This window comes from Frankia sp. QA3 (assembly GCF_000262465.1).
Lineage (GTDB): Bacteria > Actinomycetota > Actinomycetes > Frankiales > Frankiaceae > Frankia.
This window is the reverse complement of record NZ_CM001489.1, coordinates 1,147,266-1,202,763: the sequence shown is the minus strand read 5'-3', so window position 1 is coordinate 1,202,763 and position 55,498 is coordinate 1,147,266. Positions and strand designations below refer to the sequence as shown.

Sequence of the window (55,498 nt, the reverse complement as noted above, 5' to 3'; positions counted from 1 at the left end):
CCACGATCTACTGCGCCATCCAGGCCAACCGGCCCGACATCGCCCAGTCGCTTCTGCAGACCCGCCTCGACCGCCGCTGCTCCCCCCGCGACGTCCACCGCCGCGCGCAACTCCTCACCGGCCACCAGACCGGACGCCCGTCCCCGACCGACTGAACCTGAGCAAACCGAACGACCGGTGCTTCACCTCGGGCCGGCGGCAGCCACGCCGCCGGCCCGGGAGTCCGAACACTCGTACCGCGACCACCGCTCCTGTCGCCGGCGGCACTATCTCGGGGAGATCCGCTCGAGCTTGGTCCAGCCGCGCCAGCCGCGTTCCTCCAGCCGCGCCAGGAGCCGACGGGCGACCGGCACCGAGCCGAGGAAGAGCGCATCGAGGAGCTTCGCGAGCTCGTCGGTCATCTCCTGGTCGTGGTGCTCCCATCCCTCGGCGGCGGCGGCCTCGAAGGAGGCGACGAGCCGGTCGCCCACGGCCGCCACCCGCGGGTCGTCCGCCTCCCATTCGATCATCGCGGCGAGTTCGCGGTGGAGGTCGACCGTCGCCGGGTCGTCGAGCTGCTGCTGCTTCATCTTCATGTAGAACGGCATGTGTTCCGGGTGCTGGGCGGCCACCAGGATCCAGGCGTCGCGCTCCCCCTCGATCATCGGGTCCGGCAAGCCGAGCTCGCGTAACCGGTCGAGGTACGCCACCGCCTCCGGCGGCAGGGCCAGGCTGTCCCCCGCTGCCAGCTGCGCGATCCGCTCGCGGTGCCGCTGCCGCTGCCTGATCTCCGCGCGCAGGCGCCGGTCGATGTCGGCGACGGCGGCGCGGAAGTCCTCCTCGCCCGCGGCCAACAGCTCGCGGACGCGCGCGAGCGGCACGCCGGCGTCGGCGAGCGTCCGGATCCTGACGAGCTCGACGACGGCGTGGGCGTCGTAGCGCCGGTAGCCGGAGTGGTCGCGCTCCGGCTCCGGCAGAAGACCCTTGGCGTGGTAATGCCGCACCGCGCGCACGGTGACGCCGGCGTACGACGCCAGCTGGCTGATCGTGAGCACCGCGCCAGTCTCCTATCTTCCAGGACTCTGCTAGGTCGCGGGCACGCGGAGGAACAGCCGGCGCGACCAGAGGTAGCCGAGCAGCGCGATCAGGGCGCACCAGCCGATCGCGAGCCACAGGTCGGAGCCTGTCGGGGCGCCGGTGACGAGCGCGCGCAGGGAATCGATCATCGGGGTGACCGGCTGGTGCTGCGCGAACTGGCGCAGCCCGGCCGGCATCGCGTCGGTCGGCACGAAGCCGCTGCTGAGAATCGGCAGGATCACCAGGAACAACGGGGTGTTACTGGCCGTCTCGACGCTGTCCGCCGCCAGGCCCAGGCCGACGGTCAGCCAGGTCAGCGAGAACGCGATGAGGACCAGCAGCCCGATCGCACCGAGCCAGCGCAGCGGTCCGGCGTCGGAGCGGAACCCGAGCAGGAACGCGAACCCCGTCACGATCGTCACGGCGAACCCGGTCCTGATGACCGCGCCCAGCACGTGGCCGGTGAGCACCGACACCCGGGCGATGTCCATGGTGCGGAACCGGGCGATGATCCCGGTGGTCATGTCGGTCGCGGTCGAGATCGCGGTGCCCAGCGCGACGCTGGCGACGGTCATGAACAGGATGCCGGGCGTGAGGAAGACGAGATAGTCCCCGCGGTCCGAGCCGCCCGCCTCGCCCGGCAGGCCCGGCAGGCCGGCGCCCAGGGTCCCGCCGAACACGTACACGAACAGCACCAGGAACAGGATCGGCTGGGCGACCAGCATGATCGACAACGAGGGATAGCGGCGGATGTGCAGCAGGTTGCGCCGCAGCATCGTCGCCGAGTCACGGACGGTGTAGGCGGCGGTGCTCATGCGGGGATCCCCTCGGCTGCGGGCGCCTCGGCCGTGCGGCCGGTGAGCGCGAGGAACACGTCGTCGAGGTCGGCGGAGGAGACCGTCAGGGCGGCGACGCCGTCGTCGTCGAGGCCGTCGAGCACGCGGCGCAGCCCGGCGATGCTGCCGTCGCTCGGCACCTGCAGGGTGAGTGCCTCGGCATCGACGGTGGCCTCCGGGTGCGCCGCCGCTGTCGCGGCGAGCCCCGCGGCGTCGATGAACTGCACCGACACGTGCCCGCCGGGCACCCGCCGCTTCAGCTGCGCAGCCGTGCCCTCGGCGACCAGGCGGCCGCCGTCGAGGACTCCGACCCGGTCCGCCAGCTGGTCGGCCTCCTCGAGGTACTGCGTCGTCAGCAGCACCGTCACGCCGTCCGAGACCAGCTCGCGCACGATCGCCCACAGGTCGCGACGGCTGCGCGGGTCGAGACCGGCCGTCGGCTCGTCGAGGAAGATCAGCCGGGGCCGGGCGATGAGCGTCATCGCCAGATCCAGCCGTCGCTTCTCCCCGCCCGAGTAGGTCTGCGCCCGCCGGTCGGCCGCGCGGGCGAGGTCGAAACGCGCCAGCATCAGGGTCACGGCGGCGGTCGCCCTCGCCCGGTCCAGGTGCGCCAGGTCGGCCATCAGCCGCAGGTTCTCAGCCCCGGTGAGCAGCTCGTCGATCGCCGAGAACTGCCCGGTGACACCGATCGCGGCGCGCACCTCGGCGGGCTCGCGTCGCACGTCGAAACCGGCGACGCGAATCTCGCCGTCACCGGGGGCCAGCAGGGTGGAGAGGATGTTGACGATGGTCGTCTTGCCGGCGCCGTTGGGTCCGAGCAGCGCATAGACGGTGCCCTCCGGGACGGTCAGGTCCACACCGTCCAGCACGGTGTGGTCGCCGTAGGATCTGGTGAGTCCGGATACCTCGATCGCGGGGCTGGTAGTGGTCATACCGCCATGCTGGAACCCCGACGCAGGGTCAAGGTCAAGCCGGCACGGGCCGGGTTTCGTCGATCTTCGTGAATCTTCCGGTCGTTGGACGGCCGAGGACCGTCCAACGCCGGGTGGGGCGGTTACAAAGAGCGAATGACCCTTACCCGGTCGGCGATGGCCCGGTGGGCGGCGTCGCTCTGGTAGGCGATGGCGTCGTACTCGTGCGGGGCGCCTGGGGTGAGGTGCAGTTCGACGGGCACACCGCCGCGGCCGAGCAGCAGCGCATAGGTCAGATCCTCGTCGCGGAAGATGTCGAGCTGGCCGACCTCGAGGTAGGCCGGTGGCAGCCCGGTCGCGTCCTCGAGCCGCGCGGGAGCCGCGAGTGCCGGCACATCGGCGCCACCGGCGCGCGCACCGAGGAACGCCTGCCAGCCGGTGATGTTGTCCTCGTAGGTCCACGCGGCGTAGGGCGCGATGTGTGCGTCCGGGTCCGTGGTGCGGTCGTCGAGCATCGGGAAGATCAGTAGCTGTCGCGCGATGGCCGGGCCGCCGCGGTCGCGGGCGAGGATCGACACCGCGGCCGCCAGGCCGCCGCCCGCGCTGTCGCCCATGACGGCGATACGGGCCGGATCGACATCGAGCTCGGCGGCGTGCTCGTGCAGCCACTGCAGCCCGGCATAGGCGTCCTCGACCGGAGTGGGGAACGGATGCTCGGGGGCGAGGCGGTAGTCCACGGCGAGGAAGGGCACGCCGCTGCGGGACACCAGGCGGCTGACGGCGCCATCGTTGATCGACACGCTCCCGAGGATCATGCCGCCGCCGTGCAGGTAAAGCACCGCGGGGCCGGGCGTGACGTAGTCGGTGACGTAGTCGGTGTCGGTGTCGGTGTCGGAGTCGGAGTCGGAGTCGCTGATTCTGTACCAGCGCAGGAGCAGCCTGGCTCCGTCCGCAGTGGCCAGCTCGTAGTCGGTGATACGAACGTCGTCGGCAAGGGGCTGAAGCCGGTCGACGTTGGCGAGCATCGCGTTCATGACGACGCGGCGGCTGTCAACATCGCCCACCGGCGGCGGCGCCACGTCGGCCAGCCCGGCCACGAACGGGCCGAGCGCCTCGGCGATCTGCGGATCGAGTTCCAGCGTCATCGGTCCGATTCCCGTCCCGAGGCCTGAAGGTCCCCGGTTGCGCCGAGTTCTGCTACGTAGGCGGCCAGTGTGCGCGGCTCGCGCTGCAGGATCGTGCGGAGCACGAGTGGGTTGCCGCCATGGAAGCCGTGCCGGTCGTACTCGGCGAACATCGCGCCCAGCCCGGCGGGCTGCCCGGGCGGCAACGTGAACCCGGCGGGCAGGTCCTCGGCGGTCACCTCGCGACCGGAAGCCTCGGTTATCAGCTCGGCGAGCCGCACGCGGTCCACCGTTCCGGGTGCGGCGAGCTCGAACGTGCCGAAGGAGAGCCGATCGTCGACGAACGCGAGCGCGGCAGCCTCGGCGACGTCGCGGTAGTCGACGTAGGTCATCTTCGAGTGCTTCGACCAGGGCATGGCGAACGCGCCGGTGCGCAGGGCCTGCTCGTAGGCGCCGTCGAGGCCCTGCATGTACATCGCGGGCTGCAGAATCGTGAAGTCCAGCGTCGAGGCGTAGAGAGCCGCCTCGATCGGCCGGGTGCTGGCGTGGTTCTCCAACGGCAGGGAGGGATGGTAGACGCCGTTGTAGACGATCTTACGGACGCCGGCGGCCTGGGCCGCCTCCACGAAGTTGAGTCCCATCTTCGTCGCGTCCGGCGCGAAGGCCGGAGTGATCAGAAAGGCGCCGTCGACGCCGTCGAACGCGGCGCGCAGACTGGCCGGGTCACCGAGGTCCGCGGTGACGGTCTCGCCCGCGCCGTTCCCCAGCGGGATGTCGCGCTTGCCCGGGTCGTGCACCACGGCGCGCACGTCGATGCCGTGGCTCACGAGAGCGGGCACGACCAGCCCGGCGAAGGTGCCGGTCGCCCCGGTCGCGAGGACCTTCATCGCTGTTCTCCTTCGGTGGAGGGATCGATCGGGGTCAGAGCGACCACCGGGATCGTGCGGGTGGTCCTCTGCGAACGAAGCGCCGACCTGGCCGTGGTTGGCGCGGAATTCGGCGATGGTGCGCTTGTTGAACTCGGCGGTCTCGGAGATGACTTCCTCGCGATTTGTGTGGGCGGTCCGCGTCAGCGCGGCGGTCCGACGACGATGTTGCCGAACTTCTCGGCAGCTTCGGCCATCCGTTCGGGGGAGATCTGGAAGCCGTCGGGGCGCGGGGTGGACTTGTCACGGCCGGAGTAGCGGAACATGCCCTCAATGCCGGCCGGTGTGTTGATCATCAACAGGTCGGCCTTCTTGGACGTGATCCGGTAGGCGTGCGGCTTGCCCTTGGGGAGGAAGACCACGCCGCCATCGGACAGCTCGTACTCGCGGTCGTCGTACCAGACCAGCGCGGTACCGCTGATCAGCATGAACACCTCGTCCTCGCGGGTGTGCGTGTGATAGGGCGGCGCTTCGCCTTCGCTGACGTCGAATCTGCCCATCATCAGTTGGCCGTCGGTCGCCGCGCCGTCGAGCACCATCGTGAGAGTTCCGCCGTCGAGCCATTCGAGCTGCTGTTGCTGCTGGGCGTGGGCGAGATAGAGCATGCTCACGTCGTTCTCCTTGGCATCGTCGGTGTGACGTCCATGGCGTCTTCCAACCCGGAACCGGCCCGGTGCACTACACGGGACGGAGCCCTCGGCCGGGTGCGATTTCCGGCCTCCACGCGCCGAGCCTCGTGGTGACCACACCTCGAGCCTAGGCGTACACGCATCCGGCACGCATGCGCTTGCTTGCTGAAAACGTGTTCCTTATTGCGGTGCTCGCCTCGGGCTCGGTCACGGAAGTAACGGCCAGTCGCAGTCGATCACGGCCGGTCGAGGCCCCTACGTTGCGCGGCTGCGGCGGAACGCCCGAGGTGCCATACCGGTCTCACGGCGGAACGCGGTCGAGAACTGGCTGGCGCTACTGAACCCGCACTGCCGTGCGATGTCGGTGACGGACAGCTCGCTGTCCTCGAGACGACGCCGCGCCACGTCGATCCTCATGCGGGTGAGAAACCGGCGTGGCGGCAATCCCGTCGAGGCGTGAAAGACGCGCAGGAAGTGGTACGGGCTCAGCCCGGCGCTGCCGGCCAGGTCGGCGAGCGACAGGGGCAGGTGCAGGTTGTCCCGCATGAACTCGATCGCCGTCCGGACGCGGACGTCCTCCCTCCCGACGCTGACAGGGTCCGGCGATCCAGTCCCGTAGTGGCTGAGCACGTGAGCGAGCAGGAAGGCCGCCGAGGTCTGCGCGTACAGCTCGTCGACTCCGGCGGCCATGGCCTGAGCGAGCTGGGTCAGGACGCTGCGCACGACCTGGTCCTCGGTCAACACCGGCCCCGTCAAGGCGACCGGCGAGGACCGTCGATGGCTCAGCAGGGCGGCGGTACGCGCGAGATCGTCCTCCGGGATAACCATGGCAACGAGCTCGCGGATGCCGCTCCCCGCATGCGTCCACTCATAACTCAGTGGTTCTCCAGCCGGGATGATCCATGCCATCCCCGGCGCGAGCAGGGCGGAGCGCCGCACCATTCCGTCACGTCGTTGCACGGCCACGCTGCCGCGGGTCACGAGCATGATCCGGGGATGGGGCAGGGCGCCCATGTCCGCACGTCCCGAGGAATCACAGCGCTGAGCGACCCGGACGAGCACCGACTCCCAACCGGCATCCCGCACGCTGCAACGTCGGGTCTCACACCGCACGTCCTGGTCGAAGCGCTGCACCAGGTCGGCCGCGGCGAAACGCATCGGCCCCGAAGCCAACAGATCTGCCGTCACGCCGAGCTCCTGTGATCTCGTCCCTGAGCACCACGGCGAAGGCCATGTCGCCGTGTTCACCCCAGTCTGTACAGCGGCGGCCGTCAGACGCTGCCGCACCTACGCCCACCACGAGATCCCCGGCGGGCGTCGATAAGGCGCCGCCGGGGTACGAGCCCAACCCGGGAGGCCGGCGGACAGTGATCGGCGTCCTGCGGACGCGGTCGAGCTCGATTGGTGACGCCCGCAAGCCGAGGCCGTCGCCCGATTCCAGGAGTTCCCGCGCATAGTTCCAGCCGCACTAGTGAGCCAGGCCATGGGCGAGGCACCCGTCTCCTCCCGAATCCTGCGCTCGGTGTTCGAGACCGGCAATACCTGGACGCCGGGGCGACCGACGTGCGCATCTCCCCCGCCGCCTTCCGTACCGACGACGACCGGCTGCACACCTGGCGGCTCCCGAGGCTTCGGTCCGTCTGGTGACCGTGATCGTAGGGATCGTCGTCGGGCTGACGTTCCTGTTCGGCCTCGGCAACGTCGCCGCCCTCGGCATCCACCTCGGAGTCCCGACCTACGTCGCGGTCCTTGTGGCACCCGCCGTCGTCGGCCTCCTGCTCGGCGCACGCCACCTCACCCTGCACCGCGGACCGGCGGAGGTAGTCCGATCGGCTCAGCGTCTGCTCATCTTCGCCAGCACCGTCTCAGGGCCAGTAGGACAGCGGCGCGACGTCCGCGTTGGTCGACGGGAAGCTGTTGTGCCAGACCCCGCTGGGGCCGAAGGAGTTGTAGAAGCTGGTGCCGTATACCCAGTACTGCGATTGAGAGACCCGCGCGACGAGGTAGGGATACGTCGACACCCAGCCGATGATGTCGTTGCGACCATCGCCGTCGAAGTCGCCAACACCGGGTAGCTCGCTATCGGGGGAGAACCAGTCGTGCCGCCCCAGACCGCGAGCCGTTCGGCAACATCGGTGCTTCCACGTGGTGGGCCCGGGTGGCGGCGACGTCGCGGGGGCACCGCAGCAGGATGGTCACCCCGCGGACGGGGTGGTCGGCGTGGAGTGTTTGGCCGGGGATGCACGACCGGCCCCCGACCGGCCTGCCGCGCATCCCCGGCCGGCATTCGCTCGCCGGCCCGTGGCCGGCCCGAAATCTCCCGCAGGCCGCACCGGCATATTGGTTTACCCGCTGGTTACGCGCACCCTAGGCTGCCGAAATGACGGATACCCGTTCGATACCCATCCCGCGTTCCCGCCCAGCGGCCGCCGGCGGCGACGCCGCATTCCCCCTCCGCCGCATTGTGGTGACCCGACCGGTCGGGCACGGCGAAGCGGCCCGCGCCCTTCGCCCCGAAGACCGTCCGACCCCGGAGTTTCCCCTCTTATGCGCCGCTGTTCCCGCCTAGCCCCCGCGCTGGCCCTGCTCGCCGTCGCGACATTGACCGGCTGCGCGTCCCAGGGAACCGAAGCGACCGCATGTGACAGCCCCGGGGTCACCCCGAACGAGGTCAGGATCGGTCTCCTTTATCCTGATTCAGGGGTTCTCGCGCCCACTTTCAGCTCCTCCCGGGCCGGCATCGACGCCCGGCTCGGCCTGGCCAACGAGCACGGCGGTGTCCACGGCCGGAAGATCGTCTACGACTGGCAGGACGACCGCGGGACCGCCGAGGCGAACAGCCAGGGCGCTCGCACCCTGGTGGAACGGCAGAACGTCTTCGGCGTCATCGAGTCCTCCTTCTCCGCCAGCGGCAGCGCCCAGTACCTCGCCGACCGTGGCGTTCCCGTGACCGGGATCGCGACCGAGGACATCTGGTCGCGCTACCGGAACATGTTCTCGTTCTCCTATACCGACGGGAACGCGGTCGACACGTTCGGCACCTTCGTGCACGGCCGCGGGGGAAGACGCGTCCTGCTGGTTCAGGCCGCGTTGTCCTCCAGCGTCTCGGAACTCACCTCGAAATACGACCAGAGCATCCGGGCCGCCGGGCTCGACCCGGCCGGCATCCTGAGCTACTCGTCGCAGGCCGACAATCCCGAGGAAACCGCGCGGCGGATCGTCGAGTCGGGCGCCGACACGGTCATCTTCCTCATCCAGCCGCCCGACTATCTCCAGGTGCTGCGCGCCCTGCGCGGCGCCGGTCGGCTGCCGGGACTCGTCCTGGCGGTCACCGGTTATGACCGGCAGTTGCTGGAGACCTCGGGCGCGCAGATGGCCGGGCTCGTCATCCCCGTCTTCTACCGCCCGTTCGAACTCGGCGGCGCCGCCGTCGAGACCTACGAGAGGGCGGTGACCCGCTTCGCACCGCAGATCCCGCAGGCGCAACACGACTTCGCGCTGATGTCCTACGTCGACACCGACATGTTCATCCGCGGGCTGGAGGCGGCCGGCCCCTGCCCCACCCGGCAGGCGTTCATCGACGGGCTGCGGTCGGTGACGCATTACGACGCGGGCGGCCTGATCGCGCCGGTCAACTTCGCCACCGGGCTGGGCAGGACGACGAACTGCTACTCGTTCGTCCAGGTCAACCCGACGGGCACGGCCTTCGACGTGGTCGACCGGGACCGCTGCGGACGGGAGATCACCCAGTAGCCCCCCGTCGCCCCACCGCGAGCCCTCCCCGGCCACCCGACCGGGGAGGGCTCGCCGGCGCCGCCCCCCGCCAACGCCGCCCCCCGCCGCTCCCGGCACCGCGCGGCGCCGGCGTCGTCACCAGGTGACGGGCAGGTGCGCGGGGCCCATGACGAAGTTCGACCGGGTCCACGCCATCTCGCCGTCGGGGTGGATGTCGGGGAAGGCCCGCAGCAACGCGGTGATCATCGCGATCGCCTCCGCCCGGGCCACATGGGCGCCGAGGCAGAAGTGCTGGCCCAGGCCGCTGAAGGCGAGGTGCCGGTTGGGCGAGCGGGTGATGTCGAAGCGCTGCGGGTCGGTGAACTCCCCCGGGTCCCGGTTGCCGGCGCCGTAGTAGACGCACACCTTGTCCCCGGCGCTGATGCTCCGTCCGCCGATCTCGACGTCGCGCAGGGCGGTGCGGCGGTTGTAGACCACCGGCGTGACCCAGCGCAGCATCTCCTCGACGGCGGCGGGCATCCGGCCGTCCAGGTCCGCCATCAGAAGCTCGCGCTGGTCGGGATGGGTGAACAGGGCGTGCAGGCCGCCGCCGATCAGGTGCCGGGTGGTGTCGCCGGCGCCGACGATGAGCAGGGTCATGTTGGCCGAGAAGTTCTCCAGGCTCATCGGGGCCCCGTCGAGCTCGCAGGCCGCGAGCATCGAGCAGACGTCGTCGCCGGGGTTCGCCCGGCGGTCCTCCCACACCTGGATCGAGTACTGGATCAACGCCTCGGTCGCGCCCTGGCGTTCCTGCTCGGTGTAGGCGCCGCCGCCGAGGCCGATCTCGATGTAGTCGTAGAGGCGCACCGCGTCCTCGCGGGGGATGCGCAGCACGTCGGCCGTCACGTAGGCCGCGATCTTCCCGGCCACGTCCACGGCGAGATCGCACCCGCCGGCCGGGCGGATCTCCTCGACGATCGCCTCGGCGGCGTCGACGAAGCGGGTCATCCGGCGGCGCACCGCCGAGGGCATGAACCCGGGGACGACCGCGCGGCGGATCACCGTGTGCAGCGGGGGGTCGAGGTTCACCATCGACTTGTCCTCGGTCTCCATGAAGTCCTCGATCATGGAGACCGGCCAGTGGGAGAAGTTCTCGTCGTCGCGGTTGACGGCGCGGATGTCGTCCCAGCGGGTGACGGCCCAGAAGCCCGGCCCGTTCGGCTCGTCGTTCCAGTGCACGGGGTCGTGCTCGCGCAGCCACGCGTAGAGCCCGTGCGGATGGCCGTGCTCGAAGCTCGCCAGGGAGTACAGGTCGATCGAGCCGGTGTCCACGATCGTCATGTGGTCGTCGCTCCTGTGGTCGAGACGGCCGGCGCCGCGGCGGGCAGAGTGATCTCCTCGAGGATGGTGGCCGAGAGCGTCGTGATCGCGAGGCGGCCGTCGGCCTCGCGCATCGTCACGTGGTAGTCGCCGACGCCGTGGGCGGTGCCGTCGGCCCGGCCCAGCCAGTACTGGAAGTAGCTGCGGACGTCGACGGAGCCGTCGGGCTCGACGTCGACGACCAGGTTGGACACGAGGTGGCGGGCCCACTGCCGCTGGTCGAACAGCGAGGCGAGGATGCCGACCACGGTGTCGCGGCCGGCGAAGACCTGCTCGCTTCCCGGACCGCCCTCGACGGTCCCCCCGGCCACGATGAGGGCGGCGTCCGCGGCGAGGACCTCCCGCAGGGCGCCCGCGTCGCCCTGGTCGATCGCCCGGCAGTAGCGGTGCAGGACCGTGCCGGCGCGCCAGCCGATCTCGGCCAGCCCGCGGTCGTCCGGTAAGTCTGGCATGCAATTACTCCTTTTCGTCCGATCGGCGGCTTCGCCCGACCGGTGGTTTCGCCAGGTCAGCGGTTTCGCCAGGTCAGCGGTTTCGCCAGGTCAGCGGTCGATGACCATCCAGAGGTTCGCCACCGAGCTGCCGGCGTCGCAGACGACCGCCTGCCCGTTGACGAGCGAGGCCTCGTCGGAGACCAGGAAGCGGTGGACCCGCGCCACCTCCGCCGGGTCCGCGGCCCGGTTCATCAGCGCCTGCGCCGCCGGCCCGCCGCCCGGCCCGGCCGGCGCCGGCGTCGCGTCCGCGTCGGCCTGGGCCTGGGCCATGAGCACCGGCAGCACGTCGGTGTTCGCCAGCAGGTTGGTGGCGACCCCGCCCGGACACGCGCAGTTGACCCGGATCCGATCGGTGACCAGCTCGAAGGCGAGGGCCCGCACGACGGCGACGATGCCGCCCTTGGACGCGCTGTACGCGGCCTGCCCGGCCACCCCCGTGAGCCCGGCGATCGACGCGGTCGCCGACATCGCCCCGCCGCCCGCGCGGCGCAGGGCCGGGATGGCGGCGACGAACGTGCGGATGGTGCCCGCCAGGTTGATGTCGAGGATCGCGGTCCACCGCTCCTCGTCGAGGTCCGCCAGCCGGCGCGCCACGGCCGCACCGCCGACGGTGCCCGCGTTCGCGATGACCGTGTCGAGGTGGCCGTAGGTGGACTCGGCGGCGGCGACGGCCGCCCGCACCTCGTCGAGGCGGCGCACGTCCACCCGGTGGAAGACGGCCTCACCGCCGGCGGCGACGATCTCCTTCGCCACCGCCTCCCCCTGCTGGTCGATGTCGGCGACGACGACCCTGGCGCCGTCGCCGGCGAGCACCCGCGCGGTCGCGGCGCCGATGCCCGACGCCGCCCCGGTGACGAGTGCCACCCTGCCCCGCAGACTCATGACGATCTCCGATCCTGGATCTTCCGACGGGCGCGAGCAACAGATGTGATGCAATAGTTGCTCAGAGTGCCTTTGCCGCAGCCGCAAGGCCTTCGACGAGCTCCCCCGCCTCCGCCGCCGAGCGCAGGCGGTGGTTGTGGCCGGCGACGACCATGGTCGCCCCGGCCTCGAGGTAGGGTCCCGCGGCGGCGACGGTGCGCGCCGCGTCGACCCCGCCGCCGGCGTCGGGCACGGGTGGCAGCGGCACCCGCACGACGAGCGTCGCCGGGTCGCGGCCGGCGTCGGCGTACGCCGAGCGCAGCGCGGCCACCCCGGCACGCACCTGCTCGGGGGTGACGCCCACCGGCGTCCACCCGTCGCCGAGGCGGGCGATGCGCCGCACGTTCGCCGCCGTCGCGGCCACGCCATAGAAGAGCGGGATGCGGCGCTGCACGGGCACGGGCCGGGCGGTCAGGCCCTCAAGCCGGCCGGCGCCAAGGCCGTCGGCGCCAGCGCGGGCGGCGTCGAGCGGCAGGGAGAACGGCTGGTCCCCCCAGGCGAGCCGGCAGGTCTCGATCACCTCGTCGAAGCGACGCCGGCGCTCGGCCCAGGCCAGCCCGACGCCGGCGTACTCCTCGGACTGCCAGCCGGTCCCGACGCCGAGCTCGACCCGCCCGTGGGAGAGCACGTCGAGCGTCGCGACCTCCTTGGCGAGCACGAGACCGGCCCGCAGCGGGGCGAGCAGCACCGCGGTCGACAGCCGGATCCGCTCGGTGACCGCGGCGACCGCGGCCAGCGTCAGCAGAGGATCGGGCCAGGCCGTGTCGGGCGGATGGCCCCAGGGCCCGTACGGGTAGCGCGAGGTGTCGGGCGCCATCACGAGATGCTCGCCGAAGCACAGCGAGTGCAGCCCGGCCGCGTCGGCGTGGCGGGCCAGCGCGAGGAAGGCGTCGACATCGCCGCCGGGGGCCAGATCGGGCCGGGCGAACAGGCAGAGGTCCACGGGGGCGTTCTCCCTCCAGCACCGGCTCGGCCGGTCCCCCGGCACCGTCGCCGCGAGGATTCGCAGACCGTAAGATCACCCCCAATTTTTGTCAACCCAGGAGTCGACTGAACAGCGCGGGCGACCCCGCCCGCATCACCCGCACCGCCCGCATCACCCGCACCGGCCGCACCGGCCGCACCGGCCGCGCCACCCCGCCGGCCCGCCGGCCCGCCACCCCACCGGCCCGCCACCCCACCGGCCGCGTCGTCCCACTGTCCGGTTAAGTCCGTCGCTTGACGCCCTAAAGCACGTGGCTTAAAAATCGGCGTCATGGCGTGGGACTTCGAGACGGACCGGGCGTTCGCCGAGCAGCTCGAGTGGGTCGACGCGTTCGTGCGCGAGGAGGTCGAGCCGCTGGATCATGTCCTGCGGGAGCCGTTCGACAAGACCGACGAGGTGGCGAACGCGATCGTGCGCCCGCTGCAACAGGCCGTGCGCGAGCGCGGCCTGTGGGCCGCCCACCTCGGCCCCGAGCTCGGCGGGTCCGGCTACGGGCAGGTGCACCTCGCGCTGCTCAACGAGATCCTCGGCCGCTCGCGCTGGGCGCCGTCGGTGTTCGGCTGCCAGGCACCGGACTCCGGCAACGCCGAGATCCTCGCCCACTTCGGCACACCCGAGCAGCGGGCCACGTACCTCCAGCCGCTGCTCGACGGCCGGATCTGCTCGTGCTACTCGATGACCGAGCCGCAGGCCGGCGCCGACCCGACACTGTTCCGCGCCTCCGCCCACCTCGACGGCGACGAGTGGGTCCTGCGCGGCGAGAAGTGGTTCTCCACCAACGCCCGCTACGCCAGCTTCTTCCTGGTCATGGCGATCACCGACCCGGACGCCGGCCCCTACGAGCGCGCCAGCATGTTCATCGTGCCGGCGGGCACACCCGGCCTGGAGATCATCCGTAACGTGGCGCTCGGCCATGAGGCGGCCGAGCTCGGCGCGCACGGGTACGTCCGCTACGACGACGTGCGCATCCCCGCCGATCACCTGCTCGGGCAGCGCGGCCGGGCGTTCGCCATCGCCCAGACCCGCCTCGGCGGCGGCCGTATCCACCACGCCATGCGCACCATCGCCATGGCACGCCGCGTGTTCGACGCGATGTGCGAACGGGCGCTGTCGCGCCAGGTGCGCTCCGGCCCGCTGGCCTCGCTCGGGGTGGTACAGGAGCAGATCGCCGACAGCTGGATCGAGATCGAGCAGTTCCGCCTGCTGGTGCTGCGCACCGCCTGGCTGATCGACAAGCACAACGACTACCGCAGGGTCCGCCGCGACATCGCCGCGGTGAAGGTGGCGATGCCGAAGGTGCTGCACGACATCTCCCGGCGGGCGCTGCACCTGCACGGCGCGCTCGGCATCTCCAACGAGATGAACTTCGTCGAGATGCTGGTCGCCGCGGAGCTGCTCGGCCTCGCCGACGGCCCCACCGAGGTGCACCGGGTCACGATCGCCCGCGAGGTCCTCAAGGACCATCACGCGGTCGAGACGCTGTTCCCGAGCGATCACCTGCCCACTCTGCGGGAGGCCGCCACCCGCCGGCTGGCGGGTCGGCTCGGCGGCGGCATCGCCCACACGCCGGCATGAGCACCACCGCGGGCGGCCCGGCGGGCGGGCCGACAGGCGACCCCGCAGGCGACCCGGCGGGCGCCGTGCCCGGGGTGGACCTCGGCCGGCTGGCCGCGTGGATGGACGGGCAGGGCCTGCCGGCGGGGCCGATCACCGCCGTCGAGCGGCTCGCCGGCGGCACCCAGAACGTGCTCGTGCGCTTCGACCGGGGCGGGCGGCGGTTCGTGCTGCGCCGCCCGCCCGTGCACAAGCGGCCCGACAGCGACCGGACGATGCGCCGGGAGGCCCGGGTCCTCGCGGCCCTGGCGTCGACCGCCGTGCCGCACCCCCGCCTGATCGCCGTCTGCCCCGACGAGGCCGTCCTGGGCGCGGCGTTCTACCTGATGGAACCGGTCGACGGCGCCAACCCGACGGTCGAGCTGCCCGCCGGCTACCGGACCTCGGCCGGCTGGCGGCACCGGCTTGGCCTGGCGATGGCCGAGGGGGCTGCCGCGATCGCCGCCGTCGACCACGCCGCCGCCGGCCTCGCCGACCTGGGCAAGCCTGCCGGCTACCTGGAGCGGCAGGTCAGCCGCTGGCGCGGTCAGCTCGAGGGCTACCGGACGCTGGCGGGCTACCCGGGGCCCGAGGCGCCGGAGCTGGACGCCATCGGCTCCTGGCTGGACGCGCACCGGCCCGACGACTTCCGCCCCGGGCTGGTGCACGGCGACTACCATCTCGCCAACGTGCTCGTGACGGCGGACCGCCCGGCGCTCGCCGCGATCATCGACTGGGAGCTGGCGACCATCGGCGATCCCCTGCTCGACCTGGGCAGACTGCTCAGCACCTGGCCCGGTCCCGAGGGTTCCCCGCCCGGGGCGCCGGGCGTGCACCCCTGGGACGGGTTCCCCACGGCGCGCGAGCTCGTCGCCCGCTACGGCGAGATCACCGGCCGGGACCTGCGTTCCCTGCCCTGGTACGAGGTCCTGGCAGGCTACAAGATCGGGATCATTCTGGAGGGGACCTACGCCCGCGCCTGCGCCGGCCAGGCCGACCTCGCCGTCGGCCGGGCGCTGCGCGCGACCGCCCGACGGCTGTTCGCCCGGGCGAGCGCCCGGATCGCGGCGCCATGAGCGGCGAGGACACCCGCCGTGACCTGCTGGTGGCCGCCGAGCGGCTGTTCGCGGCGGGCGGCATCGACGGCCCCAGCATGCGCGAGATCAGCAAGGCCGCCGGGCAGCTCAACACGAGCGCGCTGCAATACCACTTCGGCGGCCGGCAGTCGGTCCTCGCCGCGATCATCGACCGGCATCACCGGGACATCGAAACCCACCGGCTCGGCCTTCTCGACACCCTGGAGTTCGCCGGCGAGCCGGAGCTGCGCGGGCTGGCCGCCGCGCTCGTGCTCCCGCAGGCGGCCCGGCTCGATCATCCCGACGGCGGACCCGAGTACCTGCAGATCATCGCCGAGGTGACGGCCCGCCCCGAGCGCTTCGCCGGCTGCTTCGCGGCGGCGTCCGCCGCGCCCAGCATGGTCCGCTGGCGCGGCCTGGTCACGCCGTTCCTGCCGCCCGCCGCGGTCGGACCGCCGCTGCACCGCCGGTTCGCGGCGATCCGGTTCCTCAACGGGGAGCTGGCGAACCGCGCCCGGGAGCATCACCGCCCGGACCACCGCCTGTTCGCCAGTCACCTCGTCGATCTGGTGACGGCGATCCTCACCGCCCCGGTCTCGGCGCAGACGAACCGGCACATCCGCTCCAGCCCGCCGAGCCCCGCCGACCGGTAGGGTCGGAATTCGGCACGATGCCGGATGAGGGTCGAACGTGCAGCTCATCGGGTCGAGCCCGACGGGTCGAGGAATCGGGTCGACCCGGGGTCGGTAGCGCCCGCGGCCGTGCCGCGCGGCCTTCAGGGGGAGCGAGACACCGCGGGCGATGCTTCGGTACATGCTGCCGGTGACGCACCGGCCTGATCGCGACGGCGTGGTGAGCCAGCACCGTCACGTCCCTTTCTTCCTGGCCCTGGAGATCGCCGCGCAGGCCTGGGCACGGGCGCTGGCGACGACCTGCGAGGGGCTGCTCGCTCCCGCCGACCTCGCCGTCGTCGACGTGACCAGCACCTACCGTCGGGAGCTGTTCACCGGCGACGTCCTGTTCGGCGTGACCCTGTCGAGGTTCGGCTCCAGCTCGCTGACCTTCGCCCTGGAACTCACCCAGCACGATCACCCGGCGGCGAGCCTGACCGCGACCCTGGTCAAGGTCGACGCCGACCGGCTGCACTCGATGCCCTTCACCCCCGAGCAGCGCGCCGGCCTGGAGCGGCTCCTGCTCGCCTGAGGACCACGCGGGCGCCGTCCCGCCCGTCCCCCCAGGAGCGGGGCGCGCCCTACCAGGGGAGGTCGGCGAGGAGCGCCTCGACGCGGGCCCGCACCCCCGCGGCCGTCTCGGGGTTGGTGAGGATGTGGACCCGGTCCGCCTCGATGCCCGCCAACGCGATTCGGGCGACGTCCGCCGGCAGCAGGATCGAGCCGCCGCGCTGCGCCGCCCGGTCTTCGAGGGTGTCGCGCGGGTCTGGCGTCTGAGCCCCCGCCGGCTGGTTCGCCCGCGACGTCTCGCTCAGCGCCGTCGCCACCGGCCCCGGGCACAGCACGCTTGCGCCGAGGGTGGGGGCGACGGCCCGAAGCTCCAGGTTGAGGCTCTCGGTCAGCCCGACGACGGCGTGCTTGACGGCGTTGTACGGCGTCAGCGTCGGCAGCGCCATGAGGCCGCCGACGGAGGCGGTGTTGAGGACGTGGCCGCCGCCCTGGCGGATCAGGTGCGGTACGAAGTGGTGCACGCCGTGGACGACCCCGAGCAGCGCCACGTCGATCAGCCAGCGCCAGCTGCCCAGGCTCTGCTCCCACATCGGCGCCGGACGGCTCACGACGCCGGCGTTGTTGCACACCAGATCCACCCGGCCGAACCGGTCGATCGTGGTCTCGGCGAGGGCATGCACCTGGTCGGCGTCGCTGACGTCGGCCGGGACCGCGAGGGTCGTGGCCCCGGCCGCGGCGAGCGTGGCGGCGGCCCGCTCGACCGCGTCGGTCTGCACGTCGGACAGGACGACGCGCACGCCCCGGGCCGCGAGCGCCTCGGCCAGCCCGTACCCGATGCCGCTGGCCGCCCCCGTCACCACCGCGACCTGCCCCTGCTCGATCCTCATGACCGCATCCTGCCGGGAAACGGACTCTGACGTCGACATCCGCGCGAGCCCGACACTGCGGGCCTTCCCGGCCGCGGCACGGGCGCGCGGCTCCGGCTGGCGGTGGTCACGGGCGTGCTCGCGGTGGTGACCTTCAGCGTGGGCCTCGCCACCCGGCTGACGTCCGGACCCGGCGGGCCTACCCCCAGCCGCGCCGTACAGGCGTAGGTGTTCCGGCCGGGTCTCCGGCCGCTCGGCACCGGCCGCCAAGGCACCCGCCGCCAAGGCACCCGCCGCCCCGGAGAACTCCCTCGATGGGGGCCGTGGGCAGGCTGCCGCGCTGCACTCTGTTCATCACGGCCGTCACCGGTCGGTCGTCCACGGTGGACGCCACACCTGATCGATGATTGATTCACGGTGTCTCGGCATGGCGGACAGCTGGTGGTTCGGGACGAAGGTGTCAGGCGTCGCCGCACCTGGTCTTGCGCCATCCGATCTGGCCCTATCGAGCTGTTAGCCGAGGCGAACGGCGCGTCGGTCGGCCATGTCGCTCGGAAGAGGCCAGATCGAATGGCGGTCGTCGGTCTCGAGAATGAGAACGTGGGTGGCGGGACCGCCAACTCACGCCACTGCGGGAGACCACTTCAAACGTCGCCTGACAGGGTTCGTCGGGGCGAGGTCGGATCGATGTCCGGTCACGCCGCGACGGGCGCCCAGCACAGCTCGGGCTGGACGGCGCGCTACGCCGGGTGACTCGCCAACACCCGCGCCACGGCGGTGTCGACGTCGGCGGTTTCCATCTGCCGCCCAGTCGCGCTCCACCACACGGGCAGCCGACCGGTCTTGATCCAGTCCAGGTGGAACCGCGGACGGGGTGCGAGCCGGGCAGGTGTTCCCGGGCGCCAGAACCGCCCTGTTTCCAACCGACTCAGGCAGTGGCGAGCGCTCGCGACCCGGTACACCAAACACGGCCACTACTACCACAACGAGGTCGCCATCGCCTCGATCACGAGGCGGCTCGTCGAAGATCCACGAGAAACCGCCTACTCATCGGCCCACCGCTGCAACAGACGACGCATGCTGGTCCGCAGGAAGAAGTCCCGGAAGGCCTGCGGGCTGTCGGTCTCCCGCGGCTCGACCAGATATTTCTGCAGCCCGTCCTCCAGTTCCCGGACGACCTGCTGGCCGGCCATGTGCCGCATGACGGAAATCAGCTCACCCTCATACTGGATCACTCGAACGACTGTGTCGTCCTTCAGGAAGACGGCAGTGGACAGCAGCTTGCCCACCTCACTCCCCGCCTCGTCGAGAATGACAGCGGAATCCGGTCGCTTGGAATTCTCGAACAAGTCGGCCAGCTCCTCGTCGAAGCCGGGCTTCACCTTCCAGATGACTGCGGAGAACTGACGCACTGCAATCTCCCATATCCATTGGGACCAGCATGTCGATCCGTTGACCAACAGCATTGATACTTACATGACGGCCAGGCGAGGTTCGGTGGATTCCGAACATCGCGGTGGCAACTAGCTGCCACCGCGGACGAGACGTCGGGCGGCTACCGAGCCTTCGCCAACCTGGTTGGCCGCAGGCCGGACCGGCGACGTGGAGTGGCGGGCTGGACGCGGGAAGTAGTGAATCTCCCGGTAGGCGGATGGCCGTCCAAGATCGCCCTGTCCGCCCGGGGCATCGTGTGCTTGGCTACTCGGCCGGGGTCGATCTGCCCACCTCGAAAGCGAGGGCCGGATCGAGCAGCCGTTGGGCGTCGACGGGGCGGATCCGTAGCCGGGCGCGGATCAGCCCGGCGGTACTCGTCGCGCCTTCTCGCAGCGCACTGCCACAGCCGCGCATCTTTCGCACCGGACCGAGCCGAACTGCGGCGAGACGCCCGGGGCTCGAGAAGTCACGTCGCACACGGTCGGACATCCGGCGGTAACCGGGCCGCCATCTCGCCGACCCCCTAATCGTTGGATTCTCCAACCCGCCCCGGCTAGGCTGACCCCGACCAGGTCAGTTGTGATTTCAAACTTACGGTGTGAGGGATCAGCGAGCATGGACGACAGACCCGAAGCGGCGCTCCGATCCGGGCAACCACCGACGATCTCCCTCGTCGGGGACCTCCCATCCGCCCGGGGCGGGACGCCGACCTCAGGCGCTCCGCCGAGCACGAGCACGAGCACGGCAGCGGACCCGCACCCGCCGGCTCCGGGTGTCGCCGCGTCAGGCGCCGCGCAGGGGGGCGCGCCGGCTGCGCGCTTCGGGCGGGTGTTCGCGGTGGTGGCGGCCGGGGTCGCCATGTCGAACCTCGACCTGTTCATCGTCAACGTCGCCCTGCCGGACATGGGGCGGCACTTCGGTGGGTCGTCGTTGTCGTCGCTGTCGTGGGTGCTGAACGGCTACGCCGTCGTCTTCGCCGCGCTGCTCGTGCCGGCCGGGAACTTCGCCGACCGGACCAGCCCGCGCCGCGCCTACCTCTGGGGCACAGGGATCTTCGCGTTCGCCTCCGCGCTGTGCGCCGTCGCCCCCGGAGTGTGGTTCCTCGTCGCCGCCCGGGTGCTGCAGGCGGCGGGCGCCGCCGTGATGACCCCCTCCTCTCTCGGCCTGCTGCTCGCGGCGGCACCGCCCGAGCGGCGCGGGGCGGCGGTGCGGGCCTGGACGGCGGTGAGCGGGCTGGCGGCCGCGCTCGGACCTGTCGCGGGCGGGCTGCTGACCGAGCTCGACTGGCGGTGGGTGTTCCTGGTCAACCTGCCGATCGGGCTCGCCGTGCTCGTCGCCGGACCGCGGCTGCTGCCCCACCCGCCGCGGCGCCCCAACGCGGGGCGGACCGATCTGGTGAGCGCCGTCCTGCTGACGGGCGGGATCGCGGCGCTGGCGCTGGGGCTGGTGCGCGGACCGGACTGGGGCTGGGGCTCGGCGCGGGTCGTCGGGTCGCTGCTGGCCACCGCTCTGCTGCTGGCCGGGTTCTTCTACCGCTCGGCGCGGCATCCCGCACCGGTCCTGCCGTTGCCGCTGCTGCGCGTGCGGACCTTCAGCGCCGCGACGGTGGCAGCCGTCGTGTTCAGCGTCGCGTTCGCGGCGATGCTGCTGTCGGGGATTCTGTGGTGCCAGGATGTCTGGCACTGGTCGGCGCTGCGGACCGGGCTCGCCATCGCCCCCGGGCCGCTGATGGTCCCGGGGCTGGCCATCGCCGCCGGGCCGCTGGTGGCCCGCCTCGGGGCGGGGACGGTGGCCGCCGCCGGTTGCCTCGTGTTCGGGGCCGGGATCACCTGGTGGATCCTGCGGCTGGAGCCGCATCCGGACTACGCCGGCGGCATGCTGCCCGGGATGCTGCTCACCGGCGTCGGCGTCGGGCTGATCCTGCCGACGCTGATCAGCGCGGCCGTCACCGCGCTGCCCGCGGCGAGCTTCTCCACCGGCTCCGCGGTGGTGACCATGGCCCGCCAGATCGGCACCGTGATCGGGATCGCCCTGCTCGTCGCGGCGCTCGGCGGGGCGACGCCCGGCGACCTCGGCTCGCTCACCGACGCCTACGACCTGGGCTGGATCATCACCGACGCGGCGGTCGTCCTCGCCGCGCTGGCATGCCTGACGATCCCGCGCCCCCGGCCGACCCGGGCGCAGCCGGGCGAGTCCCCGCAGGCACCGGCCTCCCCGCAGGCACCGGCCTCCCCGCAGGCACCGGCGTCAGCGCCGTAGGAGGAACCACACGGTCTTGCCGTCGCCGGGGACCCGGGCCGCGCCCCAGTCCTCGGCGAGGGCCTCGACGAGGTGCAGGCCGCGGCCGCCGAGCGACTCGGCGTCGACGTGCCGCACCCGCGGCGGGTGGTGATCCGGGTCGCGGACACCCACCCAGACGAGGCGTTCGGTGGTCCGGATCTCCAGCACCGGCTCACCGTGGCCGTGCAGCACGGCGTTGGTGACCAGTTCGGTGGCGAGCAGCAGGACGGTCTCGGTCACCTCGGCCGGGACACCGCTGCCGGTCAGGTCCGCCGTCAGCCGTCGGCGGGCCTGGCGGGGAGCGTCCGGACCTGGCGGGAGGACGAACCGGTCGAGGAAGTTCCCGACTGGAGGCTCCGACCCGACCGACATGGCAACGACATATCCGGGCGTATCAACAGGTAAACCGCCGCACGGCCGGTCATCCCGTCACCTGCGCGAGGACGGCGTCCCAGTCGGCCAGGAAACGCCCGAGCCCGTGGCGGGCCAGCGCCGCCTGGCGGGCCCTCTTCCCGTATGCGTGCGCCAGCTCCGGGTCGGCGACGAACCGGCGGGCGGCGTCGACGAGCACCGCCGGGTCGGTGGACAGCACGCCCGCCTCGGCCGGCACCGCCTCGGTCGCCTCCGTCGCCGCCAACGCCACGACCGGCATGCCCAGATGCATCGCCTCCAGCAGGGACAGCCCGAGCGAGGTCCAGCGCGGCAGGTGGACGTACACCCGCCGGCGGGCGAGGGCGTCGTGCAGGTCGGCCTGGGCGACGTCCTCGAATACCGCCAGACGCTCGGGCGGCAGGCCGGTGTGCGCCGGCAGGGCGCTCACCCCGATCCCGAACGCGTCGACCGGGGCGGCGCGGGTGAACTCGGCCAGCAGGTCGGTGCCGGTGACCCGGCCGCGGCGCACCGGCTCGTTCCCCGCCACCGCGATGCGGGCCAGCTCGCCGGTGTAACGGTGGCCGGGATCGACGATGCCATGCCCGACGACCCGGGTCGGGGTGGCACCGGCGTCCCAGAACAGCCGGTTGAAATGGGTGACGTGGACGAGCAGCAGCTCCGGCCGGTCGGCGGCGGGATGGCGGGTCAGCGGCACGTCCCCCTTCGGGGTGTTGTGCTCGACGTACACCGCCGGGATGTCCCGCCCCGGCCGCCGGCCCAGCCAGCGGTGGGCCAGCTCCAGCTCGTGCGGGCGTTGCAGGACGACGACGTCGATGCCGGCGTCGCGCAGCTCTTGCGGGCCGAGTTCGGTGACGGTGCCCGGCCACGGGTAGGTGCGGGCCAGGCCCAGGCCATCGGGCCCGCGGTCGGGTAGCACCGGAACGACGTAGGAGTGCCCGCCCTGGACGAACGACGTCGTCCACGAGCCGTGCACGTGCCAGAGCAGGATTCTCATCCGGTCCCCGTCCCCTCATGGTCGTCGTCCCCGCATGGTCGTCGTCCCCGCATGGTCGTCGTCCCCGCATGGTCGTCGTCCCCGCATGGTCGTCGTCCCCGCATGGTCGTCGTCCCCGCATGGTCGTCGACGGTCCGGCCGGTCGTCGGTTTCGATGATCTCGGCGTAAGCGTCGGCGTCGCGCTCGATCACGCTCGTCGGACGCAATCAGCTCGTGCGGGGGGGCCATCGCCCGCACCTGCGGCGCGTCGGCGGCGGGCGCGCCGGGGCTCTGGTCGGACACGACGACGCGGAACCCGTCGGCGGTCTGGTTCGCGGGCCCGGCCAGCGTCACCGCCAGCGCCGTCGGTCGACCGCAGGTCGGGATGAGCACGTCCAGCCCGCCCGCCGGCGGCCGGCGAGACGCCGAGGCAGGCCCGGTCACGGCAGGCCCGGTCACGGCAGGCCCGGTCACGGCAGGCCCGACCCTGGCAGACGTGGTCACGGCAGCGCCGCCCCGCGCCGGATGCGGCCCAGCAGGTCCGACGTCGACCGGTCCGCGACGTAGTCGACGAAACGCACCTCGCCGCCCAGCGCCCGGACCAGCGGTGCCTCGGCGAGCATCGACTCGGTGTAGTCGCCGCCCTTGACGTAGACGTCGGGCCGCAGGGCGCGCAGGAGCTGCGCCGGGGTGTCGTCGTCGAACACGACGACGTGGTCGACGGCGGCGAGGGCGGTGAGCACCGCGAGCCGGTCGGCCAGCCCGTTGATCGGACGGTCCGGGCCCTTGAGCCGCCGCACGCCGGCGTCGCTGTTGACGGCGACGACGAGGACGTCGCCGAGGCGGCGGGCGGCATCGAGGTAGGCGACGTGACCGGCGTGGATGACGTCGAAGCAGCCGTTGGTGAACACGATCCGCCGGCCCCGGGCCCGGTGCGCCACGACCGCGTCGGCGAGCCCCGCGGCGTCCACAACGACCCCGCCGACCCCGCCGACCCCGCCGACCAGAACGGACCCGCCGGACCCGCCGGCTGCCGGGTCGTCGAGGTAGTCGTCGCCGGCGGCGAGCAGTCGGGCCCGCAGATCCGCCGCCGAGCAGGTGCCGGTGCCCGGCGTGGACACGGCGGCGCAGGCGGCGAGCGAGGCCAGCCCGGCGGCGGCGCGCGGTGCGGCGCCGGCGGCGAGGGCGAGGACCATCGCGGCGATGAAGGTGTCGCCGGCGCCCGAGGTCCGCTCGTCGGGGGCGTCGGTGCCGGCCGGCAGGTGCCACGGCTCGTCGTCCTGGGTCAGCACGACGACGCCGTCCCGGTCGAGGGTGACCGCGGCGAGCCGGGCGCCGCTGGCCGCGAGGATCGGCCCGGCGCAGCGGCGGACGGTGCCGACCCGGTCGCGGGCGAACGCGTCGCGGGCGTCGTGCGGCAGCAGCGGCACGACCTCGCCGGCGTTCGGCTTGACCAGATCGGGCCGGGCCGCCGCCCAGCGGGCCGGGTCGTGGGCGTCGACGACGAGCCATCGCCCCGCCGCGTGCGCCGCCGCACCGACCCTGTCGATCAGCTCCGGCGTGTACATCCCGGCGCCGTAGTCGCAGGCCAGCACGGCGCAGGCGGCCGGCGCCGACGCCGCGACGCGGGCGGCGAGCGCGGCGGCCGTGGCGGGCGCGGGCGGGGTCTCATCGCCGGTGTCGCAGCGCAGGTGCAGGTGGCTGCCCGAGCAGATCCGCCGTTTGGCCAGCGTGGCGCGGCCCGGCTCCGCCACGAGGCCGTCGGTGCCGACCCCGCCCGCGTCGAGCAGCTCGCCGAGGCGCCGGCCGTCCGCGTCGTCGCCGACGATGCCGACCAGGCGGGCGCGCGCGCCGACGACCGACACGGCGAGCGCCGCGTTGCCCGCCCCACCCGGGGACTCGTTGCGGGCCGTCACCGACACGACCGGCACCGGGCCCTCCCGGGACAACCCCCGCGGTGGCCCCCACAGCCAGGCGTCGAGCATCGCGTCGCCGACGACGAGCAGGTCGAGGTCGGCGAACCGGTCGAGCAGGCCGCGCAGCCCGCCATCGGCCGCTGCGGCCCAGCGCCGCCCCGCGCCGGTCATGCGGGCCTGCGGGCGCAGAGACCCAGCGCGGCGGCGGCGACCTCGGCTGGCGCCAGGTCCAGGCATTCCTGCTCGAACGGGCAGGTGAAGGCACGGCACGGCGAGCACGGCGTCTCCCGGCGCAGCACGACGGCGCGGGTGGCGCGCGGGCGGTACTCGGCCTCCCGTTCGGTACCGGCGAAGAGGGTGACGACGGGCGCGCGCACGGCGTCGGCGAGGTGCGCGCCACCGGAGTTGTTCGTGACGGCGACCGCCGCCCCGCTCAGCAACGCGGCCAGCGCCGGCAGGTCGAGGGATCCGGCGAGCCCTTGCCCGGCCGGCCCGGCCCCGGCGCGCACCCGGTCGACCAGCGCCGCCTCGCCCCGCGTCCCGGCGACGAGGACGCGCAGTCCCGCGCCCGCGAGCAGGCCGGCGACCTGGGCGAACCGGTCGGGATCGTAGCGCCGCGACGAGCAGCTCGCGCCGGGCAGCAGCACCACGTACGGGCCGGCCTCGACCAGCGGGCGCACCCGGGCCCGTGCCTGCGTCGGCACGGTGAGGCGGGGATGGCCGTCGGCGGCGGGCAGGCCGGCGCGGCGCAGCAGCAGCAGCGCCCGGTCGACCTGGTGGACGCCGCCCGGCAGGTCGTCCACCCAGTGGGTGAGCAGCGCGCCGCCGAACTCCCGCGACGCGCCGACCCGCACCGGAACCCCGGCCAGCGCGCACACGAACGCGGCGGGCCACGGGGACTGCGAGAACGAGGTGAAGATGACGGCGGCGTCGTAGCGGCGCGCGGCGAGCGTGTCGACGAGTCGGGCCTGCTCGCCCGGTTCGACGGGCCGCCCTCCGGCGTCCTGCCAGCACACCGAGGCGACGAGCGCCTCGTCCACGTCGTCGATGAGCGGGGCGGCGGCGACGCCGGCCGGGGAGGTCAGCAGGTCCAGCCCCGCCGTGGGCGCCGCGGCCCGCAGCGCCCGCAGCGCCGGGGTGAGCAGCACGACGTCGCCGAGGTTGTCCGGGCGCACCGCCAGGATCCGGCGGGCGGCGGCGAGATCCAGCGGGCCACCGCGGCCGGCCGCCGGATGCGCGGCTCGTGGCACATCCGGCCGTCGCGTCGATCCCACGCCTGCCTCCCCTCCGTCGGCAGCGCTCCCCCGCCCAGTTCCCGAGCCCTCGGCAACAAAACTGCTACTCTCCGTAATTTCCTGTGGTGCCGTCCGCCTCGGCCCGCAGCCGTGGAGGCGCCGCCGTCCTGGATGGTCGCCGCGATCCTGGATGGTCGCCGCGGTCCTGGATGGTCGCCGCGGTCCTGGATGGTCGCCGCGGTCCTGGATGGTGATGCGCCGCGGGAGCGGGTAGGGCCTCCCGCATGCCCGGGAGAGCTCGCCGAGGCGCGCCGGAGGCACCGGCCGGACCACCCGCCGCCCGCCGGCACCGACCGGCGGCAGGCCGGTGCCGGCCACGGGTCGCCCTCGTCTGCGGCAACCTCGCCACCGCCGAGGACGGCGTCGCCGACTACACCGTGCGCCTCGCCGCGGCGCTGCCCGGCGACGTCGAACCCGTGCTGGTCACCTCCGGCCGCCTCGACGGCGACACCGGCGCGCTGCCGGTGGTCGCCACCGGACGAGGCTGGGGGCCGGCGGGTCTGCGCGCCGCCGCGACGGCCCTGCGGCGCCTGCGGCCGGACGTCGTCCACGTGCAGTTCGCGCCGTCGGCGTTCGGGTTCTCCCCGGCCCCGGGCCTGCTGCCCGTCCTGACCGGGGTGGCCGCCCCCTGGGTGGCCACGCTGCACGAGTACGGCTGGTGGGCGTGGCCGTCGCGGCTGCCGGCGGCGCTGTGGCGGGCACCGGAACGGCGTGGCTGGTGGGATCGGGAGACGCTGACCCTCGTCCCGCGGGCCCAGGCGCTGGTCGTCACCAACCCCGACCATGCCGCCACCGTGCGCGCCCGCTTCGGCCGGATCGCCCAGACGGTGCCGGTCCCCGCGAACATCCCCCGCGTCGCCCCGCTCGCCGCGGGCCCGGCGGCCGCGGCGCGGACGGCGGCACGCGCCCGGCTGCACGCCCGGCTCGGCGCGCCGCCCGACGCCGAGGTGGCGGTGTTCTTCGGTTTCGTCCACCCGGTGAAGGGCGTGCGCTACCTGATCGAGGCGGTCGCCGCGTTGCGCGCGCAGCGGCCGCGGCTGCGCCTCGCGGTCGTCGGCGGATTCACCTCGCTCGCGCTGCCCGTGGCCGAGGCGGCGGCGTTCCGCCGCGAACTCGCCGAGCACGCCCACGCCGCCGGCGCCGGCGACCTGGTCACCTTCACCGGGCATCTGCCGGCCGAGGAGGTCTCGGAGATCCTGGCCGCGGCCGACGTGTGCGTGCTGCCGTTCACCGCCGGGGTGACGACGAAGAGCGGGGCGCTGGCCGCCGCTCTCTCCCACGGGCTGGCGACGATCGTCACCGCCGCGGATCCGCCCGATCCGGCGCTGATCGACGGCCGGACGGTGCTGGTCGCCGACCGGGTGCGCGACCCTGCACCGCTGGCCGGCGCGCTGCGCCGGGCGCTGGGCGATCCGGCGCTGCGGGCGCGGCTGGCGGCCGGCGGGCAGCGCCTGGTCGCCGACCGCTCGTGGCAGGCGATCGGCGCGGCGCACACCCACCTGTACCGCCGGGTGCTCGCGGGCGCAGGCCCGCCACCCCGATGACCGCGACCCCGATGACCGCCGCGCGGGGCGCGGAGATCGGCGAGATCCTCTTCGTCGAGCTGCTGGGCGGCATCGGCGACCTGCTCATCGCCCTGCCCGCGATCCACCTGCTCGCCGACAGCAAGCCCGGCGCACGGCTGCGGGTGCTCACCTTCACCCCCGCCGCCGAGCTGCTGCGCGGCGACCCGAGAGTGGCCGAGGTCCTCCCACTGACCGACCATCACGCCCACGCCGTGCACACCGCCGTCCGCGACGCGGTGACGCGACGGCGACCGGATCTCGCGGTGACGACGACCCGGCACAGTGGCGTGCCGGCGGCGATCAGGGCCGGTCGGCCCCGCTTCGCGGTGACGGATCTGTGGCGCGGCCCCGGCCCGCACGAGCCGATCGGCGACCGGTACGTGCGACTGCTCGCCGCCGACGGCTGGATCCGGCTCGCCGACGACGCCCGCCAACCCGCGGGGGGCCAGCCCGAGCCGGGCCTGACCGGCCGGTTCCCGCCAGGGCGGGTGGCTCTGGACGCCGGGGAGCTCGCGGCGGGGCGGCGCCGGCTCGCCGCGCTCGGCGGCGCCGGGCCCGCCGGGCCCGGTGGGGCCGGTGGGGCCGGTAGGGGCGCGCCCGTGCTGCTGGTCCCCGACGTGGGCATGGCGGTCAAACGGTGGTCGGCGCCGCGCTGGGCCCAGCTCGCCCGCCTGCTCGCCGCCCGCGGGCACCCGCTGCTACACCCGCACGGGACGGCGGTGCCGGGAGCGGTGGCGGTGCCCGCGCTGTCGCTGCGGGAGCTCGCCGGGCTGTGCGCGGCCGTGGCGGAGTGCGGGGGCGTCGTGGTGGGCGGCGACACGGGTCCGGTGCGCGTGGCGGCCGCGGTCGGCGCCCCCACCGTGGCGTTGTTCGGGCCCAGCCCTGCCGGGCGCTACGGGCTGGCCGGCCTCGGGGCGATCATCGGCGTCGGCCGCCCGCGGCGCGCTCGCGGCGCGGACCTGCAGGGCCTGCCGGGCTGCCCGGTCCGCCGCCCGCTCGCGATCACCGAGCAGGAGTGCTGGTGGACGGCCCGCTGCCCGCTGTCCCCGGACGGCCCGGCCTGCCTGGCTGACCTGAGCGCCGAGCGGGTCGCCCGCGCTGTCGCCGCGGCCACCGGCGCGGCGGCCGCCTGACCGGCCAGGAGCGTCAGGGCCAGCCGGACCGGTGACGCAGGACGGGCCGAGGCAGACGGCGGGGCCGCCCGGGCGGCGCCCGACACCCCTCGACCGTCCCCGCAACCCCCTATCCACACCTAGCTACGGAGAGTAGTAGTTTTGGCGACGTTCGCCAGGGCAGCCCAGTATCCGTGACCGGACAGACCGTTCCCGTGTGCAACTCGAATGTCCTGCCGCAGGCTTGCGCGCTTGAAGTGCCCGAACGGGTGCGGGTGGTGCTGTTCGACCGGGACGGGACGCTGTGCGTCGACGTGCCCTACAACGGCGATCCCGATCGGGTGGAGCCCGTCGCGACGGCCTCGGCGGCGCTGCGGCGGCTGCGCGCGGCCGGCGTGCCGACGGCCGTCGTGTCGAACCAGAGCGGCATCGGACGCGGCCTGCTCACCGGCCGTCAGGTCGACGCGGTCAACCGCCGGCTCGACGATCTGCTCGGCGGGCTCGGCCCGGTCCTCGTCTGCCCGCACGCCCCGGACGCCGGCTGCCCCTGCCGCAAGCCCGCCCCCACGCTGCTGCTCGCCGCCGCCGGCCGGCTGGGCGTGCACCCCCGCGACTGCGCGTTTGTCGGGGACATCGGCGCGGACATGGCCGCCGCCGCGGCGGCCGGCATGCGCGGCGTGCTCGTGCCGACGCCGATGACCCGGGCCAGCGAGGTCGCCGCGGCCAGCGAGGTCGCCGCCGACCTGCTCACCGTCGTCGACCGGCTGCTCGGCGACGGCGCGGCGGCGCGGGTGGGGCCGTGAGCGGGCGGGTCCTCGTCGCCCGGCTCGACAGCGACGGCGACGTCCTGCTGTCCGGACCGGCGGTCCGCGCGGTGGCCGCGCGGGCGGCGCGCGTCACGCTGCTCGTCGGACCCCGCGGGCGGGCCGCCGCCGGCCTGCTGCCCGGCGTCGACGAGGTGCTCGTCTGGCGCTGCCCCTGGATCGACCCGACGCCGCCGCCGGTGCGCCGCGACGACGTCGACGGCCTCGTCGACCGGCTCGCCGCCGGCCGCCACGACGAGGCGCTGATCCTCACGTCGTTCCACCAGAGCCCGCTGCCGCTCGCGCTGGTGCTGCGGATGGCCGGTGTCGGGCGCATCGCCGCCGCCGCCGAGGACTATCCCGGCACGCTGCTCGACGTCCGTCACCGGCTGCCCGAGCGCGGGCTGCACGAGGTGGCGCGCGCGCTGTCGACGGCGGCGGCGCTGGGCTACCCGCTGCCCGCCGGCGACGACGGCATGCTGGCGATCCGCCGGCCGCTGCCCGACCCGACGCCGCTGGTCGGCGCGGTCCCGCCGGGGGCCCGGCCCTACGTCGTGCTGCATCCGGGGGCCTCGGTGGCCGCCCGGCGCTGGCACGCGGCGGGTTTCGCCGCACTGGCCCGCCATCTCACCGGTCGCGGCCACCGGGTCGTGGTGACCGGCGCGGCGGACGAGACGCCGTTGACCGCCGCCGTCGCCGGCCGGCTGCCGGGGGTGCGCGACCTCGGCGGACGCACGGACCTCGCGGCGCTCGCCGGCGTGCTGGACCGGGCGGGGGCGGTCGTCGTCGGCAACACGGGACCCGCGCATCTCGCGGCGGCCGTGGCCACGCCGGTCGTCTCGCTGTTCGCCCCGACCGTCCCGGCGGAACGATGGCAGCCGCACACCCCGCGCCGGGTGCTGCTCGGCGACCAGGACATCGGCTGCGCCGGCTGCCGGGCCTGGGACTGCCCGGTGCCCGGCCACCCCTGCCTGAGCCGGGTCGAGCCGGGCGAGGTCGTCGCCGCCGTCGAGACCCTCCTCGCCACCGCCACCGCGCCGGCCGGCCCGGCCGTGGCCGCCGGCCCGACCAGCCCGGAAGCCCTGGAGGCATCCCGATGAACGTCTCGATGGTCTCCGAGCACGCCAGCCCGCTCGCCGCCCTCGGCGGGGTCGACGCGGGCGGACAGAACGTGCACGTCGCCGCCCTCGCGACGGCGCTGGCTCGCCGCGGCGTCGAGGTCACCGTGCACACGCGGCGCGACGATCCCGAGCTGCCCCGGCATGTGCGCCACGGCGCCGGCGTGCGGATCGACCATGTCCCCGCGGGGCCGGCGTGCTACGTGCCCAAGGACGAGCTGCTGCCCTACATGGACGGTTTCGCCGCCGACCTGCACCGCCAGTGGCAGTGCCAGCGCCCGGACGTCGTCCACGCGCACTTCTGGATGTCCGGCCTCGCCGCGCTGCGCGCCGCCCGCCCGCTCGGCGTCCCCGTCGTGCTCACCATGCACGCCCTCGGTGTGGTCAAGCGCCGCCACCAGGGTCGCAAGGACACCTCGCCGCCGGCGCGCATCGCGCTGGAACGCCGGCTCGTCGCCGACGTCGACCATCTCGTCGCCACCTGCACCGACGAGGTCTTCGAACTCATCCGGATGGGCGCGCCCCGGCAGCGGATCAGCGTGGTGCCGTGCGGGGTCGACCTGTCCCTGTTCACCACCCACGGCCCGGCCGCAGCGAGGTCGGCCGACCGCGTCCGGCTGCTGTCCGTCGGCCGGCTGGTGGAACGCAAGGGCGTCGGCAACGTGATCAGCAGCCTGCCGCACCTGCCGCGGGCCGAGCTCGTCGTCGCCGGCGGGCCGGCCCCGGCGGGCATCGACCGCGACGCGGAGGTGGGCCGGCTGCGCCGGCTCGCGACCGAGCTGGGCGTCGCCGACCGGGTGCGCTTCCTCGGCCGGGTCGACCACGCCGAGCTGCCGGCGCTGTACCGCGGGGCGGACGTCGTCACCTGTGTGCCCTGGTACGAGCCGTTCGGCATCGTCCCGTTGGAGGCCATGGCCTGCGGGGTACCCGTCGTCGCCTCCGCCGTCGGCGGCCTCGTCGACACCGTCGTGGACGGCATGACCGGCCTGCACGTCCCGCCCCGCTCCCCGGAACGGATCGCCGAGGCCCTCGCCGAGCTGATCGACGATCCGGCGTGGCGGCGCGAACTCGGCGCGCAGGGCGCCCTGCGGGCCCGCTGCCTGTTCTCCTGGGACCGGGTGGCCGCGCTCACCCTCTCCGGCTACGAGCGGCTGGCCGCGTGCGGCCCGGGGCGTCTCGGCGCCCCCGACCTGCCCGCGAGGGTATGACGATGGCTGCGCATCGCGACCCGTGGCCGGCCGCGACCGCCCGGCCGGGCCCGCAGGGGTCCGCCAGCTCCGGCCGCCGGCCGCTGCCGTCGGGGCACGAACATGTCGCCGCGCTTCGCCGCGCGCTGGACGACGTCGACGTCGACCGGCTCACCGCCTGGGGTGCGCGCCTCGCCGCCGTCCTGCCCGCCGGCGGGCGGCTGCTCGCCGCCGGCAACGGCGGTTCGGCCGCCGAGGCCCAGCACCTGACTGCCGAGCTCGTCGGCCGTTTCCGCGACGACCGGCCGCCGATGTCCGCGATCGCCCTGCACGCCGACACCTCCTCGCTCACCGCGATCGGCAACGACTTCGGCTACGACGACGTGTTCGCCCGCCAGGTCCGCGCCCACGGCCGGCCGGGGGACGTGCTGGTCCTGCTGTCCACCTCGGGCCGCAGCGCCAACCTGCTGCGCGCGGCCGAGGCCGCCCGCGAGCTGGGCATGGCGATCTGGGGGCTGGTCGGCGCGGCGGACAGCCCGCTCGCGACCGCCTGCGACGAGGTCGTCGCGTTCGGATCCATCTTCCCCGGCGCGGCGTCGACGGCCACCGTGCAGGAGACCCATCTCGTCTCCGTGCACCTGCTCTGCGCGGCCTGTGACGCGGCGCTCGGCGTCGCCCCGGTCCGCTCGTCGACCGCCGGTTCCCAACCCGCCGACTCCCAGCCCGCCGGGCCTTCACCCACCGGGCCTTCACCCGCCGGGTCCTCGCCCGCCGGTTCCTCGCCCGCCGGTTCCTCGCCGGTCACGCGGGCGGGGACTGCCGGCCGGCCGCGTTCGGGACCGCTGGTGATCGTCGGCGACGCGTTGCTGGACCGGGACGTCGCCGGCCGGGTGGAGCGGCTGGCTCCCGACGCGCCGGTTCCCGTCCTCGACGAGACCGCCGACACCGCCCGACCGGGCGGGGCGGGCCTGGCCGCGTTGCTGGCCGCGGGTAACGGCGCCGACGTCGTGCTCATCACCGCGCTGGCCGGCGACGAGGCCGGCCGGCGGCTCGCCGCGCTGCTCGCCGACGCCGGGATCGCCGTGGTCGACCTCGGCCTGACCGGCACGACCCCGCAGAAGATCCGGCTGTGCGCCGGCCCGAACACCCTGCTTCGGCTCGACCGCGGCGGCGGCGGCCCGGTCCGCGGCGGACTGCCCGACGCCGGCCGGCGGACCCTGGCCGCCGCCCGGGGCATTCTCGTCAGCGACTACGGCCGCGGGCTGGTCCGCGAGCGGTCGGTGACGGCAGCCCTCGCGGGCCGGACAGGTGGAGTGCCGCTCGTCTGGGATCCGCATCCGCGCGGCGGCGAGCCATGCCGCGGCGCCACGCTGGTCACCCCGAACCTCGCCGAGGCCCGGACGTTCACCGCCGCCACGCCGGCGCGCCCCGATCCCATCGCCGAGGCCACCGCCCGCGGCCGCCGGCTGGTGGCCCGCTGGGGCGCCGGCGCGGTGGCGGTCACCCTGGGCGAGCGGGGCGCCGTGCTCGTCGGCCCGGCGGACGGTCCGCCCCTCGTCGCGCCCACCGAGCCTGTCGCCGCCGACCCGTGCGGCGCCGGGGACCGCTTCGCCGCGACCGCCGCGGCCCTGCTGGGCGCGGGGGCGCTGCCGTCGGAGGCGGTCGTCGCCGCGACCCGGGCAGCCGGCGCGTTCCTCGCCGCCGGCGGCGTGTCGGCGACGCCTCCCGCGCCGGGACGCCACACCGACGGCGGGATCGGCATGGCGGCGGCCCGGGAGGTGGTGCGGCGTACCCGCGCCCGCGGCGGCGTGGTGGTCAGCACCGGTGGCTGCTTCGACCTGTTGCACGCCGGCCACGTCAGCGTCCTCGCCGCCGCCCGCCGGCTCGGCGACTGCCTCGTGGTCTGCCTGAACAGCGACGCGTCCGTCCGCCGGCTCAAGGGGCCGGACCGGCCGCTGGTGAGCGAGGCGGATCGGGCTGCCGTGCTGTTGGCCCTGGGCAGCGTCGACGCGGTCGTCGTCTTCGACGACGACACGCCGGCGCCGGTCCTGACGCAGCTGCGCCCGGACGTGTTCGCGAAGGGCGGCGACTATGCGGCCGGCGACCTGCCGGAGGCGAAGGTGGTCGAGTCGTGGCAGGGGCAGGCGGTCGTCCTGCCCTACCTCGCCGGCCGTTCCACCACATCGATGATCAGAGAGGCGGTGCGCCGTGGCGGCACCTGACGTGACCCTCGACGCGAGGACGACGAACCCGTCGCCGGCACGTGGCCCGGCGGGTCTCCCCGGCGGCGTCGGGACGATCCTCGTCTCCGGCGGGGCCTCGGGGCTGGGGGCCGCGGTCGTCGCGGCCGTGCGCGACGCCGGGGGAACTCCCCTCGCCCTCGACCGGATGCCGGTCCCGTCCGCCGAGCACGAGATCGTGGACCTCGCCGACGGCCGGGCGACGGAGCTCGCCACCCGGCGGCTCGTCGAGCGGACCGGCGGCCGGCTCGACGGCGTGTTCACCGCGGCGGGAACCGACCGCCCGGCACCGTTCGGCGCGCTGGACGGCGCCGGCTGGGAACGCATCGTCGGCGTGAACCTGCTCGGCACGGCGGCGGTGATCCGCGGCGCGCTGCCGCGCCTGGAGGCGTCGGCCGGGCGGATCGTGACCTGCGCGTCCACCCTGGGGCTGCGGGTCGCGGGCGACGCGTCGGCGTACTGCGCGTCGAAGTTCGGCATCGTCGGGTTCACCCGGGCCCTCGCCGAGGAGTTCAAGGGCCGCCTCGGCGTGACGCTGCTCGTTCCCGGCGGGATGACCACCGCCTTCTTCGACGACCGCGAGGAGCAGTACAAGCCCGGCCCCGACGCCAAGCTCAACCGGCCCGAGGACGTCGCGCGCACGGTGCTGTTCGCCCTGGCCCAGCCCCCCGGCTGCGAGATCAGGGAGCTGGTGGTGACGTCGTCCTGGGAGACGTCCTACCCTTGAGCGCCGGCTTTTCCAAGCCCGACGACGTTCCCGTGACCGACGACGTTCCCGTGACCGACGACGTTCCCGTGACCGACGACGTTCGCGGGGACGCCGCGCGGCGGGACGCCCGGCGCGGGCGCCTCGTGGTGCTGCGGGCCCTCGGCCTCGGTGACCTGCTCACCGGCCTGCCCGCGCTGCGCGGCCTGCGCCGGGCGGTCCCGGGCGTGGACATCGTGCTCGCCGCGCCCCGCTGGCTGGAGCCGGTGGCGCTGCTGTCCGGGGCCGTCGACGCCGTGCTCGACACCGCAGCACTCGGACCGGTGCGGGCCACGCGCCCGGAGCTCGCCGTCAACCTGCATGGCCGCGGCCCGCAGTCCACCGCCGCGCTGCGCGCCACCCGGCCGCGCGCGCTGTGGGCATTCGACCTGCCGGACGGCCCGCGGTGGGAGGCCGCCGGGCGGGCCGGGGCGGGGCACGGGGGCGCGGTCCTGCCGGGGGAACACCCCGAGGAGCGCGAGGTGGCGCGGTGGTGCCGGCTGCTCACCGCGTACGGCGTGCCCTGTGACCCCCACGACCTGACGCTCGCGCATCCCGAGGACCTCAGGCTCGCCCGCCCGCGCGGGCTCAGGGTGGCGGGTGCCGGCGTGACGGTGGTGCATCCTGGCGGGGCGGCGCCCGCGCGGCGCTGGCCGGTCGAGCGATGGGTGCGCGTGGCCCGCGGACTCACCGACCGTGGGCACCGCCTCGTCGTGACTGGCGGGGCGACGGAGTCGGCACTCGCCCGGCAGGTGGCGGACGGGGCCGGGCTCGGCCCCGCGGCCGTGCTGGCCGGAGCCACCGACCTGCTCGACCTGTGCGCACTCGTCGCCGAGGCCCGGCTCGTCATGGCCGCCGACACTGGCGTCGGCCATCTCGCCACCGCCTACGGGACCGCCTCCGTCCTCGTCTTCGGGCCGGTACCGCCGGCGGTCTGGGGGCCGCCGCCGGGCCGGCCCCAGCACCGTGCCCTGTGGGCGGGCCGGCGCGGCGACCCGTTCGCCCCGACACCCGACGCCGGCCTGCTGGCCCTCACCCCGGCGGACGTCCTGGCCGCCGTCGACGAACTCGCGACCCCCGCCCGGACCCGCACACGTTGAGCTCCGGCCTGCCGGTGCACCCCGTGACACGCGGCCAGGGTGGCACGCGGGCAGGGCAGGGTGGCACGCGGGCAGGGCAGGGTGGCACGCGGGCAGGGCAGGCGCGCGAGGCGAGCTGGCGGGTTGCCCCGCAGTCCGTTCACCGACGCCGTGTTGACGATCGACGCGCCGTCCGGCAGATGCGCCAGGGCCGCCCTGGTCACCCAGAAGAAGCTGCGGATGTTCGCCGCAGAGGTGCGCGAAGGGCTAGACGAGTACGTCTCATCGGCTGGCGGAACCGTCATCATCGTGATCACCGGGCCAGGGGTGTCGTCGATCATCGGACCCGGGCATCGTCCCACCCGCCACCGACAGAAAACCGCCACGAACCACCAGACCGGATCGCCTTCGTCCCCGATCCGGCCCCGGCCTGCGATCCGCCTTCGCCCCCGATCCGGAACCTCGACCTGACCCCGAAGCCGAAAGCCGATCATGGTGTTCCGCGGAACCGGCTCCTCGACCCGGACCCGAAGCCGACAGCCGGCAGCCGGCAGCCGGCAGCCGGCAGCCGGCAGCCGGCAGCCGATCATGGTGTTCGGCGGAACCAGCTCAACGGTCCCCCGCCACCCCCGCCGCACGCCAGGCGATGCCCCTCAGAGCCCTCTCTGCCCGCCCGGCCACCACCAGCCCGGACTTCGGCCGCTGCCCGCGTCGTCCGCCACCGCATCCTGCCGGCTCATCCTGTTGGGGGCCTCTCAAGGGCTTCTGTTCCCACCGGCCGAAGCAAACCTCCCCCGGCTTCCGAAAGGCCGGTGTCACATAACGCGGCATTCCGCGGACGGGGTTTTGGCGGCCGGACGACGGGTCATCCTGGCTGCATGACCACAGCAATCGAAGCGCAGAGGTACCTCAAGGGTGTCGACTATCCGGCCGATCGCTCGACGATCGTGAAGAAGGCGAAGGAGAACGGCGCGGACGAATCCCTCATCCGGACTTTGGAAAATCTGCCGGACCGGGAGTACAACGGCCCGAACGCAATCTCCAAGGAACTGTCCGGGAAATCCTGACCGGTAACTGGTCATCGAACGCGGCACAGCCAGGTGGTCGGGCCGGGGCAACCGCCTACCGGCCCGGCCCCGAGCATTGCCGCACCGCCGGCGTCACGGGTTGGCCGGCGTCACGGGTTGGCCGGCATCGAGCCGACCTATCCGAACTACCCCTCCCCGGTCATTCTCGTGTCACCTAGGACGATCTCGACCAGAACGGAAAGTCGGCGTTCCGGCACACTAGGAGTCTGTGCGGTATCCGGCCGCGGAAACCTGCCGCAACGGCGTGATGGGTCCCGAGAAACGATCAGACGGCGTGCACGACCGCCTCGGCGAGGAAGAATCCCGCGACGAGCAGGACGACGACCCCGACCGCGATCAGTGTGATCATCATCGGGGTGCGGTTGGGTGTGCCGGGGTCGGCGTTGGGCTGCTCGCCGCTGACCGCCCCGCCGGTGGAGTCCTCGGCGGGCGGGGTCTCCCCCGGGGGCACGCCACCCCCGGGTTCGAGGCCGGGGGTGCGGGCCGGGTCGGGGTCGACGGGCGAGCCGGCGGCGCGGGATCGCGCACCGGCGCGGGCATGGGCATGGGCATGGGCGGGGCCGGCCGGTTCCGGACCCGAGCGGACGAGATGGTTCTGGTCGGGTGTCATGACCTCGGCGTGCCCGCCTCGGGCCGGACAACCCGCCCGGCCTGACGCCGAGCCCCGCGCCCCCGGTCCCGTTCGGGCGTCCACGTACGGTCCACGTCCGGCCGCGGGTACCGATGGCACCGGCTAGGGGGCGCCGTAGAGCCGCTCGATGTCCCGGCTGAGGGTGTCGAACCAACGGCCGATGTCCTCGGGGATCGCGGTGACCCGCTGCCTGGCCGACTCGACCGCGCGTTCGCCCTTGCGGCCGAGCATCCCCGCCATCGGCACGATGTTCCCCTTGATCATCGAGTAGAGCCCGTTGACCGACGGGTCCGGCGACAGCGCGTGGGCGAGCACCGGGTCCCAGCCGGCCGGGTCGGAGGCGAACTCGGCGATGCCCAGGTAGGGACCGGTGCCGATCCGGGCGAGGTCGGGCAGGTAGTCCAGGGCGGCCGAGCCACGGGAGGTGCCACCGGTAGCGAGGACGTCCGCCACGGCGTCGCGGGACGCCTTCGAGGCGAGCTCGGCCAGCCGCTCGGTCTCCGGATGACCGCCGAGACGCGCGTCGCCGAACGTCCGCCACTGCTGGCCCAGCGCGTTGCGGACCTCGATGCCGTGCGCGTTGTAGTGGTCGTGCACGGTCTTGAGCAGCAGGCTCGCTGCGGTGTCGCGCAGCAGCGGCCCGAAGATCGTGGCCGCCAGGATGGCTCCGGAGGGGGCCGTGACGACGTTGTAGGGCAGCCGGCCGTCGGCGTAGGCGCAGCGGGCGCACGCATCGTAGATGTGGGCACGGTTGCGGGTGAAGAACTCCGCGCAGATGGTGCGGCCGGCGCTGCCAGAGATGAGGTGACCGGCGGCGAAGGCATCGGTGAGGAAGTGGTCGGAGAACGCCGAGGCGAGCCAGGCCTGGGCCTCGAACCGCTCCCCCGCGCCGGCGGTGGAGCCGGCATCGGCGACGCCGCCCGGGGTGGCGGACAGGGCCGGGTCGGGCCGGCCGGGAGCGGCCGCCGCCGCGGCTGCCTCGGTCGGCGGCAGCGCCGGGCGGGCGGCGGCGGAGCCCGCTGGCAGGCCCGCCCGCACGCTCGCCGCCTCCCCGCCGCTGATCGCGGCGGGCGGCGCGCCCGGGTGGCGGGCCTGCCATGCCTCGCGGGCGAGGTCCAGGGCGAGCTGGTGCTTGGGGATCCAGTTCTGCCGGATGTTCTCCGGGGAGAAGTGCGCCGCGTTCTCGGCGGCGAGGTCGAGAAAGCCGGCCTGCGCGTCGGGCGCGTCGCTCTCGACGTGCTCACCGCCGGAGACGGCGCCGTGCCGGCCGTCGGCGGCGTCGGCGTCGCCGGCCAGCGGCGCGACCGGTAGGCCGACCCGGTCGTGACCCGTCGTCGCCATCTCGTAGTCGGCGTTGTTCTGGTTGACCTGGTCCTGGGTCGGCGCATAGGCGACCCCGCCCGGTGCCGCCGGATCGGGGTGCGCCGCCGCCTGGCGGCGTTCCCGTTCCATCACGTCGAGCACGGAGCGCAGCTCGGACGCCGGTGCCTGCAACAGCGCCTCCGGTGACCGGTAGAAGTCGCCGGACAACGCGACGATCTGCCCGTAGGTCAGCTCGACGCCGTTGGGCAGCCGGACGCGGCGCCCGTCGCCGCCGTGGGCGTCACCGAGCTGGCGGTGTTCCCACGCCTCGTACCGGCGTGGGGTCCCCGCCGGCAGGGTCTGTGCCGGCCGGGCGGGCAGGCCGCGGACGGCCGCGTCGGCGGCGATGTCCGCGTCCACCTCGGCGGCGATGTCCGAGGGGACGATGGACGTGACGGCGCTGCCCGCGCCCGCGGCGGCCCGGCGGACCGCGCCGCCGGCACCGACCGGGCCGGTGGAGCCACGCCGGTCGGTGCCACCGGCTGACTCCGTCGCGCCGGCGGTGGCCCGCCGCTGCTGGACGACATGCGCCAGCTCGTGGGCGATCAGCCGGTCCCCGGCGGCCGTGCCGGGCGCGTACCGGCCGGGAGCGAAGTGCACCTGCTCGCCGTGCGTGACGGCGTGGGCGTTCCCACCGGCCAGGGTGGAGTCGGCTACCAGGCGCACGCCGGAGAAGTCCGTGCCGAACAGGCCGCCGAAGCGGTGCAGGGTCACGGCGACCGCCACGTTCCCGGCGCTGCGCTGCAGATTCAGCAGCGCGGCCACCGGACCGGATTGCGGATCGGATTGCGGATCGGCGCGACGGCGGCCACCGGAGGCGTCGCCGGACCGGGCGTGCGGGGGCCGAGCCGGCGCCGAGCCCGCCGTCGGGGCCTGGACCGGCGGAACGCGGGTGGGGATCGGGGCCACCCGCGGCACACGGGGGCGCGGGTTCGGGCGCTGCATCCTGCCATCGTCGGGCCGGATCCCGGGCGCCGGCGCCGCGCGCCGCCACGTTGCCCGTTCGACAGCCCGATCAGGCAGGTGCCGTGTCCCGTCCGGGCCGCCCGCGCCAGGAGGAACCGCCCGCCGGTCACGCCGCGGGGTCGGCCGGGACGGCGACCCCGACCACGGGCCCGACCACGGGCCCGACCACGGGCCTGGCCAGCGCCTGCGCAGGGGTCAGACCGCGTCCGGCGCCGGGGACCGCTCGCCCCCGGCCGGCGCCGCGGCCGGCTCCGCAGCCGCCTGAGCAGCCGATCCCTCCTGCGGCTGGGCGGGTAGCTGGGCGGGCGGGCGCGGCGCCGACTCCGGGCGGCCGGGGAGGAGCAGGCCGGCGGTCAGGATGATCACGATGGTGCCCAGCGCGAACCAGTAGACCCCGTGGAACCCGGCCACGCCGGTGCCGTCGCCCACGGTGGCCAGGATGAGGGTGACCACGGCGATGCCGATCGCGGCGCCGAGCTGGTTGAGGATGTAGAGCACCGAGCTGCCCTGCGGCACCGAGGCCGGCGGCAGCGTCCGGTACAGCGAGCCCATCGTGGGGGCGCCGACGAAGCTCAGCCCCAGCCCGACGACGAACGCGGCGAGCGCCGGCCAGACCTCGGCGGTGTGCGCCCCCACCCGGGTGAACGCGAATTCGCCGACGGCGGCGACGAGCGCCCCGGCGCGGACGAGCCGCCGGGCGCCGAGCCGGTCGGACAGCCGGCCGGCCAGCGGCATGCCGGCGATGGCGGCGACCGCGAACGGCGCGACGAGCAGCCCGGAGGCGAGCGGGCCGCGCCCGTGCTGCTGCTGGTAGTACAGCGGCAGCACGAACAGGTTCGCGAACATGGTCAGACCGACAAGCGTCATGATCGTGACGCTGGCCGAGAAGCCGCCGCTGGTGAACAGCCGCAGGTCGATCAGCGGCGGCGTGCGCCGGGCGGCGGCCGGGCGCAGGGCGTGTCCGGCGTAGCCGGCGAGCAGGGCGACGGCGGCGGCCAGCGGGAGCAGCACCTGCCAGGCGGCGATGGTCGTGCGGTCCGCGGCCTGGGACAGCGCCAGGACCACCGCGGCGAAACCCGGGCCGAGCAGCGCCGCCCCGCCGACGTCGAGCCGGGTGCGCGGCGCCTCGCCGGTCGCCACGTCGCGGGGGATGACCCGCAGCGCCCCGAGCATCGCGACGACCCCGATCGGCAGGTTGATCAGGAACATCCACCGCCAGGAGAAGTTCGCCAGCACGACGCCGCCGACTATGAGGCCGAGGACCGGGCCGGCCGAGAGGACCATGCCCATCAGCCCCATCACCCGGCCCGCCCGGCGGGGGCCGGCGGCGCGGGCCAGCAGTGTGAGCACGAGCGGGTCGAGGATGCCGGCGGCCAGCCCCTGCAGGACCCGGAAGACGATCAGGCTGCTCACGTTCCAGGCCAGCCCCGAGGCGAGCGAGGCGGCCAGGAAGGCGACGAGGCCGGCCAGCCACAGCCGGCGGGCGCCGAACCGCTCGACGGCCCAGGTGGTGACCGGGATGGCGACGGTGAGCGCCAGCAGGTAGCCGGTGGAGACCCAGCCGATCGTGCTCAGCGCCGCGTCGAACCGAGCGGCCAGGGTGTCGACCCCGACGGCCACCATCGAGCCGTCGAGAATCCCCATGATCCCGCCGAGGAGGACGACGCCGATCAATCGCCGCAGCGCGGGATCGAACCGGCCCTCGTCCAGCACCTGAGCCATTTCCGTCACCTTTCGAGTACCTGATAGTGCACTAGCTGGTGCACTCTAACAGGTGTTCCCGTTCAACCGGAACGGGTTGGCCCGGTTAACTGCACCAACCAGTGCAGACGGATGGGGGTGATGCGATACGGTGGCCTGATGACGGGCAGGACGCCAGCCGCGGCCGCCGGAGCGGACAGCGCGGCCCCGGGGTCGCGCGCCCGGCCGGGTGCGCGCGGTCGGATCGACAAGCGCCAGGCGATCCTCACCACCGCGTTCGTGGTGTTCGCCCGCGAGGGATACGCGCAGGCCACGCTGGACGCGATCGCGGCCGAGGCGCGCGTCGCCAAGCACACGATCTACAATCATTTCGGGGACAAGCAGACCCTGCTGCGCGCGGCGATCGCCGCCGAGGCGGACCGGGCGATGGCGAGGAACCTCGCGGCCGTCGACCGGCTACGCGACCACGACGGCGACCTGCGCGCGGCGCTGGAGGACGTGGGCCGCCAGCTCGTCGAGTGTTTCTGCGACGAACGCGCCTGGGCGCTGCGGCGCCTGCTCTACGCGGAGATCGCCCAGTTCCCGGACCTGCTCGACATCGTCTCCGGCCGAGCGACGGACCCGGTCACCGAGGCGCTCGCCGACCGCCTGGCCCGCCTCTCCCTGGCCGGCCACCTGCGCGCGGGTGATCCGGCCGCCGCGGCCGAGCAGCTCGCCGCCCTGCTCACCGGCTCGCTGGAGGCCCGCTGCCGCTACGGCACCCGGGTCATCCCCGCCGCCGAGCAGCACGCCGTCGCCCGCGCCGCGGTCGACACCTTCCTGCACGTCTTCGGCACCGGCTCCGCCGAGACGGCCGCGCCGGCCTGACCCCGCCGGTTGGGCGTGCCGGGCATCCGCGCCAGTACGACCCGGTGGACGGCCGCGAGCCAGCACGCGCCGAGGAAGGCGCCGCCGAGCACGTCGCTGGGATGGTGCATGCCGCGGTAGGTCCGGCAGAACCCGACGAGCACCGGCACGGCGACCGCGGCCACCACAGCCACGACCAGCACGACCCCGACCCACCATGACCGGGCCGACGCCGGGTGCCCCCCGTGGCCGCTGCCGCCCCGGCCCACGCTGGCGTGGCTCAGGCCGTCCTGGTCCGGACCGCCATGGCCCGTACCGCCATGGCCCGTACCGCCATGGCCCGTACCGCCATGGCCCGTACCGCCATGGCCCGTACCGCCGTGGCTCGCTCCACCCTGGCCGACGCCGCCGGAGCCGGCCGGTCGCCCAGGTCGGGCGTCGGTGGCGAGCCGGCGCAGCACGAGCGCCAGCCCGCCGTACAGGCACACCGCGGCGGCGGTGTGCCCGGACGGGAAGCTGGCCAGCGGATCCCCCTGGTCGAGCCGGGGCACCGCGGGGCGCGGCCGGTCCACGAGGGTGTTGGACAGCTCGTAGACGGCCGTCTCCCCGCCGGTGAGCAGGATGACTCCCGCCGGCAGCCACCAGCGCCGCGTCCACCACCCGGCGACCGCCGCCAGCGCCGCCGTCGCGGCGATGACCGTCCAGGTGTCGGCGAGGTAGGTCGCCGCCTCGGTGAGGCGGACCAGCCCGCCGGTGCGATGGTCGGCGAGCCAGCGCTCGGCGTCGGTGTCCCAGCCGCGCACCTGGCCGGGACCGTGGACGATCAGAGCGCCGGTGCCGGCGAGGATGAGCACGAGCAGCCCTGCCACCGCCACAAGACGGCCGCCCAGGCCGAGGAGAGATCGCACGGATCAGTACCTCTCCACAACGCATGCACCGGACACCTCCCACACGGTGCCACCCGGGTCCGACAGGAATGTGCGGACCACCCATCGGCCTGCGGCGCTCGCTCGTGACGGCTCAGTCAGCGACCTCGATCGTCCCCGTCGCCCTCGTCCTGGCGCGGGCGGTGGTCCTACTCTGGTCCACGGGACGCAGACCCCCGGCGGCCACGCCCGCGGGGCGGCGAGAATCGAGCACCGACATGTGCAGCGATACGCAGGTCACGGGCCACGAGCGCGACGCGGCGGCGGAGACCTTCGACAGCCCTGAGGCGAGGGAGCTCCTGACCGCGGCGACCGCCGTGGTGGTGGGCGTCGGGGCGCTCGGAAACGAGGTCGCCAAGAACCTCGCGCTGGCCGGAGTGGGTCGACTGGTGCTCTGCGATCCCGACACCGTCGCCGCGACGAACCTCAACCGCACGGTCCTGTTCCGGCCCGACGACGTGGGCCGGCCGAAGGTGGAGGCCGCACGCGACGCACTGGCCCGGCTCGCGCCGACCGTCCGCGTCGACGCACGCCCGGCGGAGCTCAGCGCCGGGGTTGGTCTCGGCGAACTCGCCGACGCCGACGTCACGCTCGGCTGCCTGGACAGCCGGCGGGCGCGCCTGCGCCTGCTCGGCCGCGCCGCGCTTGTCGACGCGCCGCTGGTCGACGGCGGCACCCAGCCGTGGGGCGGCGAGGTGCGGGTTCGGCTGTCCGCGGCTGAGCCGTGCTACGCCTGCTCGCTCACCCCGCAGAAGCGCGCCGTCTCCGACGTGCCGTGGAGCTGCGCCGACCTGGCCTCGACCGGGCCCGCCCCCGCGTCGGTCCTCGCCACCGCGATCATCGCCGGCTGGATGACGGCGTCAGCGCTACCGATCATCCTCGCCCGCCGCGGACCGGGCCGGGCTGCGGCGGCTGACGGCGTCGGCCGTGGTGTGCCGGCGGCGCCCTTCCAGCTTCTGCGCATCGACGGCCTCGCCGCCACGACCACGCCGATCGGCCTGCGCCGGGATCCCGCCTGTCCGCACCATCACCCGCTCGCGGGCGTCGTCCATCCGTTGGCCCTCGGCGTGGACTCCTGCGTCGCCGACCTGCTGGCCCGGCTGCCGCCGGGCTCCGAACCCCTTGGCTGGGAGACCTTCCCGTTACCTGGCCAGTGCCGCGGATGCGGCGAGGGAGAGGAGTCGACGGACCCCGGGAAGGTCATGACGACCTGCCGGCGGTGCGGAAGGGTGAACCGGGCACGGCGCAGCGACCGGCTGCGCGACGCCGGGCCGGGGCGCGCGCTGCATGAACTCGGCGTGGCCCCCGGCGAGATCCTCGCCGTCCGCGACGCCGACGGCGCATGCCAGTGGTACCGCCTGGCGACCACGCCGTCTGCGCCCCGAACGGCCGTGTCTGACTGCCGGAACGACGTTGATCCGATCGGTTCTGTCGACGTCCGGTAGTCCGGGTCGGCCGGCCGGCGTGAACGTCGACGGCGGGCGGTCAGCCGGCCGTGGCCTCGAAGGCGACACGGAGTTGGTCGCCGTCTCTCACCCCAGCGTCGTGCAGAGTGCTTCCCTCGTCCAACCGCCTGACTTCGTTCTCCGGGCCCTCCAGGTCGACGACGGTGCTCCGGAACTCGCCAACGGATGCGTCCGCGTACTGCTGCGCGATCACCGTCTGGGCCACATTGCCCACAGTCTGGTTGGCCGGCGCGTCCAGCAGCCGGAACCGCCGGCCGTCGGGACCGCGCACATACAGCGCCCCGAGCATGTAGTCGGGGGCGCCCGGGGGCACGATCGTCCAGGAGAGATCGGTCGTGTCCAGAATCGCGCGGACGACCGCCGGATCCCCCTCGTCGACCTGGAAGGAGATCGCGTGCTCGGTCGACCAGACCTCGACCGGCGACAGCCCTGCGTCCGCCAGGCTCACGATCGCGTGTGAGCGCTCCTCCTCCGACGAGGCCCGGACGATGACATGGCAAGCCGAGGACTCCTCGTCCTGATGTTGCCTGCCCTGACGTTGCTCGTCCACCACAGCCAGAACCAGATTGGCCGCCGGACTCACGGCGACCTCGCCTTCGTCCGTGGCCTCCGCAAAGGGGGAAATACCCTTCCTCTCCCCGAGTGGTGCAAATACCTCATTGTATGGGTATACACGTAGCGCCGCCCGCAACAGCCTCCCGTCGGGGTCATCGATGATCCCCGAATCGAGTTCGAAGAAGACGATGTCCCACCACTGCTCCGGGTCGGCCGCGATGCCCCTGGCAGGCACCCGGTCCAATGGGTATCCCAACCGCCGGAGAAAAATCTCGGCGCCTGACTCGGCCCTGAAAAGGCGAGCGATCTCGCGGTGCAGCTCCTCGCGTTCGTCCACGGTGAGTCGGACGGCGCTGCTCGATCGCACCGGTTCGGACCGGATGTCGGACCGGTCGGGTGGTCTAGCGTCCTGCATGAGTGGCACCTCCGTCATGGCTACAGTCCGAGGCGGCAGGTGGCAGGGTCAACGGCCCTCCTCACGGTCCGGAGATTCGGCCGCGGCCGAACAGCGGAATACGGCGGGTGCCGAGGCGGGGGCGGCGCCCGGACGGCTCCTGGACCCGCTTCGGACGAAGATCGCTGGGACCGCCGGGCCGGGGCCCGCGCGATGGTCGCTTCGGCGTCAGACGCGCCGGGTCGGCCCACGGGGTGACCGGAGCCGGCGCGGCCACGGCGGCCCGTGCGGGATCGAGCGCCGCCACGAGATACGCCGCGGTGGGACCGGCGGCACTGTCGCCGGCGGCGGCCCGGATCACCAGCGCGGCGAGGTCCGCCCCGAGCCGATCCGTCATGTTCGCCGACGTCGCGGCCGAGGCGGGCTGCCCGTTGGCCGCGAGGGCGACGAGGTCGGCCCAGTCGGCGATGTCGCCGGCAGTCCGGGCACGCCGGTCGGTCTCGAACTCCGGCTCGGGCTGACCGGGACGCCGCCGCGACGGAAGGGTGATGATGGTGGCGGTGTGGATCCGGGCGAGGCGGAGCCCGGCGGGGCCGAACAGCACCGCGTCCGGCCGGAGATGGCCGTGCGCGAGGCCGGCGGCGTGCAGGGCCGCCAGCGCGCGGGCCAGGTCGAACGCGAAGCGTCTCAGCTCGTCGCCGACGAGATGATCGCCGCGGGCGGCGCGCTCGCGCAGTGTGCTCCCCTCGACGAACTCAGTGGCGACGTAGGAGCTCCCCGCGTCCTGGCCGGCGGCGAGGAGCCGGCAGACCGCGGGTTCGTCGAGCGATGCCCAGCGCCGCAGCAGCTCGCCGAAGCCCGGCGCCCAGGTCAGCGATGGCGGGGTGACCATGACCGCGGCGAGGGGACCGCCCGGGGCGCGGCCGAGGAAGACGTCCTCGCCCAGCGCGCCGTCGTGCTGGCGTCCACCCGGGATGACGCGCGAGAGCCGAAAACGACCCACCCACCCGCGTTGCGCGGGCCCCAGTGCCGGCAGCCCGGCAGGAACCTGCTGGCACAGGACGTGCCAGGGACCGTCCAGGGTGCGCAGCCACACGGCGCCGGTCGTCGCGACGGTGACCGGCCGCCCGTGGGGCACCAGGACGGTCCGGTCGGGCCCCTGCGCCGACATCACCGGGGCGAGCGAGCGCAGCAGCCCGTCCCGGGCGGACGACGACAATCCCGGCGAGGTGGCGACGCCCCGGCGGACGTCGATCTCGACCACGACCGCCGGTGCCTCCTGCGCCGCCACCCGATGCAGGATGTCGGCCTCCGCCCGACTCGCCGAGCTGCCCTGTTCGACCAGGTAGACGGCGGCATGGCAGGACAGGACGGTCTCCCGCCAGGCGTCCGGTGCCATCGAGCCGAACCCGCCGCGCACCGGGTCGAAGCCCGCGTCGGTCAGGAACTCGGCGGCGGCCGCCTCGACGTCGCGGGGGACGGTCCGGCTGCGGTGGATGAGGACCCGGCGATCGTTGTCTGCCGGGTCCCCTCCCGGATTCGGTGTCTCACCGAGGGTGGTGCCAGGAGGAGGGCTGGTCCCGGAAACGGCGTTCGCGACCTCCGGTGCAGCGACCAGCCCGGGGCCAGCGAGCTCCACCACCACCGCCGAGCCGGTGGCCGGCGCGCGCATCAGGTGTGCCCCGGGCAGCGGCGGCCAGGACAGCTCCACCGACCCCCCGAGCAGCCGGGCCCCGATCTCGACGCGGGGCAGGTCGGCGGGCAGCAGGATCGGCAGCAGGCGGGCGACGTCCGCGTTCGGCGGCCCACCGGCCAACGCCGCGGCGCCGCCCACCCACCCGCCGGCGGCCTGGGCGAGCAGCCATGCCGCCGGGCTGTCCGTCACCGCCGAGGCGGGCAGTCGAGGCAGTGTGAGCGCCGCCCACATGGCCACGTCGCGGGCCAGCGCCCCGCCGGCACGAAGGTCGGTGAGCGGTCGCGCGAGCAGGGTGTCAATCGCGTCCGGGCCGGCGGCTAGCAGGCCGAGCCAGGTCAGCTCCTCCTCCAGCCGCAGGTAGGGTCCGGCGTTCTCGCCGTCGCGCACCCGCCGCAGCACGGCGCGGACCGCGTCGGCGTGCGCCGGATGGCCGGGCGGGCGGGCCATCAACCGGTCCCGCAACGTGGGCAGCACCTCGCGGTCCAGGGTGACGGTTCCACCGCCCCGGCGCGAGACCAGGGGGCCGAACCAGAACGCCGCCTCCACGGTCGCCGGCATGGTCGGGTGCAGCGCCGAGCGCACCGCCCTGATCAACGTGGAGTCGATCCGCGCGGCGGGCGAGAGGCTCACCGCGAGTTCGACCGCGTCGGCATCGTCGAGACCGGGGGACGGGGATTGCGCGCCGGGTCCGCCGCCGGGCAGGGCGTCCATCCCGGTCGGTACGCGCGCGCTCCGCGCCGGCCGCACACGGTCACGACTGGTCATCGACCCACCCGGCGCGCCTGCCGGACGGTCGCCGAGCTGTCCCAGGGCAGGATCGGCAGCAGGGCGGCGAGTTCCGGATCGGCCCGCCCGAGAGGGCCCGGAACCAGCGCGACCGGTCGGCATCCCGCGGCCCGCAGGACCTGCACGAAACGCACCCATTCGCCGGCCGGTGCCGGCCGTGGTGACCAGGGGCCGCCACCGCCCAGGTCCGTGACGACCAGCACCGGCGTGCCGGGACGCGGCGGGCGATAGTCGCTCCAGGGGCGCAGTCCCGGACCGACGCCGCGCAGCGGGCAGGCGGCGAAGCGCAGTGTCTGCACCCCGGGACCGGCGACGGAGACAAGGTGGGCGGCGAGTCCGGCGACATCGAGGAGCCAGGGCTGCATCGCCGGCGCGGTGTCGAGCAGGAGTTGGACGCCGCGCCGGTGCGTCCAGGCCGGTTTCCGGGGCAGCCTCCTCGGCGGGGCACCGCGGCCGATCGCCGCGGTCACCTCCGCAACGTCGATGTCGCCCGCCGGCACCCGGGCCGCCGTGACCGCCCCGAGCACCGCTCGCACCCGGGCACCGGACAGCAGTGGCGCCCATCCACCCTCCCCGGACCCCGCCGAGTGCTCGGTGGCAGTCCAGGTCCGAGCCGCGGCGGCACGGCGACTACCTGATGCTTCGGCTCCACGGCCGGCCGGAGGCTCCAGCCAGGCGGGCAGCGGACCGACGGTCTCCGCCGGGCCCTCGACGGTCAGCCACCGGGACGGCTCGGGCTCACCCGCCCCAGCCGGGGACGCGGTCGAACCCGGTTCGTCCGGCCCGTCGACGGCGGACTCACCGCCGCCGCTGACGGGCCAGGGGGCCGCCGCGGCCGATGCCGTCGACGACCCCTCAGGGCCCGGTACAGCGAGCCGGCCGGTCTCGGGACGGGGGAACACTGGACCCGCGGTCCAGGCGGGACCACCGGCTTCCCCCGACCACCCGCCCTCGGCCGGGAGCAGGGACCGCACGGCGGCGGCGGTGGCCCGGTCCGCGACCGCGAGGCGCGCGCAGGCCCGCCAGACGTCGCCGTCGAAGACGGCGGGGCGCCGGGAACCCCGCGTCACGGCTGCTCCCATTTGGCAAGCGTCGCGGCCTGCGCCTCGCGCCACGCCGCGGAGGTCCCGTCGGCCCCGATGCCGAGTTCGAGGCAGGCCCGCACCGCGTCGAGGTACTCGGCGGTGCCGGGCGCCTGGGCCCGACTCGCGGCAGCCTCGGACCGGACCGCGGCGAGCCGCCCTGCCACGTCGACATAGAGGTCGTAGTGGTCCGGGCCGAAGTGCCGCACAGCGATCTCGACGAGCCGGCCCGGATCCGGGAACGGCATGGTCAGCACGGCACACCGGCGCAGGAACGCCGGCGGCAGGTCACGTTCACCGTTCGTCGTGATGATCACAAGGGGCGGCTGGGGGCGGGTGTTGCGCACCCGCCGCTCACCCAGGTCCGCGACGGTGAACGTGAAGGTGCCCAACGGTTCGAGCAGGTCGTTGGGCACGTCCGGCTCGGCCTTGTCGATCTCGTCGACGAGGATGACGGCCCGCTCGCGTCCGCCGGTCTCGGCGACCGCGGACGACCCGGCGACCTCGCGGGCACCGACGGGATCCAGAGCCGACCACAGCGCCCCCGGCCGGACGTAGCGGGCGAGGTCGGTGACGTCGAGCCGAACCTGCGCATCGTGCAGCCGGCGCAGCGCGTCGAACGACCACAGCAGGTCCTGCGCGGCCGTCCGCGACGTGATCGTCTGCTGGTAAAGATCCCACTCGGCGTGGTCCGCGACGGCGGCGGCGAGGGAGGACTTGCCCGAACCCGGCTCGCCGCGGACCAACAGCGGGCGGCCGGTCGCGAGCGCGACGTTGACGGCCAGGACGACTCGCGGCGAGAAGACGTAACCGCCCGGCGGTCGCCGATCGCCGCCCGGCGGATCCGAGGACGCGGTCGAGGCCCACGGGTGGCCCGCCTCAGCCGGCGGTAGGCCACCGGCGGATGGGCCGGGCAGATCCGGGTCGAAGATCCGGGTGTAGGCGAAGTCCTCGTCCGGGGCGAGCCGGGTCATCATGCGCTCCTCGGTGCCGAGCTGCGCGGCGGGCGACCCGTCATCGCCCGGTAGTACCAGTAGAACCGGTCCTCGTCGCGGGGATCGAGGATCGACTCCAACATGAGCAGGTCGGCGGGCCCCACCACGCGTGGGTCGGGCTCGCCCGCGGTCAGGACGACGAACACGAGCCGCGGGAACTCCCGGCGCAGGGAGTCGACCAGGTCGGGATGCCACGGGGGTTCGAGGAGTACCGCGACGCGACGGCGGTGGACCTCCTCGATCCAGCCGAGGGCGACGTCGAGTTCGGCGGCGTCCGGCTCCGGGTCGCCGGGGAGATAACCGACGATCTCCAGGAGCTCCCGCCGGATCGCCGCAGCCAGATCCCGACCGGCGCTGCCCGGCTCGCCGCCGCGCACCGGTTCGACCGTCGCGGGCAGATCCGTGCGGTCCGAGCGGCAGGAGGCGTTGATCACGTACCAGTAGGCGAGCGGCGTCGCTCTCGCGCGCACGCCGACCACGGCGGCGCGGGCCGTATCCGGGCCCTCATCCGACGTCAGCAGGGGGGCGAGCTGCCGGGCGGCGCCGCGCGGAACGGTTTCCTTGAACGGCACGACCCGGTCGGCGATCTCGGCCCTGATCTCGGCGGGCGCCGCCGAGCCGGAGAAGGCTGCCGCGACCGACCTCAGCCCGACCTCGTCGGCGAAGAGCCGACGTGCCACAGCCATCCGCAGCGCCTCACCGCTCCGAGTCTCCCGAACCCGCAGGGAATCGGCTATAGCCCCCACCGAGCTGACGCCGGCGAGCAGGTCGGCCACCCCCTCGGTGAGGCCGTCCAACGTCGATCGGGGCGACCGATGACCCACCTTCCGGGCGAGCGCCTGCACCTCCGGATTGAGCGGAAGCTCGTCGAGCAGGCCACCGACGAGCGCGCAGAAACCGGGCGCCGCACCGATGCTGAGCTGGCCGACGACAATGGTCCAGAAATCCCGGCCATTGTCCGCCAGAGGAATCTCCGCTCTGCTCCAACCGGCGCGTTCGAGAAACAGCCTGGCCTTGCCGACATCGCCCCACTTGTCCTCGACGAAGCGGCGCAGCGCCTCGGTCTCGGAATTTTCCCACGTCTGGCACCTGCACATCAGCGGCCCCCGAAGTCCACTCCGCGGGAGGACGGGAGTGTCCTGAACACTCGCGGCTCCTCCGGACCGAGTGGTTCGACCTGGTTCCGGTAGGATCCGCCGCCCCGCCAAAGTCTCCCGGGGCCGCCCGGGAGCGTCGCCGCGGCGGCGCCGATCAGATCGGCCAACCGTCCGGCGTTCCGGCTGAACCAGACCGCCGCGGCCTTGTCGTAGAAGTTCGCGCTCGGTTCCCCGTTGTCGTCGACGTCGACGATGCCGACACCGCGAAAGCCGGCGAGATCGACGATCGTCTGACACAGAGCCCCGAAGTCGAGCTCCGGCGTGAAATCGCCGAGCAGGTCACCGAGGCAGACCAGCCCGCGGTACTCCGGCTGTTCCCGAGAGGGCGCCGAGTCATAGTTGGGAAAGATGTTCGGATGGAAGATCGGGGACTCCCAGAACACAGCCGGCGGCGTCTGCGGGAAACTGGCGCCGAGCACGATGACGACTTCATGCTCGGCGATCGGCACCGGCTCAGCGTCGGGGTCCGGTCCGGGAGCGAGGCTCGGCTGGGTGAATCGGAGTTCGTACTCGGTCGGGAACTCCTCGTCGTCGACGAGAATCTCGAGGTTCGGGGCCCCCCGCGCATAGTCCTCGACCTGGGCACGGGCGCTGCGCAACGCCTCCATCCGGTCCCGCGGATTGATCAAAGCATCCTCACAGCGGCACTGGAGCCAACACGCCCGAAGTACCCAACGAAGCCCCCTTCTTCGCGCCGAATAGCAGCATATCGCCACGGGTGGATCACGTCTTCCGTCGGCAGTCCTCACCGCGTCCGACCGTTCGGCTTCGGCGCGAGCGGGGGCCGGGACGAGCACCGCCGGAGGAGCCATCGGCGCTTGACATGCAGCTTGACGGTTACCTAACATCAGGCAGCCAAGAGGTTGCATATACCTTGTGGCGAGCCAACCCTCCGCGTGGCCCAGGCACGCCGGAGCGGGCACCGACCAGGATGAGGCGGGCGACGTAGACGGCGACGTAGACGGGGTGTTTCGGGCGCTGGCCGATCCGCATCGCCGGCTGCTGCTCGACCGGCTCGACGAGCGCGGCGGGCAGAGCCTGCGGGAGCTGTGCGCCGGGCTGGACATGACCCGCCAGTCGGTGAGCAAGCATCTGGCGGTGCTGGTGGCGGCGGGTCTGGTGACCACGCGGTGGCGCGGCCGGGAAAAGCTGCACCACCTCAACGCCGCGCCGATCGACGCGATCGCCGGGCGCTGGATCAGCCGATACCACCGGGAGCGCGTGCGTACGCTCACCGACCTGACGACGGCACTGGAGTCCGAGCCGGTGAGCAGCACCGAGTTCGTCTACATTACCTACATCAACACCACCCCGCAGCGCCTGTGGCAGGCGCTGACCGATCCCGCCTTCACGCTGCGCTACTGGGGGGCGGCCCTGGAGTCGGACTGGCAGGTCGGCTCACCGGTCGTCTGGCGCCAGGGCGAGGTGACGATCGCCGACGCCGAGCAGGTCGTCCTGGCGGCCGAGCCGCCACGGCGGCTGTCCTACACCTGGCACACCTTCACCCCCGAATTCGCCGCCGCGTTCGGGTTCGCAGACGAGTTCCTGGCCACCGTGCGTGCCGAACGCCGATCCAGGGTCGTGTTCGACCTCGAACCGGTCGGCCGGACGGTGAAGCTCACCGTCGTCCACACCGACTTCGATCCCGGCAGCACGGTGCTGGAGTCGATCAGCGGTGGGTGGCCGGCGATCCTGTCGAACCTCAAGACGCTGCTGGAGACCGGGCAGACGCTGCCCGCCGGGGATCAGCCGGCCGGGGGCGAGCCGGGCGCGGCTCCCGATCCGCCCACCGTGCCCTGACACCGCGCGCGGCGGATCAGACTCCGAGCCCGTTGAGCTGCGCGCGGCGGATCAGCCGTTCGGCGCGCGGTTGGCTTCGGGCGGCTCGATCCGCCGCCGCGCCGAGGACCGTCGCGAGCGCCGTGAGCGCCGCGGCATCGGCGTCGTCGACGCGGGCGGCGAGGCCCGCGAGACCACCCGGATCGCCGGGGTCGGCGGGTAGCCAGGTGGCGACGTCCGCGGCCAGGCGCGTGCTCCGCCACCGCTCGAGGGCGAGCTGGCGGCGCAGATGGTCGAGGATCGCGGCGGTGCCGCGGTCCGCCTCGCCGAGGCGGGCGGCGAGCTGGTCGACGAGCCCGACCTCCGCCGCGTCCACCGCGTCCGCCGGGACCGCCGGGTCCGCAAGCAGCCGCAGCGAGCCGCCGCGCAGCCGGACGAGCACGGATCCCAGCAGGGCGTCGTAGGCGAGCGCGGCGATGAGCGGGCCGAGCACGTCCGCCCCTGGTCGCGCGGCGATGATCCCGGCCCACAGGCTGATCACCGACTTGGTCATCACGAACGCGGCATGCCAGTCGAGCCGCCCCGGAGCCAGGACGACGCCGGCGGCGGCCTCGTACTCGGCGACGCGGGTGGTGAAATCTCCGAAGTCGGTGTGCGCGCCGCGCATCCAGATCCAGGCGAGGTCCTCGTGCGGGTCGCCCGCGTGGAACAGCTCCCAGTCCAGCAGGGCGACCACCCTCCCCTGGTGGATCATGACGTTGCCGGGGCCGGCGTCGCCGTGCACCGGCCGCGCCGGTGTCGGGTCGTCCGGGAGGCCGTCGGCGAGGATCCGCAGCGCCAGCCGGATCAGCGGCCGGTCCAGGGTGCCCGTCGTGGCGGCTCGTTCGCGCCACCAGGCGAGATCGGATCGCAGCGCCGCGCTGATCGACGACGCCGGCACGCCGAGGTCGGTGGGACCGGTCCGGTGCAGCCGGGCGAGCAGCGCCATGTACTCCGGCGCGGCCTGCTCGACGGCCGCCGGGTCGGGTCTGCTGGTGCCGGGCACGAGCTCCAGGAGGGTGCCCGCGGGCTCCGACAGGGTCGCGAGCACGGCGGGCACGGGCAGTCCGCACTCGCGGACGCGCCGGAGCACCTGGGCCTCGCGGGCCAGGGTCATCTCGCTGCCGTCCATCACCCCGCCGGTGGCCGGGTCGGCGCGCAGGAAGGCGATGCCCGCGCCGGCGGGGGTCTCGACGCGGTAGGCCTCGCGGGAGGCGCCCGCGGGCACGGGCACCAGCCGGACCGCGTCGACGCCGAGGGCGGCGGCGATCTCGTCGGTCCGATGGGCCCAGCTCGAGGTGGTGGTCACGGCGGTCCTCTCACGCTCGACGACGAGCCGATACTAGCTAAAACTGACAGGCGCTCAATTTTCTTGGAGGCGAGATGACCGGAGCCGAGCCGAGCCGACCGACTCGGCTGAGCGACGTGGCCCGGCTGTCGCGGCAGCCGGCGGGTGGGGCCGGGCCCGGGCCGAAGGGGCGGCGCACCCGCCAGCGGCTGCTCGACGAGGTGGAGCGGCGCTGCCTGGCCGCGCCGTACCTGACGGTCGCCGTGGCCGACGTCGCGCGCGCGGTGAACACCTCGCCGGGGACCTTCTACCACTACTTCCCCGACCTCCCCAGCGCCGTCGCCGAGGTGGCCGAGCGGCACATGGAGCAGTTCGAGCAGGTCACGGCGCTGGCCGCGGCGCTGGTGCGCCAGGACGCCACGCTCGGTCCGTGCGAGCGGTTCGTCCGGGCGTTCCACGACTTCTGGAGCGAACGGCGCGGCCTGCTCGAGACGATCGTGCTCGCCTCCCGCGACGAGGACCCGCGGGTGTTCCGGGTCCTGCTGGGCGCCATGAAGAGGCTCACCCACGTGCTGTCGGTGGCCGTGGTCGACGGCCATCCCGTGGGCCTCGCCGGGTCGCTGGTGATGATGCTGGTGATGTCCGCGGCCCGCCGCGAGGGGTTCGCCCGCGACGGGGCGCCGCTCGACGAGCTCGTCCGCTCCCAGGCCCAGATCATCCATCTCGGCCTGGGCCGGCACCAGAGCACTAATTGACGTGATGTCAGTTCCGTGGAAGCGTGCTCGCGGCACGGACCGGAGCCGGCGAGGTGACCATGGACGAGTTCGACGGAGTTGGCGGTTCCGACGGGGTCAGCCTGTCGAGCGTGTTCGACCGGCGGGTCCGGATCAGCCCGCGCGCGCCGGCGG

At 74.0% G+C, this 55,498-nt stretch carries 51 protein-coding genes and 2 pseudogenes (2 of these 53 only partly in view); 22 read left to right on the top strand and 31 right to left on the bottom strand.

The features are described from left to right. On the top strand, nt 1-155 hold the end of the coding sequence (locus tag FRAQA3DRAFT_RS04745) for an FAD/NAD(P)-binding protein (RefSeq protein ID WP_051054156.1). It extends 2,584 nt beyond the left edge of the window; the window shows 155 of its 2,739 coding nt (coding positions 2,585-2,739); its start codon lies beyond the left edge, outside the window; its stop codon occupies nt 153-155. Nucleotides 156-266: 111 nt separating this feature from the next. On the opposite strand, the gene FRAQA3DRAFT_RS04740 is transcribed toward FRAQA3DRAFT_RS04745, so the two are convergent. From FRAQA3DRAFT_RS04740 to FRAQA3DRAFT_RS31240, 7 genes are all read right to left on the bottom strand, one after another. Beyond that, entirely contained in the window at nt 267-1,034 is a 768-nt protein-coding gene (locus FRAQA3DRAFT_RS04740) for a MerR family transcriptional regulator (protein WP_009737926.1), read from the bottom strand. Between the two features lie 30 nt (nt 1,035-1,064). Further along, on the bottom strand, nt 1,065-1,871 hold the full coding sequence (locus tag FRAQA3DRAFT_RS04735; RefSeq protein WP_009737925.1) for an ABC transporter permease: 807 nt from the start codon (nt 1,869-1,871) through the stop codon (nt 1,065-1,067). Further along, nucleotides 1,868-2,824 carry an ABC transporter ATP-binding protein gene (locus FRAQA3DRAFT_RS04730; RefSeq protein ID WP_009737924.1) on the bottom strand — a complete coding sequence of 319 codons (957 nt, stop codon included), beginning with the start codon at nt 2,822-2,824 and terminating at the stop codon, nt 1,868-1,870. Before FRAQA3DRAFT_RS04730 ends, FRAQA3DRAFT_RS04735 begins: the two co-directional genes overlap by 4 nt. 122 nt (nt 2,825-2,946) lie before the next feature. Further along, nucleotides 2,947-3,948: an alpha/beta hydrolase gene (locus FRAQA3DRAFT_RS04725; RefSeq protein ID WP_009737923.1), complete on the bottom strand. Its 1,002-nt coding sequence runs from the start codon at nt 3,946-3,948 to the stop codon at nt 2,947-2,949. After that, nucleotides 3,945-4,814, bottom strand: coding sequence for an NmrA family NAD(P)-binding protein (locus FRAQA3DRAFT_RS04720; RefSeq protein WP_009737922.1), 870 nt, complete (start codon nt 4,812-4,814; stop codon nt 3,945-3,947). Before FRAQA3DRAFT_RS04720 ends, FRAQA3DRAFT_RS04725 begins: the two co-directional genes overlap by 4 nt. A 182-nt stretch (nt 4,815-4,996) precedes the next feature. Continuing rightward, complete coding sequence (locus FRAQA3DRAFT_RS04715) at nt 4,997-5,464, bottom strand: cupin domain-containing protein (RefSeq protein WP_009737921.1); 468 nt, start codon at nt 5,462-5,464, stop codon at nt 4,997-4,999. A 273-nt stretch (nt 5,465-5,737) separates the two neighbouring features. Further along, nucleotides 5,738-6,670, bottom strand: coding sequence for a helix-turn-helix domain-containing protein (locus FRAQA3DRAFT_RS31240; protein WP_009737920.1), 933 nt, complete (start codon nt 6,668-6,670; stop codon nt 5,738-5,740). A 425-nt stretch (nt 6,671-7,095) separates the two neighbouring features. Between FRAQA3DRAFT_RS31240 and FRAQA3DRAFT_RS36695 the strand changes: the two are divergent. Next, nucleotides 7,096-7,350 (top strand): annotated as a pseudogene (locus tag FRAQA3DRAFT_RS36695) (hypothetical protein); the annotation flags it as partial. Here FRAQA3DRAFT_RS36695 and FRAQA3DRAFT_RS34575 read toward each other — a convergent pair. Beyond that, a complete protein-coding gene (locus FRAQA3DRAFT_RS34575; protein ID WP_009737919.1) occupies nt 7,348-7,503 on the bottom strand; it encodes a hypothetical protein in 156 nt (51 codons plus the stop codon). The pseudogene FRAQA3DRAFT_RS36695 and the gene FRAQA3DRAFT_RS34575 sit on opposite strands and share 3 nt — an antisense overlap. A gap of 526 nt (nt 7,504-8,029) precedes the next feature. Here FRAQA3DRAFT_RS34575 and FRAQA3DRAFT_RS04705 point away from each other — a divergent pair. Then, a complete protein-coding gene (locus FRAQA3DRAFT_RS04705; RefSeq protein WP_009737918.1) occupies nt 8,030-9,235 on the top strand; it encodes an ABC transporter substrate-binding protein in 1,206 nt (401 codons plus the stop codon). Nucleotides 9,236-9,352: 117 nt separating this feature from the next. Here the strand turns inward: FRAQA3DRAFT_RS04705 and FRAQA3DRAFT_RS04700 are convergent, their stop codons facing one another. The 4 genes from FRAQA3DRAFT_RS04700 to FRAQA3DRAFT_RS04685 all read right to left on the bottom strand — a co-directional run bounded on the left by FRAQA3DRAFT_RS04700 (nt 9,353) and on the right by FRAQA3DRAFT_RS04685 (nt 12,934). Beyond that, on the bottom strand, nt 9,353-10,537 hold the full coding sequence (locus FRAQA3DRAFT_RS04700) for a cytochrome P450 (protein ID WP_009737917.1): 1,185 nt from the start codon (nt 10,535-10,537) through the stop codon (nt 9,353-9,355). Further along, nucleotides 10,534-11,028, bottom strand: coding sequence for a nuclear transport factor 2 family protein (locus tag FRAQA3DRAFT_RS04695; protein ID WP_009737916.1), 495 nt, complete (start codon nt 11,026-11,028; stop codon nt 10,534-10,536). The genes FRAQA3DRAFT_RS04700 and FRAQA3DRAFT_RS04695 overlap by 4 nt, the downstream gene beginning before the upstream one ends. Nucleotides 11,029-11,118: 90 nt before the next feature. Beyond that, a complete protein-coding gene (locus FRAQA3DRAFT_RS04690; protein ID WP_009737915.1) occupies nt 11,119-11,952 on the bottom strand; it encodes an SDR family NAD(P)-dependent oxidoreductase in 834 nt (277 codons plus the stop codon). 61 nt (nt 11,953-12,013) lie between these two features. Further along, nucleotides 12,014-12,934, bottom strand: a complete 921-nt coding sequence (locus FRAQA3DRAFT_RS04685) for a TIGR03619 family F420-dependent LLM class oxidoreductase (protein WP_009737914.1) — start codon at nt 12,932-12,934, stop codon at nt 12,014-12,016. Between the two features lie 312 nt (nt 12,935-13,246). Here FRAQA3DRAFT_RS04685 and FRAQA3DRAFT_RS04680 point away from each other — a divergent pair, with 312 nt between their 5' ends. The 4 genes from FRAQA3DRAFT_RS04680 (at nt 13,247) to FRAQA3DRAFT_RS04665 (ending at nt 16,848) form a co-directional block, all read left to right on the top strand. Next, nucleotides 13,247-14,551, top strand: coding sequence for an acyl-CoA dehydrogenase family protein (locus FRAQA3DRAFT_RS04680; protein ID WP_009737913.1), 1,305 nt, complete (start codon nt 13,247-13,249; stop codon nt 14,549-14,551). Beyond that, nucleotides 14,548-15,645, top strand: a complete 1,098-nt coding sequence (locus FRAQA3DRAFT_RS04675) for a phosphotransferase family protein (RefSeq protein ID WP_009737912.1) — start codon at nt 14,548-14,550, stop codon at nt 15,643-15,645. Before FRAQA3DRAFT_RS04680 ends, FRAQA3DRAFT_RS04675 begins: the two co-directional genes overlap by 4 nt. Then, entirely contained in the window at nt 15,642-16,298 is a 657-nt protein-coding gene (locus FRAQA3DRAFT_RS04670) for a TetR/AcrR family transcriptional regulator (protein WP_009737911.1), read from the top strand. Before FRAQA3DRAFT_RS04675 ends, FRAQA3DRAFT_RS04670 begins: the two co-directional genes overlap by 4 nt. Nucleotides 16,299-16,446: 148 nt before the next feature. Beyond that, the gene (locus tag FRAQA3DRAFT_RS04665) at nt 16,447-16,848 is read left to right on the top strand and encodes a thioesterase family protein (RefSeq protein ID WP_009737910.1); all 402 of its coding nucleotides are present in this window, start codon (nt 16,447-16,449) and stop codon (nt 16,846-16,848) included. 49 nt (nt 16,849-16,897) lie between these two features. Here the strand turns inward: FRAQA3DRAFT_RS04665 and FRAQA3DRAFT_RS04660 are convergent, their stop codons facing one another. The 3 genes from FRAQA3DRAFT_RS04660 to FRAQA3DRAFT_RS04650 all read right to left on the bottom strand — a co-directional run bounded on the left by FRAQA3DRAFT_RS04660 (nt 16,898) and on the right by FRAQA3DRAFT_RS04650 (nt 19,540). Further along, nucleotides 16,898-17,713 carry an SDR family NAD(P)-dependent oxidoreductase gene (locus FRAQA3DRAFT_RS04660; RefSeq protein ID WP_009737909.1) on the bottom strand — a complete coding sequence of 272 codons (816 nt, stop codon included), beginning with the start codon at nt 17,711-17,713 and terminating at the stop codon, nt 16,898-16,900. 1,022 nt (nt 17,714-18,735) lie between these two features. Next, nucleotides 18,736-19,104, bottom strand: coding sequence for a SchA/CurD-like domain-containing protein (locus tag FRAQA3DRAFT_RS04655; RefSeq protein ID WP_009737908.1), 369 nt, complete (start codon nt 19,102-19,104; stop codon nt 18,736-18,738). 286 nt (nt 19,105-19,390) lie between these two features. After that, complete coding sequence (locus FRAQA3DRAFT_RS04650; RefSeq protein WP_232291918.1) at nt 19,391-19,540, bottom strand: DUF222 domain-containing protein; 150 nt, start codon at nt 19,538-19,540, stop codon at nt 19,391-19,393. Nucleotides 19,541-19,741: 201 nt separating this feature from the next. On the opposite strand from FRAQA3DRAFT_RS04650, the gene FRAQA3DRAFT_RS04645 reads away from it, so the two are divergent. Then, entirely contained in the window at nt 19,742-21,385 is a 1,644-nt protein-coding gene (locus FRAQA3DRAFT_RS04645; protein ID WP_009737907.1) for an MFS transporter, read from the top strand. Here FRAQA3DRAFT_RS04645 and FRAQA3DRAFT_RS04640 read toward each other — a convergent pair. From FRAQA3DRAFT_RS04640 to FRAQA3DRAFT_RS04625, 4 genes are all read right to left on the bottom strand, one after another. Beyond that, nucleotides 21,374-21,778, bottom strand: a complete 405-nt coding sequence (locus FRAQA3DRAFT_RS04640) for an ATP-binding protein (RefSeq protein ID WP_009737906.1) — start codon at nt 21,776-21,778, stop codon at nt 21,374-21,376. The two genes, FRAQA3DRAFT_RS04645 and FRAQA3DRAFT_RS04640, sit on opposite strands and share 12 nt — an antisense overlap. Nucleotides 21,779-21,827: 49 nt before the next feature. Further along, the gene (locus FRAQA3DRAFT_RS04635; RefSeq protein WP_009737905.1) at nt 21,828-22,793 is read right to left on the bottom strand and encodes a glycosyltransferase; all 966 of its coding nucleotides are present in this window, start codon (nt 22,791-22,793) and stop codon (nt 21,828-21,830) included. Nucleotides 22,794-23,273: 480 nt separating this feature from the next. Further along, the gene (gene rfaE2 / locus FRAQA3DRAFT_RS04630; RefSeq protein WP_009737904.1) at nt 23,274-24,860 is read right to left on the bottom strand and encodes a D-glycero-beta-D-manno-heptose 1-phosphate adenylyltransferase; all 1,587 of its coding nucleotides are present in this window, start codon (nt 24,858-24,860) and stop codon (nt 23,274-23,276) included. Then, on the bottom strand, nt 24,857-25,963 hold the full coding sequence (locus tag FRAQA3DRAFT_RS04625; protein ID WP_009737903.1) for a glycosyltransferase family 9 protein: 1,107 nt from the start codon (nt 25,961-25,963) through the stop codon (nt 24,857-24,859). Before FRAQA3DRAFT_RS04625 ends, rfaE2 begins: the two co-directional genes overlap by 4 nt. A gap of 245 nt (nt 25,964-26,208) precedes the next feature. On the opposite strand from FRAQA3DRAFT_RS04625, the gene FRAQA3DRAFT_RS04620 reads away from it, so the two are divergent. From FRAQA3DRAFT_RS04620 to FRAQA3DRAFT_RS04585, 8 genes are all read left to right on the top strand, one after another. Beyond that, on the top strand, nt 26,209-27,528 hold the full coding sequence (locus FRAQA3DRAFT_RS04620; protein WP_009737902.1) for a glycosyltransferase: 1,320 nt from the start codon (nt 26,209-26,211) through the stop codon (nt 27,526-27,528). 11 nt (nt 27,529-27,539) lie between these two features. After that, on the top strand, nt 27,540-28,682 hold the full coding sequence (locus FRAQA3DRAFT_RS04615) for a glycosyltransferase family 9 protein (RefSeq protein ID WP_232291917.1): 1,143 nt from the start codon (nt 27,540-27,542) through the stop codon (nt 28,680-28,682). 194 nt (nt 28,683-28,876) lie between these two features. Then, nucleotides 28,877-29,464, top strand: coding sequence for an HAD-IIIA family hydrolase (locus FRAQA3DRAFT_RS04610; protein ID WP_051054548.1), 588 nt, complete (start codon nt 28,877-28,879; stop codon nt 29,462-29,464). Next, a complete protein-coding gene (locus tag FRAQA3DRAFT_RS04605) occupies nt 29,461-30,564 on the top strand; it encodes a glycosyltransferase family 9 protein (RefSeq protein WP_009737899.1) in 1,104 nt (367 codons plus the stop codon). The genes FRAQA3DRAFT_RS04610 and FRAQA3DRAFT_RS04605 overlap by 4 nt, the downstream gene beginning before the upstream one ends. Further along, on the top strand, nt 30,561-31,790 hold the full coding sequence (locus tag FRAQA3DRAFT_RS04600; RefSeq protein WP_009737898.1) for a glycosyltransferase: 1,230 nt from the start codon (nt 30,561-30,563) through the stop codon (nt 31,788-31,790). The genes FRAQA3DRAFT_RS04605 and FRAQA3DRAFT_RS04600 overlap by 4 nt, the downstream gene beginning before the upstream one ends. Nucleotides 31,791-31,792: 2 nt before the next feature. Next, a complete protein-coding gene (locus FRAQA3DRAFT_RS31235; protein WP_009737897.1) occupies nt 31,793-33,991 on the top strand; it encodes a PfkB family carbohydrate kinase in 2,199 nt (732 codons plus the stop codon). Between the two features lie 76 nt (nt 33,992-34,067). Beyond that, nucleotides 34,068-34,736 carry an SDR family oxidoreductase gene (locus FRAQA3DRAFT_RS04590; RefSeq protein ID WP_035922210.1) on the top strand — a complete coding sequence of 223 codons (669 nt, stop codon included), beginning with the start codon at nt 34,068-34,070 and terminating at the stop codon, nt 34,734-34,736. A gap of 32 nt (nt 34,737-34,768) precedes the next feature. Further along, a complete protein-coding gene (locus tag FRAQA3DRAFT_RS04585; protein ID WP_232291916.1) occupies nt 34,769-35,854 on the top strand; it encodes a glycosyltransferase family 9 protein in 1,086 nt (361 codons plus the stop codon). A gap of 122 nt (nt 35,855-35,976) precedes the next feature. On the opposite strand, the pseudogene FRAQA3DRAFT_RS38410 reads toward FRAQA3DRAFT_RS04585, so the two are convergent. Continuing rightward, nucleotides 35,977-36,093: pseudogene (locus FRAQA3DRAFT_RS38410) on the bottom strand (NAD(P)-dependent oxidoreductase); the annotation flags it as partial. Nucleotides 36,094-36,711: 618 nt separating this feature from the next. Between FRAQA3DRAFT_RS38410 and FRAQA3DRAFT_RS04575 the strand changes: the two are divergent. Further along, nucleotides 36,712-36,900, top strand: coding sequence for a DUF2795 domain-containing protein (locus tag FRAQA3DRAFT_RS04575; protein ID WP_009737894.1), 189 nt, complete (start codon nt 36,712-36,714; stop codon nt 36,898-36,900). Nucleotides 36,901-37,186: 286 nt separating this feature from the next. On the opposite strand, the gene FRAQA3DRAFT_RS36685 is transcribed toward FRAQA3DRAFT_RS04575, so the two are convergent. The 3 genes from FRAQA3DRAFT_RS36685 to FRAQA3DRAFT_RS04560 all read right to left on the bottom strand — a co-directional run bounded on the left by FRAQA3DRAFT_RS36685 (nt 37,187) and on the right by FRAQA3DRAFT_RS04560 (nt 41,602). After that, a complete protein-coding gene (locus FRAQA3DRAFT_RS36685) occupies nt 37,187-37,531 on the bottom strand; it encodes a DUF6480 family protein (protein WP_009737893.1) in 345 nt (114 codons plus the stop codon). Nucleotides 37,532-37,654: 123 nt separating this feature from the next. After that, nucleotides 37,655-39,679, bottom strand: a complete 2,025-nt coding sequence (locus FRAQA3DRAFT_RS34570; protein WP_232291915.1) for a DUF4157 domain-containing protein — start codon at nt 39,677-39,679, stop codon at nt 37,655-37,657. 396 nt (nt 39,680-40,075) lie between these two features. Next, nucleotides 40,076-41,602 carry a DHA2 family efflux MFS transporter permease subunit gene (locus FRAQA3DRAFT_RS04560; RefSeq protein ID WP_009737891.1) on the bottom strand — a complete coding sequence of 509 codons (1,527 nt, stop codon included), beginning with the start codon at nt 41,600-41,602 and terminating at the stop codon, nt 40,076-40,078. A gap of 138 nt (nt 41,603-41,740) precedes the next feature. Here FRAQA3DRAFT_RS04560 and FRAQA3DRAFT_RS04555 point away from each other — a divergent pair, with 138 nt between their 5' ends. Then, nucleotides 41,741-42,448 carry a TetR/AcrR family transcriptional regulator gene (locus FRAQA3DRAFT_RS04555; protein ID WP_035922202.1) on the top strand — a complete coding sequence of 236 codons (708 nt, stop codon included), beginning with the start codon at nt 41,741-41,743 and terminating at the stop codon, nt 42,446-42,448. Here the strand turns inward: FRAQA3DRAFT_RS04555 and FRAQA3DRAFT_RS04550 are convergent. Further along, the gene (locus FRAQA3DRAFT_RS04550) at nt 42,334-43,335 is read right to left on the bottom strand and encodes a phosphatase PAP2 family protein (RefSeq protein ID WP_009737889.1); all 1,002 of its coding nucleotides are present in this window, start codon (nt 43,333-43,335) and stop codon (nt 42,334-42,336) included. The genes FRAQA3DRAFT_RS04555 and FRAQA3DRAFT_RS04550 overlap by 115 nt on opposite strands. A 236-nt stretch (nt 43,336-43,571) precedes the next feature. Between FRAQA3DRAFT_RS04550 and FRAQA3DRAFT_RS31225 the strand changes: the two genes are divergently transcribed. Continuing rightward, a complete protein-coding gene (locus FRAQA3DRAFT_RS31225; RefSeq protein ID WP_009737888.1) occupies nt 43,572-44,798 on the top strand; it encodes a ThiF family adenylyltransferase in 1,227 nt (408 codons plus the stop codon). Between the two features lie 40 nt (nt 44,799-44,838). On the opposite strand, the gene FRAQA3DRAFT_RS04540 is transcribed toward FRAQA3DRAFT_RS31225, so the two are convergent. The 6 genes from FRAQA3DRAFT_RS04540 to FRAQA3DRAFT_RS04515 form a co-directional block, all read right to left on the bottom strand. Next, entirely contained in the window at nt 44,839-45,789 is a 951-nt protein-coding gene (locus tag FRAQA3DRAFT_RS04540; RefSeq protein WP_009737887.1) for an effector-associated domain EAD1-containing protein, read from the bottom strand. Nucleotides 45,790-45,850: 61 nt separating this feature from the next. Next, nucleotides 45,851-48,175, bottom strand: a complete 2,325-nt coding sequence (locus tag FRAQA3DRAFT_RS04535) for a hypothetical protein (protein WP_035920581.1) — start codon at nt 48,173-48,175, stop codon at nt 45,851-45,853. Nucleotides 48,176-48,225: 50 nt separating this feature from the next. Beyond that, a complete protein-coding gene (locus FRAQA3DRAFT_RS31220; protein WP_009737885.1) occupies nt 48,226-49,320 on the bottom strand; it encodes a hypothetical protein in 1,095 nt (364 codons plus the stop codon). Continuing rightward, complete coding sequence (locus tag FRAQA3DRAFT_RS04525; protein ID WP_083873490.1) at nt 49,317-50,309, bottom strand: MoxR family ATPase; 993 nt, start codon at nt 50,307-50,309, stop codon at nt 49,317-49,319. The genes FRAQA3DRAFT_RS31220 and FRAQA3DRAFT_RS04525 overlap by 4 nt, the downstream gene beginning before the upstream one ends. Then, on the bottom strand, nt 50,306-51,424 hold the full coding sequence (locus tag FRAQA3DRAFT_RS04520) for a hypothetical protein (protein WP_009737883.1): 1,119 nt from the start codon (nt 51,422-51,424) through the stop codon (nt 50,306-50,308). The genes FRAQA3DRAFT_RS04525 and FRAQA3DRAFT_RS04520 overlap by 4 nt, the downstream gene beginning before the upstream one ends. After that, complete coding sequence (locus FRAQA3DRAFT_RS04515) at nt 51,424-52,113, bottom strand: hypothetical protein (RefSeq protein ID WP_009737882.1); 690 nt, start codon at nt 52,111-52,113, stop codon at nt 51,424-51,426. Before FRAQA3DRAFT_RS04515 ends, FRAQA3DRAFT_RS04520 begins: the two co-directional genes overlap by 1 nt. Nucleotides 52,114-52,360: 247 nt before the next feature. Between FRAQA3DRAFT_RS04515 and FRAQA3DRAFT_RS04510 the strand changes: the two genes are divergently transcribed. Then, a complete protein-coding gene (locus FRAQA3DRAFT_RS04510; protein ID WP_009737881.1) occupies nt 52,361-53,284 on the top strand; it encodes a metalloregulator ArsR/SmtB family transcription factor in 924 nt (307 codons plus the stop codon). Nucleotides 53,285-53,300: 16 nt separating this feature from the next. On the opposite strand, the gene FRAQA3DRAFT_RS34565 is transcribed toward FRAQA3DRAFT_RS04510, so the two are convergent. Next, a complete protein-coding gene (locus FRAQA3DRAFT_RS34565) occupies nt 53,301-54,611 on the bottom strand; it encodes a phosphotransferase family protein (protein WP_009737880.1) in 1,311 nt (436 codons plus the stop codon). A gap of 74 nt (nt 54,612-54,685) precedes the next feature. Between FRAQA3DRAFT_RS34565 and FRAQA3DRAFT_RS04500 the strand changes: the two genes are divergently transcribed. Further along, nucleotides 54,686-55,345 (top strand): TetR family transcriptional regulator, encoded by a 660-nt coding sequence (locus FRAQA3DRAFT_RS04500; RefSeq protein ID WP_009737879.1) that lies wholly within the window; start codon nt 54,686-54,688, stop codon nt 55,343-55,345. A gap of 59 nt (nt 55,346-55,404) precedes the next feature. Further along, nucleotides 55,405-55,498, top strand: partial view of a class I adenylate-forming enzyme family protein gene (locus tag FRAQA3DRAFT_RS04495; protein ID WP_009737878.1) — the 5' end (the start) only. The gene runs 1,481 nt beyond the window's last position; 94 of the gene's 1,575 nt are visible here — the first part of the coding sequence; its start codon is at nt 55,405-55,407; its stop codon lies off the right edge, out of view.

Coding starts and splice junctions, on each gene's coding strand:
- FRAQA3DRAFT_RS04645 (WP_009737907.1), top strand. CDS start 19,742: ATGGACGACAGACCCGAAGCGGCGCTCCGATCCGGGCAACCACCGACG.
- rfaE2 (WP_009737904.1), bottom strand. CDS start 24,860: ATGACCGGCGCGGGGCGGCGCTGGGCCGCAGCGGCCGATGGCGGGCTG.
- FRAQA3DRAFT_RS04540 (WP_009737887.1), bottom strand. CDS start 45,789: ATGCAGGACGCTAGACCACCCGACCGGTCCGACATCCGGTCCGAACCG.
- FRAQA3DRAFT_RS04500 (WP_009737879.1), top strand. CDS start 54,686: ATGACCGGAGCCGAGCCGAGCCGACCGACTCGGCTGAGCGACGTGGCC.
- FRAQA3DRAFT_RS04555 (WP_035922202.1), top strand. CDS start 41,741: ATGACGGGCAGGACGCCAGCCGCGGCCGCCGGAGCGGACAGCGCGGCC.
- FRAQA3DRAFT_RS04705 (WP_009737918.1), top strand. CDS start 8,030: ATGCGCCGCTGTTCCCGCCTAGCCCCCGCGCTGGCCCTGCTCGCCGTC.
- FRAQA3DRAFT_RS04665 (WP_009737910.1), top strand. CDS start 16,447: ATGCTTCGGTACATGCTGCCGGTGACGCACCGGCCTGATCGCGACGGC.
- FRAQA3DRAFT_RS04695 (WP_009737916.1), bottom strand. CDS start 11,028: ATGCCAGACTTACCGGACGACCGCGGGCTGGCCGAGATCGGCTGGCGC.
- FRAQA3DRAFT_RS04535 (WP_035920581.1), bottom strand. CDS start 48,175: ATGGACGCCCTGCCCGGCGGCGGACCCGGCGCGCAATCCCCGTCCCCC.
- FRAQA3DRAFT_RS31225 (WP_009737888.1), top strand. CDS start 43,572: ATGTGCAGCGATACGCAGGTCACGGGCCACGAGCGCGACGCGGCGGCG.
- FRAQA3DRAFT_RS04675 (WP_009737912.1), top strand. CDS start 14,548: ATGAGCACCACCGCGGGCGGCCCGGCGGGCGGGCCGACAGGCGACCCC.
- FRAQA3DRAFT_RS04650 (WP_232291918.1), bottom strand. CDS start 19,540: ATGCGCGGCTGTGGCAGTGCGCTGCGAGAAGGCGCGACGAGTACCGCC.
- FRAQA3DRAFT_RS04700 (WP_009737917.1), bottom strand. CDS start 10,537: ATGACGATCGTGGACACCGGCTCGATCGACCTGTACTCCCTGGCGAGC.
- FRAQA3DRAFT_RS04560 (WP_009737891.1), bottom strand. CDS start 41,602: ATGGCTCAGGTGCTGGACGAGGGCCGGTTCGATCCCGCGCTGCGGCGA.
- FRAQA3DRAFT_RS31235 (WP_009737897.1), top strand. CDS start 31,793: ATGGCTGCGCATCGCGACCCGTGGCCGGCCGCGACCGCCCGGCCGGGC.
- FRAQA3DRAFT_RS04735 (WP_009737925.1), bottom strand. CDS start 1,871: ATGAGCACCGCCGCCTACACCGTCCGTGACTCGGCGACGATGCTGCGG.
- FRAQA3DRAFT_RS04620 (WP_009737902.1), top strand. CDS start 26,209: ATGCCCGGGAGAGCTCGCCGAGGCGCGCCGGAGGCACCGGCCGGACCA.
- FRAQA3DRAFT_RS04600 (WP_009737898.1), top strand. CDS start 30,561: ATGAACGTCTCGATGGTCTCCGAGCACGCCAGCCCGCTCGCCGCCCTC.
- FRAQA3DRAFT_RS04670 (WP_009737911.1), top strand. CDS start 15,642: ATGAGCGGCGAGGACACCCGCCGTGACCTGCTGGTGGCCGCCGAGCGG.
- FRAQA3DRAFT_RS04725 (WP_009737923.1), bottom strand. CDS start 3,948: ATGACGCTGGAACTCGATCCGCAGATCGCCGAGGCGCTCGGCCCGTTC.
- FRAQA3DRAFT_RS04640 (WP_009737906.1), bottom strand. CDS start 21,778: ATGTCGGTCGGGTCGGAGCCTCCAGTCGGGAACTTCCTCGACCGGTTC.
- FRAQA3DRAFT_RS04720 (WP_009737922.1), bottom strand. CDS start 4,814: ATGAAGGTCCTCGCGACCGGGGCGACCGGCACCTTCGCCGGGCTGGTC.
- FRAQA3DRAFT_RS04730 (WP_009737924.1), bottom strand. CDS start 2,824: ATGACCACTACCAGCCCCGCGATCGAGGTATCCGGACTCACCAGATCC.
- FRAQA3DRAFT_RS04635 (WP_009737905.1), bottom strand. CDS start 22,793: ATGAGAATCCTGCTCTGGCACGTGCACGGCTCGTGGACGACGTCGTTC.
- FRAQA3DRAFT_RS36685 (WP_009737893.1), bottom strand. CDS start 37,531: ATGACACCCGACCAGAACCATCTCGTCCGCTCGGGTCCGGAACCGGCC.
- FRAQA3DRAFT_RS04525 (WP_083873490.1), bottom strand. CDS start 50,309: ATGATGACCCGGCTCGCCCCGGACGAGGACTTCGCCTACACCCGGATC.
- FRAQA3DRAFT_RS04520 (WP_009737883.1), bottom strand. CDS start 51,424: ATGTGCAGGTGCCAGACGTGGGAAAATTCCGAGACCGAGGCGCTGCGC.
- FRAQA3DRAFT_RS04615 (WP_232291917.1), top strand. CDS start 27,540: ATGACCGCCGCGCGGGGCGCGGAGATCGGCGAGATCCTCTTCGTCGAG.
- FRAQA3DRAFT_RS04680 (WP_009737913.1), top strand. CDS start 13,247: ATGGCGTGGGACTTCGAGACGGACCGGGCGTTCGCCGAGCAGCTCGAG.
- FRAQA3DRAFT_RS04660 (WP_009737909.1), bottom strand. CDS start 17,713: ATGAGGATCGAGCAGGGGCAGGTCGCGGTGGTGACGGGGGCGGCCAGC.
- FRAQA3DRAFT_RS04690 (WP_009737915.1), bottom strand. CDS start 11,952: ATGAGTCTGCGGGGCAGGGTGGCACTCGTCACCGGGGCGGCGTCGGGC.
- FRAQA3DRAFT_RS04575 (WP_009737894.1), top strand. CDS start 36,712: ATGACCACAGCAATCGAAGCGCAGAGGTACCTCAAGGGTGTCGACTAT.